The following is a 57,078-nucleotide window of genomic DNA, read 5'->3' as shown; positions in this document are numbered from 1 at the left end:
GGCCGCCGCGGCGCTCGCCCTCACCGACGGGACCCCACTTGCCGCCGCCCTCGTGGCCGTCCTCGAACCACGCGAGGCGCGGGCCCCGGTCCATCCGCCCGTGGTGGTGCTCGGAGACGGCGACGGCCGCCGCCCCGCCGCCCACGATCACCACGGCCGCGCCCAGCACCGCCCACCGGGCTCCCCTGCTCCGGGGCACCAGGCGGTCCAGGGCGGCACGACCCCGGCCCCCGGCCTTCGGGGCGTCCTCCGGCTGAGGGGGCTGTGGGGGCCGCTCGGGCTGCCCGGGCTGCTCAAGCGGTGGGAAAGTATCAGACATACCGGTACTCCTCAGGACAACCGGGCGCTCACTGCACCCGGCTGGTTCCCGAGCATGCTGAGCCGATCCTGAAGCCCACCTGAAGCTTCCTGAAGACCTCTTCAGCCGACCGCCGTCCGCACCTGAGACCCTGTCGGCATGCGCGTACTGGTGGTGGAGGACGAACGGCGGCTGGCGGTGGCCCTCCAGCGGGGGCTCCAGTCGGAGGGGTTCTCCGTGGACGTGGCCCATGACGGGCCGCAGGGCCTGTGGCTGGCCACGGAGCACGACTACGACCTGATCGTGCTCGACATCATGCTGCCCGGCCTCAACGGCTACCGGGTGTGCGCGAAACTGCGGGCGGCCGGCAACGAGTCGGGAATCCTGATGCTCACCGCCAAGGACGGCGAGTACGACGAGGCGGAGGCCCTGGACACCGGCGCCGACGACTTCCTGTCCAAGCCGTTCTCCTACCTCGTCCTGGTCGCCCGGCTCCGCGCGCTGGGCCGTCGTACGGGCCGCAGGCGCCCCCAGGTGATGCGGTTCGGCGATCTGCTGATCGACTCCGCCCGGCACTCCTGTTCCCGTGGCGGTACGGAGATCCGGCTCACCGCCCGGGAGTTCGCGGTCCTGGAGTACCTGGCCCGGCGCTCCGGCGAGGTGGTGTCCAAGCGGGACATCCTGGAGCAGGTCTGGGACAGCGCCTTCGACGGCGACCCCAATGTCGTGGAGGTCCACGTCAGCGCCGTACGCCGCAAGATCGACGCGCCGTACGGGCGCACCGCGCTGGAGACCGTACGCGGCGCGGGGTACCGGCTGGCGGCCGACGGTGGCTGAGCGACCCCTGTTCCGGCCGGGCCCGCACCTGCTGGGCCGACTGCGGCGGCCGTGGCGGCCGGGCCGGCTGCGGCGGCTGTGGCCCACCACGGTCCGGGCGCGGGCCACCGCGGGCGCCTGCGCGGTGGTGGCCGTGGCCCTGGCGCTCGCCTCGTTCGCGCTGCTCGGGCTGCTCTCGGCCGATCTGCGGCGCAACGCGGAGAACGACGCCCGCCGCCAGGCTGAGACGGTGGCCCAGCTCGCCGCGGCCGGGCGGCTCGACCGCGTACGGCCCCCGGCCCGCGGGGTCGAGTTCGTCCAGGTCGTGGACGCCGACGGCCGGGTCGTCTTCGCCAGCCCGAACCTGGCGGGTCTTCCCGCCTTCCCCGCGGCCCGCCCTTCAGGACCGGGGACCCGCGTGCACACCTGGAAGGTCCGCCCGCTCGGGAGCGAGCACCGCCAGCGGGTCGTACAGGTCGTCACGGACACCCCGCAGGGCATGGCCACCGTCTACGCGGGGGCCTCCCTGCGCGACGCGGACGCCGCCGGCGACACCACGACCGCCGCGCTCGCGATCGGCGTACCCCTGCTGCTGGCCACCGTCGCGCTGGTCACCTGGCGGGTCACGGGCCGCGCGTTGAGGCCGGTCGAGGAGATCCGCGCCGAGGTCGCCGGGATCTCCGACCGCGACCTGCACCGCCGGGTGCCGGTGCCGGCCACCCGCGACGAGGTCGCCCGCCTGGCGGAGACGATGAACGCCACGCTGGACCGGCTGGAGGCCTCCGGCGTCCGCCAGCGGCAGTTCATCGCGGACGCCTCCCACGAGCTGCGCAGCCCCATCACCGTCCTGCGCACGCAGTTGGAGGTGGCCCTGGCCGTCCGGGATCCGCAGCTGTGGCCCGAGCTGATCAGCGGTGCCCTGGAGGACATCGAGCGGCTCCAGCAGCTCTCCTCCGACCTGCTGCTGCTCGCGCGCATCGACGCCGCCCAGCCCGTGGCAGCCGTCCGCCTGGTCCTGACCGACCTCGTGCAGAACACGGTGGGCGCCCGGCTCGGCGACCGCGTGCCCGTACGCACCGACCTGGCGGCCGGCGTGGAGGTGTCCGGGAGCGAGCTGTGGCTCGGCCGGGTCGTCACGAACCTCCTCGACAACGCCCAGCGGTTCGCGGACCGGGAGATCCGCGTCGTGCTGCGCACCGGCGGTGGGCAGCACGCGCGGACCGCCGTACTGGAAGTCACCGACGACGGGCCCGGAATCCCGCCGGAGGACCGGGAGCGGATCTTCGAGCGGTTCACGCGCCTCGACGACGCCCGCAGCCGCGACCACGGCGGGGCCGGGCTGGGGCTCGCCATCGCCCGGGACCTGACCGCCCACCACGGCGGCACCCTGACGGCCGAGGACTCCCCGCGCGGGGCCCGCTTCGTCGTCCGGCTGCCGCTGTCAGCCCCGGCGGGCGATCACCGGAAGTCGAGCATGTAGAAGACCTTGTCGTAGCGGCGTTCGCCGACGGCGACGAAGTCGGGCAGCCGCCCGTACTCGGTGAAGCCCAGCGACCGGTAGAGGTGCAGGGCGCCGCTGTTGTCGCCACGGGCGTCCAGGGTCAGCACCTCGATACCGGCCCGGCGGGCGTCGGCGATCAGAGCTTCGGTCAGCGCCCGTCCGACACCGTGCCCGTGCACCGCGCCGTCCACCGCGAGCTTCTCCAGATCTGCGTGCGGCCGATGGGTGGGCCGTGCGTAGCGCAGCCAGTACCCGAGCCCGACGAGCCGATCACCGAGGTACGCGGCACGCAGCGCCCCGTCCCCGGTCCGTGCGGCGGCGACGACGCGGCCGAGGAGTTCCTCCACCTCGCCGCGCGAGGGGGCTTCGACCCAGCCCAGCGCGGCCCCGTCCCGGACCAGGTCCGCGAGGATCCGGTGGGCCGACTCCACGAACGGGTCTCCCGGTTCAGCTTCGGAGCCCGGACCCCGTACGTGAAGGGCGATGGGTTCACCGGTCCCGCTGCTGATCATGGCCGTGTTCATGACCAGCAGCCTAAGGGCCGTCCGGGGAGGCAAGTGGGCGATCACCGGGGCGGGGGCGGGGGCGCGGCGGCGTGTCGGGGGAGGTCGGGGGCCGGCTGCGCCACGGTGGGACTTGTCGCCCCGACCCGAACGAGAGGTCCGCCATGACCGCCGAAGGCCCTTTGCACACCCACCGACGCACGCTGCTGCTGGCCGCCGGAAGCACCGCGATCACCGCCTTGGCATCCGCCTGCGCCGCGAGGCAGACCGGAACGGAGGCGGCGGGCCGGGCTCCCGCCGTGCAGGCCGCCGCCACGGGCCGGCCGTCCGGTCCGCCGCCCGCGTGCGTCCTCACGCCCAAGACCGGGGACGGCCCCTACTACACCCCCAAGAGCCAGATCCGGTCCGACGTCGTGGAGGACCGCGAAGGAGTTCCGCTGCGGCTGGACCTGAGCGTCGTCAAGGTCTCGCAGGGGTGCAAGCCGATGGCGAAGGTCGCCGTGGACGTCTGGCAGGCCGACGCCTCCGGCATCTACTCGCTGAACGGCGCCACGTACCTGCGCGGCACCCAGACCACCGACGAGAACGGCCGCGTGGTGTTCCGCACCATCGTGCCCGGCTGGTACGCGCACATCGCCCCGCACGTGCACTTCAAGGTGCGCCCCGACGGGCGCGGCGAGGTCGCCTCCCAGCTGTTCCTGCCCGAGGAACTGCTCAGGACGGTCTACGCGGGCGAGCCGTACTCCCGGCGCAAGGCACCCGCCCACCCCAACACCCGCGACGACCGGTACGCGGCCACGGGGCCGCAGATGACGCTGAGCCCCGTCGCGGACGGGGCCGGCTACCGGGCCTCGTTCGTGATCGGCATCTCCTGAGCGGATGCGGGGCGGTGTGGTTGGCTACGCCGTATGGGTCTCAGGCGAGTCTTTCCCGGGGGCAGGTCATGAGCGTCCGCCGCACGCCGCCTCCGTTCGATCCCGAACTGGGCGCCGTACTGGCGGCGTTGGGTGCGGAGGCGAGGGAGCCGGTCACCTCGGACAATCTTGCGGCGCTGCAGGAGCGCGACGCCTCGGCCCGGCCCAGGCCGACGGCCGAGGAACTGCGCGCCGACGGCCGTTTCGAGGTGGCGGAGTTGTCCGTGCCGGGGCCGCCGGACGGGCCGGACGTCACGCTCGTGAGCGCGCGCCCGGCCGGGCTCGCCGGGCCGCTGCCCCTGCTGTACTACATGCACGGCGGCGCGATGGTCATGGGCAACGCCTGGTCCGTGCTTCCGCGGATCCTTCGCGAGTGGGCCCTGCCACTGGAACTGGCGGTCGTCTCGGTCGAGTACCGGCTGGCCCCGCGGGCGCGGTACCCGCAGCCGCTGGAGGACTGCTACGCCGGGCTCGTCTGGGCGGCCGCGCACGCGGCCGAACTGGACATCGACGCGGACCGCATCGTCATCGGCGGGAAGAGCGCCGGCGGCGGCCTGGCCGCGGCCCTCGCCCTGCTGGCCCGTGACCGCGGCGGCCCGGAGGCCCTGGGGCAACTGCTGCTGTGCCCGATGCTCGACGACCGCGGCGCCACCTTCTCCGGCCGTCAGATGACGGGCATCGGCGTATGGGACCTCACCTCCAACGCGACCGCGTGGAAGGCACTGCTGGGTGAGCGCTACGGCGCCGCGGACCTGCCGCCCTACGCGGCCCCCGCGCGCGCCACGGACCTCGCGGGTCTTCCCCCGGCCTACGTCGAGGTCGGGTCTGCCGACATGTTCCGGGACGAGGACGTGGCGTACGCGAACGCCATCTGGCAGGCCGGCGGCCAGGCCGAACTGCACGTGTGGCCCGGCGCGTACCACGGCTTCGACGGCCTGGCCCCGAGGGCGGCCCTCAGCCTGGACGCGCGCGATGCCCGTACCCGCTGGCTCCGTCGCCTCCTCGCACAGTCCGGCCGGAGGGACCCGGCCGCCGGGTGAGCGGTGGCACCCCTGCACACAGCCTTCCGGGGGACTCCGCCGTCCTGGCCGGGCACAACGGTCCCTTCAGCGGCGGCGGGTCAGGGCGGCCGGGGCGCCGGCCGACTGCGCGCCTTCCGATTCGAGCGTCAACCGGTCCGGTTCCGCCATGGTCAGGACGTAGAGGTTGCCCCTGGGGCAGTCGATGGCGGCCGCGCGGTCGGTCGGGTGGCTGGTCGCTGCCGCGAGGACCACCGTGTTCTGCCGGATCTGCCGCAGCTCCAGGGCCTCCGTGCACCCCAGGTTCCGCCCGGTGGTGACCTCCTTGAGGTCGCTGACCTGCCGGCCCACGAGCTCGCCCACGGCCCCGGTGTACAGGGTGACCGTGACGGAGAACTCGCCCGTCCTGGCCCGGGTGATGCCGTCCGCGTCCGGCGTCCCCGGCCCGACGGCGGTCCACGTACCGGCCCACGACTCCGGCAGCGCGGACGGGGTCGAGGTCGGCGTGGCCGACGCGCCGGGAGGTACGGCCTTGTCACCGCGGCCGCCGTCGCCGCCGTCGCCGTCGCCGTTCCAGGGAAACCCGATCGGGAGCGCGACGACCGCCGCGAGCACGGCGGCACCGGCTGCCGCGCCCAGCAGCTGGGGCCGACGCGACGCCCATACGCCCCGCCACCCGGAGTTCACGGTGGACGGCAGCGGAGTGCCGGGTGCCGTGGCAGGCGGCGGGGGCGGGGCAATGGGCACCAGCACCGGCACCGGCACCGGCACCGGGCCGAACCCCCCGGGCGCGGCGGCGGGCGGCCGGGGTTCGTCGAGGAGTCGCCGGAGTTCGGCCTCCCGTCGGCCGACCTCCGCCGCCAGGGCCGGCCCCGCCGCTCCGCTCCAGTCCTCCCCCTCGGCGGCCCCGAGCCGCGCCCGCACCTCCTCGGCGGTCGGACGCCGCTGCGGGTCCTTCGCCAGGCACTCCCGTACCAGCGGGAGAAGTGACTGCGGCACACCGTCGAGAAGCGGCTCGTCGTGGACGATCCGGTACAGGAGGGCCGGGAGTTCCTGCTCCTCGCCGTGTGCCAGGAAGGGGCTGCGGCCGGTCGCCGCGTACACGAGGGCCGCGGCCAGGGAGAACACGTCCGCCGGCGCCGCGGTGACGGCGCCGGTCGCCTGCTCCGGCGCGAGGTAGCCGGGCGTGCCGATGACCGCGCCCGTCCGGGTGTGGCGCGGGTCGTGCACGGCGCGGGCGATGCCGAAGTCGATGAGGAAGGGCCGCTCCGCGCCCAGCAGCACGTTCGCCGGCTTGATGTCGCGGTGCACGACTCCCGCCGCCCGTACGGTGACGAGCGCGGCCGACAGCTCGCGGGCCAGGCACCGTACGGCAGGCTCCGGGAGCGGCCCGTTCCGGCGCACCCAGTCGCCCAGTGACGGTGCGGCGATGTACTCCGTGGCCAGCCACTGCGCGGGCTGCCCCGGCGGGCTGAAATCCACCACCGAGACCGTCCACGCGCAGCGCACGCGGTCGTTGGCGCGTATCTCCCGGGTGAACCGTTCGGCGAAGCCCGGCTGCCGGCTCAGGTCCCGGTGCACGGTCTTGAGTGCCAGCGGCCGGCCGGACGCCGTACGGGCGAGGAACACCTCGCCCATTCCCCCCTCGCCGAGCCGCGCCAGGAGTCGGTACCCGCCGATCTCCGGCGGGTCCCCGGGCCGCAAAGACTCCACCAACTCACCCCGCCCTCGACGCCGTTGCCGAGCAGCAGTGTACGGACCCGTCTCCCGCGGACGGCCTGCGACGGGCGGTCAGCCGCTGCGGGTCAGCGCGGCGTCGGCCGCGTCGAGGATGTTGCGGAAGGTACGGGTGATGACCGGCTTCGCGAGACGCCGGGTCAGGAAGGCGCCGACCAGGGGTACGGGGATCTCGGCGCGGGTCGTCCATTCGACCCGGGTGCCGCCCTCGACCTCGGTGAACGTCATGCGGCCGAACTCGTGCCTGGCAGGCGGCAGACTGCGCTCGACGACGTACTCGGTGGCGTACGGCGGCTCGTAGCGGGTGATGGTCTCCCGGAACCAGCCGATCAGCCAGAGGTGGCTGCGCACGGCGCCGACCCCGTAGGGCGCGGATTCGCCGTGCCGGGTCAGGCGGCAGCGCAGCACCATCGGCGAGCCCGTGTAGTTGGTGGTCGTGGTGAGCCAGGCGAACACGTCCTGGACCGGTGCGTCGATGACGCGTCCGACGGTCATGGTCTCCATGGTCAGTTGCCTCCTCTGTCGAGCGGGAGCACCGTCTCGGCGCGGTGCAGCTTGTCCGGGTTGCGCATGCCGTAGAGGCCGGTGATCCGTCCGTCGTGGATCTCGAACGCGACCAGCCAGTCGAGTTCGCCGCGGGTGACGAACCGTGCCGCCGGCATGCCGTTGTACGTGGCGTGCTCGATGCGGGTCTCGGTGGTGGTGGTGCGGAGCACGCCGAGGACGAACCGGGCGACGTCGGCGGGGCCGGTGATCGGGCGGTGGGCCGCGACGACCTTCCCGCCGCCGTCGGAGATCTGCACGACGTCGGGCGCCAGCAGGTCCATCAGCGTCTGGACTTCGCCGGACGTCGCCGCGTGCAGGAACCGCTGGACGATCTGCCGGGTGGCGTCGGTGTCGGGCTCGAAGCGGCGGCGCCGCGCATGGACGTGCCGGCGTGCGCGGTGGGCGATCTGGCGGACGGTGACCTCGGTCTTCCCGACCGAGGCCGCGATCTCGCCGTGGGTGTAGCCGAACACGTCGTGCAGCACGAACACCGCCCGCTCGGTCGGGTTCAGCGTCTCCAGGACGAGCATCATGGCCATGGACACCGACTCGGCCAGGATCACGTCCTCGCTCACCTCGGGCGCGGTACGGATGGGCTCGGGCAGCCAGGTGCCGACGTACTCCTCGCGCCGGGCCCTGAGCGTGCGCAGGTGGTTGAGGGCCTGCCGGGTCACCACGCGGACCAGGTAGGCGCGCGGATGCCCGACGGTGGCCTGATCGACCGCGCTCCACCGCAGGAAGCTCTCCTGCAGTACGTCCTCGGCGTCGGCGGCGCTGCCCAGCATCTCGTAGGCGAGGGTGAACAGCAGCGGGCGGTGTTCGGTGAAGGCGTCCTCGGCCGTCATGTACGGCTCCCCTCTTCGGCTGCCCATGGAGACACCTCGCACCGGCGGACCGTGACAGTCCTCTGGTGTGATCCGCTTCACAGGTTCGTCCGGCACGCATAATGGCACCGGCCGAACCCATGCACCGATCCGAGGGACGAAGAACCGGATGACCCTGAAGGAAGGCCAGCGGGTGGAGCTGGCTGCGGACACGAGGCTGACCGAGTTGCTTTCGGTGACGGGAGCGGTCGCCGGAGTCCTGTCTCTCGCGGCGGGCACCGAGGGCACCGTCGAGCGGGTGGTCGAGCACGACGAGCAGAGCCACGAGGTCCGCGAGTACCTGCGGCTGAAGTCGCTCCTGGACGCCTTCGGCCATGAGATGCCCACCGCGAGCAAGCGGCAGCTGGAGGAAGAGGTCGGCTCCCTCGAACCCGCATGGATCGCCTACCAGGAGCAGCGGGGGCGCGTGACGGTCCGCGTCCGCTTCGACAACGGGTTCGTCCTCGACGACGCGCACGAGAACCTCTTCGCTCCCGCCTGACTCCCCCGCCCGGCTCCCCCGACAGGAGGCCGCGGCTACCGGTCGAGCAGCGGCAGTACCCCGATGGCGTGGTCCTGCCAGATCCGGCGGGAGGTCTCCTCCGGGTACGCGGTGACCTCCGGCCGGGCGTCGAAGAGCTGCACGAGGCGTTGTCCGCTGTCGTACGCGGGCCAGCCGGGGTCGCCGTGGGTGGCGAACGCCGTCCACGCAGCGCGCATCCGGGCGGACAGTGCCTCCGCCTCCGGGGAGGGGCCTTCGCCGATCAGCACGGCGGGCTGGCCGCGGTCCAGGTTGCCGAAGACGAGCGGCACGTCGAGGCCGTGGCAGGCGCCGAACGCACCGCCCATGCCGGGGGCGGGCCAGGTCAGCTCGTAGACGTGGGCACGGCCGCCGGCGGCGGTCCGGGCCCGGGCGAGGTGGAGGCTCGGCATGCGGAACAGCCAGTCGGAGTGGACCAGTTCGTACAGCTCGTCCGGGCCCGCGGCCGGAAAGCCGTCGCGGTAGCGGCGCGCGCCGTCCCGGCCGGGGGCGAAGGCGTTCAGGGCGGCGTCGGCCTGCTCCTGTGTGACCTGGCCGAGCAGGCCGTCGAGCGCGGTGAACAGCCGCTGTTCGTCGCGGGTGTGGCCGACGAGGAGTTCCACGTCCCGGGCAGCGCCGTCGGCCAGGGCCTGCCACGGGGTGACGGGCAGCGCGTCACCGTCGACGACAGGCGCGAAGGGGATCGACCGGTGTGCGGCCAGGCCCCAGCGGTCCGCCCAGCGGTCCATCTTGGCGCCGACCGCATCACCGGCGGCCGACAGCCGGGCCGGTGCCACCGCGGCCAGGTCGGCCGCCGTGGGCCTCAGCCCCAGCTCGGCGGCGCAGGAACCGGCGATGTCGGCGGCGAGTTCCGGGGCGAAGAACGTGCCCTGCGCGCTCTGTGCGACGGCCCGGCCGAAGAGCCCGGCCGCGCTCGGCATCGCCAGCAGCGCGGCGACGGATCCGGCTCCCGCCGACTGACCGAAGACCGTGACGCGGTCCGGGTCGCCGCCGAAGCCCCGGATGTTGTCACGCACCCACTCCAGGGCGGCGATCTGGTCGAGCAGGCCCCGGTTGGCGGGGGCTCCCTCGATCTGCCCGAACCCTTCGAGGCCGACACGGTAGTTGAACGTCACCACGACGACGCCGCCGTCCCGCGCGAGGCGGCCTCCGTCGTATTCGGGGAGGCCGGACATGCCGATCGTGTACGCGCCGCCGTGGATCCACACCATGACCGCCAGCCCCGCGCCCGGGCCCGGGTCGGGCGACCAGACGTTGACCGTCAGCCAGTCGTCGCCCGCCGAGTCCTGCGCCAGCGCGTCCATGCCGAAGGCGCCGCCCTGAGGGGGCGGAGGTCCGTACGACACCGCTGCCCGCACCCCGTCCCATGCCTGTGCCGGCCGCGGCGCGGCGAACCGCAGCGGGCCGACCGGCGGCTCGGCGAACGGGATGCCGCGGAAGACCGCCACGCCCGCCTCCCGGGTGCCGTGGAGCGCCCCCGCCGCGGTGCGGGCCTCGGGACGGGACCCGGACGTGTCGGACGCGGTTTCGGTCATCACAGCTCCTCCTCGGGGCGGGCGGAGCGCGATCACAGGGTTTCGCGGCAGCCCGGACGCACCGGATCATTCCGCTGCGCCGCGGTGCGCGCCAGCGATTTACGGGCGACCCGGGTCGTCCGGCCGGAGTTCACGCGGCGCTCTGCTCCGGACCGGTCCCCGCGAAGCCGTGCCGGTGGTCGGCGGCCTCGGCCGCGGCCAGTGCCTGCTCCCAGTCGCCGGTGCGCTCTTCCCGGGCCCGGTCCACGAGCCAGTCGACGGCGCGGGCGGCGCGTTCGGCCCGGTCGAGCTTGGCCGACACCGCGTCCTCGATCCAGGCGGACACCGAGCCGGCCGGGCTCTCCTTCACCATGGCCTCGATCGCTTCCACCTTGTCGGCGTCGATCGTGATGGTCACCTGCTTCTTCGCCATACCGGCACCATACCGATGCCGTACCCGGGGCACCGGGCCTTTGGCCGACGAGCGCCAGGGCCGCGGCCACCGTCTCCTCCAGGGTGCCGAGGACCGGTACGCCGTGTCGTCGGGCGACGTGGACGAGGTAACGGTTGCGCTCCGGGGTCGGGCAGTCCGGCGGGCAGCCGAGCACCGCCTTGCCGGTGCCGACGTCCAGGCCGAACTCGACGTTCGTGGTGAAGCCGGGCATGTGGGCCGGGTCCCGGGGGATCCAGAAGAGGATCGCGTCGGCGCCCGCCCTGGCGTCGGTCTCCCAGTCGGTCCCCGCGGCGGCGGACGCCGTTGTCGCGGGGACGCCCGGCACACCGTTGCGGGGTCGGCTACGGCGCGATCGGGAGCTGGCGCTTGTGCTCGGTGAGGCGGTAGCGGCGGACGATCGTGTCGAAGGCCTGCTCGGCGACCGGCTTGCCCTCCAGGAAGTCGTCGATGTCGTCGTACGTGACACCGAGCGCGTCCTCGTCGGCCTTGCCCGGGTCCAGGGTCTCCAGGTCCGCCGTCGGGGTCTTCCAGACCAGTTCGGCGGGGGCGCCCAGGGTGTCGGCGACGGCCCGCACCCGGCGCTTGGTCAGGCCGGTCAGCGGGACCAGGTCGGCCGCGCCGTCGCCGAACTTGGTGAAGAAGCCGGAGACCGCCTCGGCCGCGTGGTCGGTGCCGACGACCAGGCCGTCGTGCGCGCCGGCCACGGCGTACTGGGCGATCATGCGCTGGCGGGCCTTGATGTTGCCCTGCACGAAGTCCTGGTGGTGGGCGTCCCGGAAGGCAGTGCCGCCGGCCAGTGCGGCGTCCAGCGCGGCGTCGCTCGCGGGCTTGACGTCCACGGTCAGCACGCGGTCGGCGTTGATGAAGCCGAGGGCGAGCTGGGCGTCCTTCTCGTCGGCCTGGACGCCGTAGGGCAGCCGCATGGCGTAGAAGGTCGCGTCGTGGCCGGCCGCGCGGGCCCGCTCCACGGCGAGCTGGCAGAGCCGGCCGGCGGTGGTCGAGTCCACTCCGCCGCTGATGCCGAGCACGAGGGAGCGCAGGCCGGTGGAGGTGAGCCGCTCGGTGAGGAAGGCCACCCGGCGCTCGATCTCCCGCTGCGCGTCGAAGGTCTCCGACACCTGGAGTTCCCGGGCGATCTCCTGCTGCAGGGCGGTGGACGCCGGCTGGCTCACTGCTGCTCCTCGTGCTCGTCCGCGCTGCGTGGTGCGCGGTTCGTCGTTCGCGGTTCATGGTCCGTGGGGCACTGCCCCGCCGACGACCCTAGTCGAAGCGCCGGGCGCCGAGTCCGTCAGTGCGCGAGCTCGACGGTCACGTGCGGGGCGAGCGCCCGGAGGAAGTCCGCCGCGTCGAACATCGCGCCGGCCGAGGCCAGGCCCGTCGTGCGCGTCCGCCCGGCCAGGATCCGCTGGACGGCCTCCACCACCAGGGGTGCGGTGACCGCGTAGATGTCCCGGCCTCGGGCAGTGGCGCGGCGCTCGACGCCTCCCGCGCGGACCAGGACGTCGACGACGAAGATCTGGTCGGAGCGTCCGCCGGCGTCGACCGGCTCCGGCGCCGGCGTCGCCTCCTCGGCCAGGTCCTGCGCGGCTTCGACGGTCATGTAGGTGAGGACCTCGGGGACGGCCAAGTGGCTGGGAACGGTGACGACATCGGCCATGGTGAACTCCGCGATCACCCTGCGCCGGCCCAGCGGCTCCGGGAACAGCCAGTCCGTGTGCGAGACCTCGTCGTCGTGGTACCGCAGCGCACCGTCCGCGAACCGGACCCGGCGGCCCGCGCGGCGCCGGTGGGACACCTCGCCCGCGGCCCGGGTGCCCGCCGTGGGGTGCCAGTTGTTCAGCCCGTACGCGACGTGCACCTCGTCGGCGGCGGTCAGGTCCCCCATCGCCGCGGTCACCAGCAGGTCGCCCAGGCCGCCGTAGAAGGCCATCGCCGGCACCACGGGCGTCTGCGTCTTGCCGGCCGCTTCCGCGTAGTCGGCGAACATCGACGCGTTCGCCTCGATCTCGGCCGCCACGTCGAGGTACGGGATCCCCGCGCGCAGGGCCGCCTCGACGACCGGGCCCGCGGTCACCGCGAACGGTCCGGCGCAGTTGATGACGGCCGCCGCCGCGGCGAGGGCCCGGTCCAGGGCCCCCGGGTCGTCCACGGCGGCCGGCCGTACCACCACGTCTCCCCACACGGCGGCCAGTTCCTCCAACCGCGCCGCGTCGCGGCCGGAGACGACGGTGGCGACACCCCGCCTGCGCAGCTCGGCGACGACGAAGCGACCCGTGTGCCCTGTTGCCCCGTAAACCACTACCGCAGCCGTCGTACTCATTGCTCTCCCCGTTCTCGGTGTTCCGATGTGTCCAGTCTCGACTCGGGCGCGACCCGGCCGTGATGGTCCGGAACGACAACACCCGTACACTTTCGGACATGCCAACTGTCGCCCTGCTGGCCGCCGGTCACCTGCTGCACTTCGAGCTGGCGGTGGCCTACGAGATCTTCGGCAATCCCCCGCGCGAGGCTGCGGAGGGTTGGTACGACGTACGGCTCTGCGGTCCCGGGCCCGTCCGGGTCGGCCCGTTCACGGTCGAGCCCGACCACGGGCTGGAGCACCTGGCCGGTGCCGACACCGTGATCGTGCCCGCGTGGGCCGACATCGACGATCCGCCGCCGCCGGAGGTGATCGACGCCGTACGCGCGGCCCACGAGGCGGGCGCGCGGGTCGCCTCCCTGTGCACCGGGGCCTTCGTGCTCGGCGCCGCGGGCCTGCTGGACGGCCGGCGGGCCACCACCCACTGGGCCCACACCGCGGAACTGAGTGCACGCCATCCGCGGGCCCTGGTCGACCCGGACGTGCTCTACACGGACAACGGCAGCGTGCTCACGGCCGCGGGCAAGGCAGCCGCCGTGGACCTCTGCCTCCACCTGGTCCACCTCGACCACGGCGCCGCCGTCGCCAACTCCGTCGCGCGCCGCCTCGTCATGCCGCCGCACCGGCCCGGCGGGCAGGCGCAGTTCGTGGCCACGCCGGTGCAGGTCCGCGGGGAGCACGTGCTGTCCCATCTGTTCGCCTGGGTCCAGGAGCGGCTGGACCAGCCGCTGACGGTGACCGACATGGCGCGAAGGGCCAGTACGAGCCCCCGCAATCTGGGCCGGCAGTTCCGGTCGGTGATCGGGCAGACTCCGCTCCAGTGGCTCCTGACCCAGCGCGTACGCCGCGCCCAGGAGCTGCTGGAGACCACCGACGAGAGCATCGAGGCGGTTGCCGTCGCCACGGGCATGGGAACCGCCACGACGCTTCGGCGGCAGTTCAAGCGGACCGTCGGGGTCCCGCCCGACACCTACCGGCGCTCGTTCCGCAGTGCAAATCAATCACAGTTGAGTTAATCCAATCCATGATTGATTCCTGGATGGTTCGCCGCTACCGTCTCCCCCGGAGGGCCGCCCGAGTGGCGGGGCATCCCGGCAGGGGGCAGGGGTGCCGATGGGCGCTACGCGTTCGCCCGCGATGTGGACCGGGTCCCGTCGCAGCGGCCTTCAGCCCTTCATTTCGTGGATTCCAGGACCGCGTCTCCGCGCGCGGCCCACCTGCACCGGAGGAAGACACGAGATCCCCGGTGGCGCGGGCGGCGTCAAGGACGTCTCCGCATCCATGGTCAACAACGTCCTGCACGTCCAGATCATCGGCTCGGAGGGCGCCCTCTACACGCAGACCGGCGACTACAACGCCGGCCGCTGGAACACCACCTGGACCCCCGTCGCCGGAGTCACGGGTCTGACCAACATCACGAGCGTCAAGGCGGACCCGTACGTCCGCCTGGTCGGCATCGCCAACGGCAAGGCCTACGGCCGTGACCTCGACACCCGCACGGGCAACTGGTCCGTGTGGGGCGAGATCCCCGGCGGCATCACCGGCGTCAAGGACATCGCCTCCGCCCGCGTCGGCCACACCGTCCAGGTCCAGGTCATCGGCTCCGACGGCGCCCTGTACAACCAGAGCGCCGACTACCTCGCCGGGATGTGGAAGCCGTCCTGGACCAGGATCGGCGGCACCGGTCTGACCCGCATCGCCAGCACCCCCGCCGCGAACAACGTCCACGTCTACGGCACCGGCACCGACGGCAAGGTCCGCAACACCACCTTCGACACCGTCGTGGGCAACTGGACCAACTGGCGCGAGATCCCCGGCACCCTCACGGGCGCCGCCGACCTCACCGCCATCGCCAAGTAGGATCCAGCAAAGCCGGCCCCGTCCGGCCCCGGGACCAGCGGTCCCGGGGCCGGACGGGGCCACGCCGCATCAGCGGCACCCGCACCGCCCTTCGCAAAGGAACCCCGCGTGATACCCCGCGCCCGGAATACCCTCATCGCCCTCGCCTCCGTGATCGGCCTCGCCGGCCTCGGAGCGTCGGCCCTCGCCGTGACCCAGCCCGCCGGTGCCGCCACCGCCGGCGCGGATTCGATTCCGTACGCGGTCGAGGACTTCCCGCACACCCTGCAGGTCATGTCCTGGAACATGTGCGGGCCGCAGCGCTCGACCTACAACTGCGACGGCACCGGCACCCCCTCGGAGAAGACCGACGTGGTCACCTCCCAGGTGGCCGTGAACCGCGTCGAGGCCGTCCTGCTCCAGGAGGTCTGCGAGGACGACCTCACCCTGCTCATGAGCAAGCTCGGGCCGGGCTGGAGCAGTACGTTCGAGACGTACCAGTGGCTGTTCAACGACGGGACCAGGAAGAACAGCCGCTGTGGCGAGGACACCGGGCGCGCCGACCGGCTCGGCACCGCCATCGTCGCCAAGGGGCAGATGAACGACGCCCGCCCGTACCCGACCACCCAGCCCACGGCCGGGCAGCAGACTCCCTTCCACTGCGCCACCGCGGCGAAGTGGGACGTACGGCTGTGCACGGTCCACGCGACCCGCGTCGGCGCCAACCCCAACGACCCCAAGGCGGACTCGCGCGGGCAGCAGTTCGCCGAGATCAAGGCGATCGTCGACACCTTCCCCCGCACCGTGTTCGGCGGGGACTTCAACTCCCGATCCCCCGACGACCCCAAGAACACCGCGCCCGCCGTGTGGCCCGCCGGCCTGTACTCCACCGGACCCGGCACCCCCGGCTACCTGGAGTGCGACCAGAACGGCACCTCGCGCACCGGACGCCCCACCTTCGGCGCCGAAGTCAAGATCGACTACATCTTCAGCAACCAGGCCAGGAACTGGTGCACCGTCACCCCCACCGACAAGTCCGACCACCGGATCCTGATCGAAAGCGTGACCGTCGGCGGCTGACCCGCCCGACGGCCCGTACGGGGCCACCGGTGCGAGCAGGGGGAGGCGCGTGCCCGACCGCCCTCCCCCTACGTCTCCAGGCGGGCCTTGATGAGGTACTCCGCCTCCTCGGAGAGCCGCTGCCTCCGCTCGTCCCCGTGGACGTGTCGGAGCTCCCCGCGCAGCGCGAGCTCGGTGCGCAGCACCGTCCCCCTGGGCACCGGTACGCGCTGGCCGGGCCGCTCGGTGTACGGCTGGAGCTCGGCGGCGAGGGCGTGGGCGTCGTCGGAGGCCCCGCGCCTGAGGGAGAGGAACACCCGGGCGAGCCAGTCGGCCGGGATCTGCACCATGAAGTCGGTCATGCAGAGGGCAACGACCCACCCCGCCTCCACGTGACGGCGAACAACCCACACGGCCGCGCGTCCGCCCCCGACGGCCGTGCAGCGGGGCTCAGGCCCCGGGGCGCTCGGTGAGCAGAGTCGCGAGGCGGTCCAGGAATGCGGTGAGCCGCGTCCACCGCGCAGGGCGACAGGTCGTGCGTCAACTCCGCGGCGTCCTTGCGCAGTTGTTCCTCCCAGGCACCGGCCCGTTCCCGCAGCCGGGGCAGGCCCGGCGGGGCGGGGACGGCCAGTCGGTGACTGATCCGGCCCGCGACCGCCGCGAGTTCGTCGCCGTCCTCGACCTCGGCCAGGGTCGAGGTCCGGACCGCTCCAGCAGCACCACGGCGAGCGCCTCCCAGTCCCGGTCCCCGGCCCTGACGGCCCCGACGGCCTCGGCCTGCATCCGCAGCCAGCGGGTCAGCCGCCGACGTACGCCGCGAGGTGCTCGCCGGTGAGCGTGGAGCGGTCGGCGACGAGCTCGGCGGGCGTGCCCTCGAACACGATCCGGCCGCCGTCGTGGCCGGCGCCGGGGCCGAGGTCGACGATCCAGTCGGCGTGCGCCATGACGGCCTGGTGGTGCTCGACGACGATGACGGACTTGCCGGAGTCCACGAGCTGGTCCAGCAGGCCGAGCAACTGCTCGACATCGGCGAGGTGCAGGCCGTTGGTCGGCTCGTCGAGGACGTAGACGCCACCCTTCTCGGCCATGTGCGTGGCCAGCTTGAGGCGCTGGCGCTCACCGCCGGACAGGGTGGTGAGCGGCTGGCCCAGGGTGAGGTAGCCGAGCCCGACGTCGGAGAGCCGCCGCAGGACGCGCTGCGCGGCCGGAGTGTGCGCCTCGCCGGCGCCGAAGAACTCCTCGGCCTCGTCCACCGACATCGCGAGCACCTCGCTGATGTCGCGGCCGCCGAGGTGGTGGTCCAGCACCGATGCGTCGAACCGCTTGCCCTCGCACACCTCGCAGATGGTGGCGACCCCGGCCATCATCGCCAGGTCGGTGTAGATGACACCGGCGCCGTTGCAGGTGGGGCAGGCCCCCTCGGAGTTGGAGCTGAACAGGGCCGGCTTGACCCCGTTGGCCTTCGCGAACGCCTTGCGGATCGGGTCGAGCAGACCGGTGTACGTCGCCGGGTTGCTGCGCCGGGAACCGCGGATCGGGGTCTGGTCGACCGACACCACACCCTCGCCGGGCGCCCCCGACCGGTGCGGCAGTGACCCGTGCACGAGCGAGCTCTTGCCCGAGCCTGCGACACCGGTGACGACGACGAGCACCCCGAGCGGGATGTCGACGTCGACGCCCTGGAGGTTGTGCGTCGTCGCGCCGCGGATCTCCAGCGCGCCGGTGGGCTTGCGCACCGTCTCCTTGAGGGAGGCCCGGTCGTCGAAGTGGCGGCCGGTGATGGTGTCGCCGGCCCGCAGTTCCTCGACGGTGCCCTCGAAGCAGACGGTGCCACCCGCCTGGCCCGCGCCGGGGCCGAGGTCGACGACGTGGTCGGCGATAGCGATCGTCTCCGGCTTGTGCTCCACGACCAGCACCGTGTTGCCCTTGTCCCGCAGCCGCAGCAGCAGACCGTTCATGCGCTGGATGTCGTGGGGGTGCAGACCCGCGGTGGGCTCGTCGAAGACGTAGGTGGTGTCGGTCAGTGCGGAGCCGAGGTGGCGGATCATCTTGACGCGCTGCGCCTCGCCGCCCGACAGCGTGCCCGACGCCCGGTCGAGCGCGAGGTAGCCCAGCCCGATCTCGACGAACGAGTCGAGGGTCTGCTGCAGTGCGGAGAGCAGCGGCGCGACCGACGGCTCGTCGAGGCCGCGGACCCATTTGGCCAGGTCGCTGATCTGCATCGCGCAGGCGTCGGCGATGCTGACCCGCTTGATCTTCGACGACCGGGCCCCCTCACTGAGCCGGGTGCCCTCGCACTCGGGGCAGGTGGTGAAGGTGACGGCCCGCTCCACGAACGCCCGGATGTGCGGCTGCATCGCCTCCTTGTCCTTGGACAGGAAGGACTTCTGGATCTTGGGGATCAGCCCTTCGTAGGTCAGGTTCACGCCGTTGACCTTGACCTTGACCGGCTCCCCGTAGAGGAAGTCCTGCAGCTCCTTCTTGGTGTACTTGCGGATCGGCTTGTCCGGGTCGACGAAGCCCGACTGGGCGTAGACCTGCACGGTCCATTGGCTGTCGGACTTCCAGCCGGGGATGGTGAAGGCGCCCTCGGCGAGCGACTTGGTGTCGTCGTAGAGCTGGGTGAGGTCGATGTCGGAGACGGCGCCCCGGCCCTCGCAGCGCGTGCACATGCCGCCGGTGCGGTTGAAGGTCGCCTTCACCGTCTTCTTGGCGCCGCGCTCCACGGTGATCGCGCCGCTGGCCCGGACGGAGGGGACGTTGAAGGCGTACGCGCCGGGCGGGCCGATGTGCGGTTTGCCGAGCCGGCTGAAGAGGATGCGCAGCATCGCGTTGGCGTCGGTGGCGGTGCCGACCGTGGAGCGGGGGTCGGCGCCCATCCGCTGCTGGTCGACGACGATCGCGGTCGTCAGCCCTTCCAGTACGTCGACCTCGGGACGCGCCAGCGTCGGCATGAAGCCCTGTACGAAGGCGCTGTACGTCTCGTTGATCAGCCGCTGGGACTCCGCGGCGATCGTGTCGAACACCAGCGAGCTCTTGCCCGAGCCGGAGACGCCGGTGAACACCGTCAGCCGGCGCTTCGGGATCTCGATGCTGACGTCCTTGAGGTTGTTCACGCGCGCCCCGTGCACGCGGATCAGACCGTGACTGTCGGCGGTGTGCGGCGCGGGCGGCTGCGTGTCCGTCCTCTTGGCCATGCTTATCGTTTCTCCATCTGTCCGGCTTCGAGCGGTGCGTCTGGTTCTACTGCGTGGGCGGCGGCCGCGGCAACGGTCCTGCTACCGCGGCCGCCCGGTGCTGTGGCCCCTACCGCTTGCGGGGCTGGTTGAAGCGCAGCATGTTGCCGGCCGGGTCGCGGAAGGCGCAGTCCCGGACGCCGTACGGCTGGTCCATCGGCTCCTGAAGCACCTCGCCGCCGGCGGCCCGGATGCGTTCGAAGGTGGCGTCGACGTCGTCGGCGGAGAAGATCACGCCGCGCAGCATGCCCTTGGCCAGCAGTTCCGCCATCGCCTGCTTGTCGGACGGCGAGGCGTTGGGGTCGGCGAGCGGCGGTTCCAGGACGATCTCCACGTCCGGCTGGTCGGGTGAGCAGACCGTCACCCAGCGCATCCCCTCGAACGCGACGTCGTTGCGGACCTCCAGGCCGAGGGTGTCGCGGTAGAAGGCGAGCGCCTTGTCGTGGTCGTCGACTGCGATGAAGCACTGCGAGAGCTTGATGTTCATGCCTCCGACGCTACGAGGCGGCGGCGGGTTCTGCTTCTCAGATCCTGACCGGTCGCGTAAAAATCTTGGCCACGCATGCCGGGATCTCGGCGCCGGTCTCGTGGCGGCGGGCCCGGTAGGCGCTGGGGGTCTCGCCGACCAGCTCGGTGAAGCGCGAGCTGAAGGACCCCAGCGAGGTGCATCCCACCGCGAAGCAGACCTCTGTCACGCTCATGTCGCCCCGCCGCAGCAGCGCCTTCGCCCGCTCGACACGGCGGGTCATCAGGTAGCTGTACGGCGTCTCCCCGAAGGCGGCGCGGAAGCTGCGGGAGAAGTGCCCCGGCGACATGAGGGCGACCTTCGCCAGCGCCGGAACGTCCAGCGGATCCGCGTAGTCGCGGTCCATCGCGTCCCGGGCGCGGCGCAGCCGTACCAGGTCCTCCAAGGTCATGTACCCCAGCATCCCACGTGCCCGGAAGCGCGGGTTAACGTGTCCCTATCTTTCTAGGGGGAACAGCGATGTCGCACGACACGGGGTGGGGACAGCACCCGGGACGGCCCACGCCGCAGTGGGGAGGCGCCTGGATGCCGCCCCCCGCACCGCAGCCGGGCGTCATACCCCTGCGGCCGCTCAAGGTCGGAGAGGTGCTCACGGGCGCCCTGTCGACCTTCCGCCAGTACTGGAAGCCCCTGGTCGGCATCACGCTCACGGTCCAGGGCATCGGGATCCTGCTGGTGGCGGCCGCGGCCGGCATCGCCGTGGCGGCCCAGCGGAGCCGGTTCTCCCGCGTCTTCGACCTCGCGCCGGGTGAGCGTGCCGACGGCGTGGACGTCGCGGCTCTGCTCCTGGCCTTCGTACCGGCCGGTGTGCTCCTGCTGCTCACGATGACGCTGGGCGCGGCGGTGATCAGCACCCTGTGTCCCGCGGTGGTGCAGGAGGCCGTGGTCGGCCGTCCCACGACCGCCGGTGCGTTGTGGCGCCGCTGCCGGGGCCGGCTGCCGTCGGTGCTCGCCACCGTACTGCTCGCCGGGCTGATCGCGGGCGGGCCGATGCTCCTCCTCCACGCGGTCTGCCTGCCGCTGATCATCGCGTCCGTCGGGGACGCTTCCGGTCCGCCGGCCGCCGTGTTCGTGCTGTTCCTGGGCACGCTGGTCTGCGTGCCCCTCGCGGTCTGGCTCGCGACGCGGTTCAGCCTCGCGCCCGCCGCGGCGGTCTGCGAGGGGATCGGCCCGGTCGCGGCGCTGCGGCGCTCGGCCCGGCTGGTGCGCGACGGCTGGTGGCGCGTGTTCGGCATCACGATGCTGTCGCACGGCGTGGCGATGGCCATCGCCTACGCCATCCAGATGCCGTTCACGTTCGCCGGCATGTCCGTGCTCTTCCCCACCTTGATGGAGGCGGGCGAGAGCGGCGGGAACCCGGACCCGGGCACGCTGGCCGTCGGGTTCGTCGTGTACGCGGTCTGCCTGCTGATCGGCGCCGTCATCAGCGGGCCGTTCCAGTACGGCTACCCCCAACTGGTCATCGCGCTGCTCTACGTCGACCGGCGCACGCGCAAGGAGAACCTCGCGGAGTCCCTGATCGCCTCCGTCGCTTCCCCGCCCGGAACGTGAACGGCCCGGGGCCGATCGGCCCTTCGGACCGCCACGCCTCCGGCCTCGGCCGTCGACGACATCCGCGAGTGGTTCCAGCAGGGCGCCAGCGGCGCCCCGGGTGCCATCTCCATCGCCGGCACCGTCTAACCTCAACTGCGTTCACCGGCCGCCGCCCTGCCCCCGGACATGGCGGCGGAACGTACCGGAGGAGCCCGGAGCCTTGGCGGCGCCGGGCTCCTCCCGTTATTCCGGGTGTTTCTCTTTCTGGGGGTGGGTTCGTGAGGGCGCGGAGAAGAACGCATGCGTCGGTGAGTGCCTGGATGGCAGCCGTACTCGTGCTCGTGGCGGGCCTGTTCGCGGGTGCGGCCGGTCCGGCCGCCGCCGCGGTGGGGTCCGCGGCTGCCGGGAAGCCGGTCAGCCTGATCTCGTACAACGTGTGCGGTGCGTGGACGTGCCAGAGTTCCCTGGCCGACGAGGACGTGTGGGCGGACCAGGCTCTGCAGAAGGTGCCCGATTTGGGTGCCACCGATGTGATCATGCTCCAGGAGCTGTGCGCCGGCCAGTACGAGGAGCTGATGCAGAGGCTGGGCGCGGGGTACTCGGGGCATTTCGCGGCTCAGAAGAGCCACCCCGGCTGTGACAGGTGGAGCACCGCGGCCACGCCGACCACCGAGTCGACCCGGATCGGACAGGCCGTCATCCTGCGGACCGGCGCGGGCGTCGTCGGATCGTCCGTCCAGGTGGCGCCGGCGGACCCGACCGGCCAGAAGCGGCTTGCGGTGTGCGCGAAGGGGCCGGTGGCCGGCCGCCACACCCTGGCCTGCACCGCCCATCTGTCCGTCGACACCGCCAACGGCGACATGCACGAACTGCTGGGGCACATCGAGGCGAACGCGGGCGGCGCTTCCGTGATCCTCGGCGGCGATTTCAACGTCGTGCCGGACAAGTTGGGGGCTTCCGTCGCCGCGGGTACGCCCGCGAGCGGCCCGCTCGTCGAAGCGGACGCCGGGGTCAACACCCCGACGGCGGCGTGGAACGCCGCCGGCGCCAAGTACACGGCGAAGCTGGACTACGCCTTCTTCAGCTCGGAGGACTTCGGGTCCACCTCCGCCTCCGTCCACGACGTGCAGCTCGCCGGCGTCAAGGACCACGCCCTGCTGCGCGCGAAGGCGGTCACCCGCGCCCCGGTCGACGGCGACCTCACCGGGGACCTCCGCCCCGACCTGCTCGCCGTGCGCAAGGACGGGACGCTGCGCCTCTACCCCGGCCAGGGCAACGGCCGCTTCGACTCCCCCCGCCTGATCGGCAGCGGCGGCTGGCTGGGCGCGGTGGTCAGCCACCGCGGCGACTGGACCGGGGACGGACGCGAGGACGTGGTGGCGCGGATCGGCGACAACCTGTGGGTCTACCCCAACGTCGGCGGCGGAGCCCTGGGCGAGCGGGTCGCGATCCCCAACCGGGAGACCGGCTGGACGGGCACGGCTCCGCGCGCCGCGGGAGACCTCGACGGCGACGGCCAGTCGGACCTGATCGTCAGGAACGCCGGCGGCAGCGCACTGTGGCTGCACCGGGGCGGCACACCGGCGACCGGGCCCTCCCTGCCCCGCGCGGCCCTCTCCGTCGGGGGCGTCACCAACTGGGCGGACTACGACCTGCTCACCCCGGGGGACGTCACCGAGGACCCGGCCGAGAGCGGTGACGAGAACATGGCCGACCTGTGGGCCCGCGACCGGACCACGGGCGAGCTCAAGCAGTTCCGCTCCAAGGGCGCGGCCGGCCTCGCCGAGCCCCAGGTGATCGGCGGCGACACCTGGAACGCCGTACAGCGGCCCCTGGTCGTCGCCCTCGGCGACGGCAACGACGACGGCCGCGCCGATCTGTGGGTCACGACGAAGTACGACGCAGCGACCGAGACGGGCGCCGACCTCTGGCTGCGCCCGGGCACCTCGGCGGGGACCTTCGGGACCCCTGTCCGGGTCGGCGAAGGCGGCTGGGGCTACATGGAATCCCTCGCCTGAGCGGACTCGTCCAACCGCCCCACCAACCGACGGATCGGGGGCCGTTCGCCACCGCCGGACGGCCCCCGGCCCTCAGGACCAGCTCTGGTACGGGGTGTCGTTGCACGCCCAGGTACGGAAGCCCAGGGAGCTGTCGTCGATGCAGCGCTGGGTGTGCTGGTTCTGGAAGCGGACCGTGCCGTCCCCCCAGACCTTGATCCACCAGCTCTGCTGCGGACTGGAGTTGCAGACCGCGGTACGGAAGCCGCTGTCGGTGTCCTCGATGCAGCGTCCGGTGTTGTTGTTGCGCAGCTGGCGCGTTTGGTCGCCCCAGACGCGCACGGTCCACAGCTGCGGGTTGCTTCCGTTGCAGCTCCAGGTCCGGAACCCGTTGCTGGTGTCGTCCATGCACCGGCCCGTGGCCTGGTTCCGGAAGGACTGGACGGCATCGTCCGCCCTCGCCGGCGCCCCGGCCGCGGCGAAGGCGCCGCTCGCCGGTACGAGGGAGGCGAAGACCATCGCTCCGCCGAGCAGAACCGTTCCCATGCCGCGCATACGCTCTGTCCTTGTCCTGGCGAGTGAGGTGACGGCCCGCACACTATGCACGGGCACCCCGTCCCGGCATCCGGAACGATCCGGAGTGACAGCACCCCGCTGAGTAGGCTCCGGACCATGTCACAACCCATACAACTCGTCATTCTGATCACGACACTTCCGGGCCGCGGCAAGGAGCAGATCGCAGCGTTCGAGCGGCTCGCGCCGATCGTGCGGGCCGAAGCCGGATGTCTCCAGTACGACCTGCACCAGGTGAGCGGGGAGACCGACCGCTTCGTCCTCATCGAGCGGTGGTCGTCGCAGGCGGCGCTCGCCGCACATGACGTCACCCCGCACATGGTCGAAGCCGACGCGGCAAGCCCGGCCTTCCGCGCGGGGCCCGCGGACGTCATCCGCCTCGTCGCCGAACCCCTGGCCTGAGGATGCGGCAGGTGTCTTCGGCACGCGCGTACGGGGCCGGCTGACGGCGTCGGCGGGGTGGCGGGGTCCGCGAGAGCGGCCCCGGGCGGTCCGCTCGTCCACCCGTGGCCGAGCGGCACGAGGGGGGTGATCGTTCGTCATCCCCTCGGTGCGTCGGCTCGCGCGGGGGCGGGTGATCGCTCAGGGTGATCACCGGATACCCGCCCCCGCCCCGCCCCGGAGGACCCGTATGCAGTTCACCCGTCGGACCGTCGTACAAGCCGGGGCCTGCACCGCGGCCGCGCTCGTCGTCGGTACGCCCGCAGCCGTGGCCGCCGCGGCCCCCGAGCCCGCGCCGGAACCCCGTCAGGCGGGGGCGGAACTGCCGCTGCGGACCGACACCACCACGCAGGGCGACATCCTCGCGGGCTTCCGCAAGGACCACGCCTGCCTGCTCTTCGTGCACTTCCACGACACGAAGAAGGCGCGCCGCTGGCTCGGTCAGCTCGTGCCCGCGCTCTCCACCACCGATCAGGTCACCCGCTTCAACGCCGAGTTCAGCGCGGCGCGCAACCTCCGCAAGGGCGTCGACCCGACGACGATGTCCAGCCTGTGGACCGGCCTCAGCCTCACCCACGCCGGCCTGGGCTTCCTCGCCCAGCGGGACCCCTTCCCCGCCGTCACGCCCGGCAGCACCGCGGAGGCCTTCCACGACGGCCCCGCGGCCCGCGCGGAACTCCTCGGCGACACCGGCCCCAGTGCCCCCGACTCCTGGCTCTTCGGAGCGGACCCGGACGGGGTCCACGCCGTCCTCACGCTCGCCGCCGACGACAACGGACGCCTGGCGAAGGCCATCGACCAGCACCTCGGGTCCCTCGACCGCTCCGGTGCCGAGGTGCTCTTCCGGCAGGACGGCGCGACGCTCCCCGGCGCGCTGCGCGGGCACGAGCACTTCGGCTTCCTCGACGCCATCAGCCAGCCGGGCGTACGCGGCTTCGACAGGCCCGACGCCGGGAACGGCACGACCGTGCACGGCAAGCCCGGGACCCGCCTGGTGCCCGCCGGCGAGTTCCTCGTCGGGCACGAGCGGGTCGGCCGGCGGCCCGCCGGGCTGCCCGCCTGGGCCACCGGCGGCTCCTTCCACGTGGTGCGGCGCCTGGGACAGGACGTCGCCGGATGGTGGAAGCAGGTCGACGAGTGCCTGGCCGAGCTGAAGAAGTCGGGCGCCGCCCCGGCCGACGCGAGCCCCAACTGGCTCGCCGCCCGCATGGTCGGGCGCTGGCCCGGTGGCGCCCCGGTCGCCACCTGCCCGGCGGCCGAGCGGGTTCCCGTACCGGGCGAGGACATCGACGGCGCCCTCGACTTCCACGACGACCTCCAGGGGTGGACCACCCCGCTCTTCTCGCACATCCGCAAGAGCAATCCGCGGGCCGGGCTGACGGTGGCGCCCGGGCGGCCGCCGCTGCCCGCCGCCGAGATCGACTCCCGCCGTGTCATCCGGCGCGGCATCCCGTTCGGCCCGGCGTACCGTCCGGGTTCCGGGCCCGCCGAGCGCGGGCTGGTCTTCGTCAGCCATCAGGCCGACCTCGTCGGGCAGTTCGAGTTCATCGCCAACCGGTGGAGCAACAACGCCGACTTCCCGCCGGCCCGGCACCCCCGCCCCGGCACCGACCCCGTCATCGGGCCCCCCTCGCCCGCCGCCTTCGAGTCCCCCTCCCCCAGCGGCAGTCGGGCCACCACCCTCGCCTTCCAGCGGTTCGTGCGCACCGAGGGCGCCGTGTACGCCTTCACTCCCTCGATCCCCACCCTGCGCGCCCTGGCCGAAGGCAGGCTCGACAACGCCATCGAGGTCCACACGGGCACCGTGCTGCGCCCGGGCGACACCCTGGACGCCGGAGCCGTCCGCCTCCGTTTCGACACCGACGGCGATCTGGTCCTCCAGGACGGCGAGGGCCGCACGCTGTGGAACGCGGGCACCTCCGGCGCCGAGGCCCACTTCTCCGGCGACGGCGAACTCACGGTCCGCCTCGCCGACGGCCGTACCGCCTGGTCCTCCAAGACCGCGGGGCACAAGGGCGCCCGCCTTCTGGTCCGTCCGTCGGGCGACACCGTGATCGTCCAGGACGGCCGCACCCTCTGGAGGGTTCCCGGCCGGCGTTCCCCTGCCGACGCGGGAGCGTGACGGTCCCTGCGCCGACCGGTGCGGATCCGGCCTGACGGCCCGCCTCGCGACCGGGGTGGGGCGGGCCTAGGCTGGTGATGTGGCCGTGGTCCTCGTACGTCAGGAGGCCATGCCGTGAAGCCGACGCGCGCTCGGCTGCGCCGGGCCTGTGTGGCCGCGGCCGTCGCAGGCGTCCTCATCGCTCCCGCCGCCGCGGGCTGCGCGTACGGGGCGGCCGCCACGGGGCGGTCCGCATCCGCCGCCCCCTCGGACGCCGATGCGGACTTCCCGCAGCTCACCGCGGCCGTCGCCGCGCAGCTGGACGACGCCGTACGCCGGGCCCTGCGCGAGACACGGGTGCCGGGCGTGGTCGTGGGGCTGTGGGCCCCGGGCAAGGGAAGCTACGTGAAGGCCTTCGGCGTGGCGGACAAGGCGACCGGCGCGCCCATGAAGGCCGACCTCAACATGCGCATCGGCAGCGAGACCAAGACGTTCACGGTCACCGCCCTCCTCCGGCTGGTCGACCGGGGGAAGGTCCGCCTGGACGACACCATCGGCACGTACGTCAGCGGTGTTCCGAACGGTGACCGCATCACCCTGCGGCTACTGGCGGGCATGCGCAGCGGGCTGTTCAACTACAGCGAGGACGACGCCTTCAACACGGCGCTCGACGACGAGCCCAAACACCCCTTCACGCCACGGCAGTTGCTCGGCTACTCCTTCAAACACCCCGTGCAGTTCGCGCCGGGCGAGAAGTTCGAGTACTCCAACACCAACCTGATCCTGATCGGTCTGGTGCTGGAGAAGGTCACCGGCCGGCCGCTCCACGAGGTCATCCAGCGGGACGTACTGGAGCCGGCCGGGCTGCACCGCACGCTCTTCCCCACCGGGGCCGAGTTCCCCGAGCCGCACGCGCACGGCTACACCGACCAGTCGGCCTCGGGCAGGACCGTGGACTCGACCGACTGGAACCCGTCCTGGGCCTGGGCCGCGGGGGCCGTGATCTCCGACCTCCAGGACCTGCGCAGTTGGGCGCGGACCCTCGCCACCGGCACGCTGCTGACCCCCGCGACGCAGGCCGAGCGGCTGAAGACCACCCCGACGGGCATTCCCGGCGCCGGCTACGGCCTGGGCATCTTCGACGTCCAGGGCTGGATCGGCCACAACGGCTCGCTGCCCGGGTACGAGAGCCTGACCGTCTACCTGCCGCGGGAAAAGGCGACCATGGTCGTCCTCCTCAACACCGACGTCCCGCACGGGGGCCAGGAGCCCAGCGCCCTCTTCGGCAGGGCGCTCACGAGCATCGTGACCCCCGACAACGTGTACCCCGGCCACAAGCCGTCGGTGCCCAGGAGCAGTTGACGGCCCGTACGTCCGGGATCCGCGGGCGCCCCCGGCTACGCCTTCTGGATCGCCCGGACGAGTCCGGCGACGAGGTGCGCCCGCTCGGCCATGGCGTCGATCTCCAGGTACTCGTGGTCGGCGTGGGCTCCGCCCCCGACGGCTCCGAGCCCGTCGAGCGTCGGCACGCCCAGCGCGGCCGTGAAGTTGCCGTCGCTGCCGCCGCCGACCGCCTTGCCCTCCAGGTGCGGAAGCAGTTGCCTGGCCACCGCGAAGAGTTCGGCCGATGCCGCCTCGGGCATCGGGGGCCGGCCGATGCCTCCCTGGACCGTGATCTCCGCCTCGTCGAGGTGCGGGGCCAGCGCCGCGAACGCGGCTTCGATCCGTTCGGTCTCCGCGGCCGACTCGACCCGGACGTCGACGACGACGGTCGCCTCCGCGGGCACGACGTTGTCCAGGGTTCCCGCGGACGCGACGGTCGGCGTGACCGTCGTACCGATATCGGGCCGGCCCAGCGCGGCGATGTCCAGTACCTGGTGCGCCGCTTCGATGAGGGCGTTGACCCCGGCCGCGGGCTCCAGGCCCGCGTGCGAGGCCCGGCCCGCGATGGAGACCTGGAAGGTGCCGCAGCCCTTTCGGCCGGTCTTCAGCCCTCCGCCGTCCGCCGCGCCCTCGAACACGAGCACCGCGCCGCAGGCCAGGGCCCGTTCTTCGATGAGGGCGCGGGAGGAGCGGGAGCCGACCTCTTCGTCGGCGGTCACCAGGATCTCGACCCCCGACCGGTCGTCGAGCAGCGCCAGGCCGTGGATGGCCTGCACCAGTCCGCCGAGCATGTCGAAGACCCCGGGGCCGGTGGCGCGCCCGTCCTCGACCGCGAACGGCCGGCGCTCCAGGGTGCCGAGCGGGAACACCGTGTCATGGTGACCGAGGATCAGCACCCGGGGATCGCCGTCGGCCGACCAGTGGACGTGCGGGCCGGCTTCGCTCTCGACGAGGAGGGCCCGCCCGCCGAGGCGGTTCTCGATGACGGCGGCGACGACCTTGGCCGATACCGCCAGGGAGTCGAGGTCGCGCGACGGAGACTCGGTTTCGACGAGTGTCCTGAGGTCCTCGATCATCGCGTCGACGCTCACATCGACGGTCTTGTGCATCGTCACCTCGCAAGGGTACTTGGTACGCCGGGACGGGGGCCCCGGTGGGGGCGCCCCCGTCGGCGGCGGTCAGTCGGTGCCGAACTCCATCGCGGCGCGGTCGAGCATCTGGTCCTCGTCGCCCTCGACCTCTCCGGGGGTGCGGGAGGCGATGACCTCGGCGCCGCCTTCCGGCATCGCGCCGATCAGCCCCGTCGAGGCGGCCTGGGCGGCGCCGATGAGCGTCGCGTTCGTGTTGCCGACGATGCCGAGGGCCGCGTACTGCTCCAGCTTGGCGCGGGAGTCGGCGATGTCGAGGTTGCGCATGGTGAGCTGGCCGATCCGGTCCACCGGGCCGAACGCGGAGTTCTCGGTGCGCTCCATGGACAGCTTGTCCGGGTGGTAGCTGAAGGACGGGCCGGAGGTGTCCATGAGCGAGTAGTCCTCGCCGCGCCGCAGCCGCAGGGTCACCTCGCCGGTGACGGCGGCGCCCACCCAGCGCTGCAGCGACTCGCGGATCATGAGCGCCTGCGGGTCGAGCCAGCGGCCCTCGTACATCAGGCGGCCGAGGCGCCGGCCCTCGTTGTGGTACTGCGCGACGGTGTCCTCGTTGTGGATCGCGTTGACCAGGCGCTCGTACGCGGCGTGCAGCAGCGCCATGCCCGGGGCCTCGTAGATGCCGCGGCTCTTGGCCTCGATCACCCGGTTCTCGATCTGGTCGGACATGCCCAGGCCGTGGCGGCCGCCGATGGCGTTGGCCTCCATCACCAGGTCGACCGGGGTGGCGAACTCCTTGCCGTTGATCGTCACCGGGCGGCCCTGGTCGAAGCCGATGGTCACGTCCTCGGCGGCGATCTCGACGGAGGGGTCCCAGAACCGTACGCCCATGATCGGGCTGACGGTCTCGACACCGGTGTCGAGGTGCTCCAGGGTCTTGGCCTCGTGGGTGGCGCCCCAGATGTTGGCGTCGGTGGAGTAGGCCTTCTCGGTGCTGTCGCGGTAGGGGAGGTCGTGGGCGAGGAGCCACTCCGACATCTCCTTGCGGCCGCCGAGCTCGGAGACGAAGTCCGCGTCGAGCCACGGCTTGTAGATGCGCAGGTGCGGGTTGGCCAGCAGGCCGTAGCGGTAGAACCGCTCGATGTCGTTGCCCTTGAACGTCGAGCCGTCGCCCCAGATCTGCACGTCGTCCTCGAGCATCGCCCGGACGAGCAGGGTGCCGGTGACGGCGCGGCCGAGCGGCGTCGTGTTGAAGTAGGAGCGTCCGCCGGAGCGGATGTGGAACGCGCCGCACGTGAGCGCGGCCAGGCCTTCCTCGACCAGCGCCGCGCGGCAGTCGACCAGGCGCGCGATCTCGGCGCCGTACGCCGAAGCGCGGCCGGGCACCGACGCGATGTCGGGCTCGTCGTACTGGCCGATGTCGGCGGTGTAGGTGCACGGGACGGCACCCTTGTCGCGCATCCACGCGACCGCGACGGAGGTGTCGAGGCCGCCGGAGAAGGCGATGCCGACGCGCTCGCCGGTGGGCAGGGAGGTAAGAACCTTAGACATGGGAAGAGTATGCGCTACTACGCATGATCATGCAACGTGGGCGTGTCGCCGGCCTCGCCGGCCTCGCCGGCGATCCGCTCCAGGTCCGTGACGAGCGCATCCAGCCACGACGCGGCCGTGTAGTACAGCTGCGGCGCGCCCGGCGGCTCGGCCGCGAATCCGTCGGAGGCCGGGTCCCGCAGCGCCAGCGGCGCCCGCGGGGTGTCGCCGCGCGGGTCCAGGCGCGCCGACACCAGCAGCATCCGCCCGGCCACCCGGTCCCCCAGCCGGGTCACCGCCTCGGCGGGCCCGCGCTCCAGCGGCGGTACGAAGACCCGCTCGGGCGGCACCAGCAGCCGGTCCGCGCCCCAGAGCGCGTGGTGGCCCGCCATCAGGGTGGCCTGCCAGTCCTGGCTGCCGCCGGACGATGCCCGCAGTCCCCGCGGTTCGCTGTGGTGCTGCGCGTACGCCGACTCCGCCAGGACCAGCGAGTGGCTCAGCGACCGGTGCCCCGGAGCGGTGAGTACGGGCTCCCGCACCCCGCCCGCGGCGACCTGGGCGGTCGTGGCCACCACGACCTCCGCCGCGCCCCGCAGCATCACCGCCACCGCGCGGCGCAGCTCGTCCTGCGCGCCCCGGGGCCAGGCGAGCAGCCCGAACACGGCGCCGATCGCACTGCCGACCAGCACGTCCAGCAGCCGGAACTCGGCGAGCTGCCAGGTCGCCGGTGCCAGCTGCGCGAACACCAGGGCGACCACCAGCGTGAACATCGCCTGCGCCCAGCCCACCCCCTTGACCGGGCCGAGCGTGAACGCGACCAGCATCAGCGGCGCCAGCGCCGCCGCGTACACCGCGATGTCGGTCCCCACCAGCGCCAGCAGAACAGCCACGAGCAGTGCCCCGGCAGGGTGTCCACCCCGGCGATCACCCGGGCCGCCGCCAGCGCCAGGCCGAGCCGTACCGCGTTCTGGAAGAACACCGACCAGCTGCCCGCGTGCCCCCACAGCCGCCACCACCACAGCTGCGGCGTGCGCTTGCCCGCGTACCAGAACCGCCCCGGCGCGGCCCGCGCCGCGCCCGCCCGGCCCCGTACCGCGATCCCGGCGCCCGTCGACATCGCCAGCGCCGCGTCCGCCGCCTCCAGGAGCACCGCGTGCCGGCGCAGCACTCCCGGGGAGGCGTCCGCGGCCGGGCCCGCCGCCATGGCCGTACGGGCCCGCAGCAGCTCCGCGTGCGCGTCCCCGGCGGGTGCCCGGCCGCGCAGGAGGTCGGCCGTCTCCCGCGCCGCGTCCCGTACGGCCCGCAGCACCTGCGGCCGGTCCCCCGGCGGCTCCGGACCCGCGGGGCCCGGCGGGAGCGCCGCCAGTCTGTCGAGCAGGGTGCGGGCGGCCAGGCCGGTGTGGGCCAGGGCCCGGTCCCGCAGGCCCGGCCCGGCCGGCCGTTCGGCATCCGGGACCCGTGAGGACCGCAGCCCGGTGCTCGCCTCCCGCGCCGCGCGCAGCGCTCCGGCGAACGCCAGCCATGCCACCAGCATCACCTGGCAGCGACCGCCCGGCACCCGGGGCCGGTACCGGACGGCCGTCGGGGCAGCGGTCAGTCGACCTGCAGCTCGCCCATCCGGCTCCAGCCGGTGGCGCCCTCGATGGTGGTGCTGACGATGTCGGGCGTACGGGTGACCAGCGGGCGCATGGTCTCCAGGGCCGCGCTGAAGTGCTCCGAGCTGACGTGCGCGTGCGCGGCGTCGTCCTGGAACGCCTCGACCAGGACGTAGGTGTCCGGCTCCTCCAGGCTGCGGGACCACTCGAACCACAGGTTGCCGGGCTCGGCACGGGTGGCGCGGGTGAAGTCCGCGACCTTCTCGGGCCACTGCTCCACGTATTCGGGCTTGACGTCGAATTTCACCACAATGAAGATCATTCGATCATTGTAGGCGCCACCGAAGGTCAAGCCGTTTGCGGCGCTACCACCCGCCCCCGTTTGTCGTTTGAAGTCTCGTCACTCGGAGGGAGAACCATGACGGTCACGAGGTCCGCCGTACTGTCCGCGACGCTCCTCGCGGGCCTGCTGGGCGGTACGGGCACACTTGCCGACACGCCGGAGCGCAGCTCGGGCCTGCTCTCCAACGGGGTCGCGACCGAGGCCGTCACCCCGTCGCAGTCGGTCGACGCGTCGTACGTGCCGGGCGGCAACGTACTGCGCCTGCCCTCGGGCAAGTGGCGCTACCTGCCCGCGGGCGCGACGAAGTCCGTGGTCGTGGACGCCGGTGACGCGGGCGCCCTGGAGCAGGTCGCCGCCTCCCGGGCCTGGCTCGCGTCGGGCCGGGTTCCGGGCGCGCCCGGGCTCCGCCGCGAGAGCGCGGAGCGCGCCCTGCTGTCGATGCGGGCGCTGCTCCAGCCGAACGGCTCCTTCGCCGCGGCCTGGTACCCGTTCTGGGACTTCTCCTGGCCCCGGGATTCGAGCTTCGCCGTCGCCGCGTTCGCGCACACCGGCCACGACGAGGAGGCGTACAGGATCCTGCGGTACAACTCCGCGACGCAGCGGGCGGACGGCACCTGGGAGGCCCGGACCCGCCTCGACGGCTCGGGGCCCCCGGACGCCCGGCCGTGGCAGTTGGACGCGAACGGCTGGGTGCCCTGGGCCGCCTGGCAGTGGTACCGGGCGGCGCCGGCGGCGGACCGTGACGGCCGGCTGGAGATCCTCTACCCCACGATCCGCAAGGCGGCCGACTACGCGGCCGGCTCCCTGGACGCCGACGGCCTGCCGCCCGCCTCCCCCGACTACTGGGAACTCCCCACCGCCACGGTCAACATCGGCACGGCGGCGCCCCTGCTGGCCGGCCTCAACTCCTCAGCCGACCTCGCCCGCAGCCTGGGCCGCGCCGAGGACGCCGCGCGCTGGAGCGACGCCGCCCGGCGCCTCTCCGCCGGGATCGCCGCACGGTTCGCCCCGGTCGGCTACCAGCGCACCGCCGACGGCCTGCACGGCCGCGACAGCGCCGTCGCCTTCATGGCGCCGCCGTTCAACACCGCGCCCGCCGACCTGCCCACGGCGCTGGACGAGACCTACAGGGCGCTGCTGCGCCCCAACGGCGGGCTGGTCCCGGGCAACGACCCCGCCACCCGCTGGGGAGACATCACCTGGACCGCCAGCACTTCGTTCTTCGCGCTCGCCTGGTCCGGAACCGGCGAGGGGGCCAAGGCGGGCGATGTGATCGACTGGGTGCTGTCCAAGCGCAACACCCTGGGCGAACTCCCGGAAACCGTCAGCGCGGACGGACGCCCCAAAGCCGTCGTCCCGCTCGGCTGGACCGACGCGATCGTCCTCATCGCCCTCCTCGGGGCCGACGGCACGCCCCTGCCCACCCCGCCCCTGCACACGCCGCCCCCGGCCCGGCAGCCGCAGGCCGGGTAGGGCCGGCCGGGAGGAAACCGCGGGAAATTCAGCGGTTCTTGAAGGGTCGGCCCGAAACTTGACTCGGGCGACTAAGATGATCGCAGGGCCCGGGTACCGCATCCCCCGTCGGTATCCGGGCTCTTCCATGTCCGTGCAGAGGGGCCCCGGGTCTTCCCGGGGCCCCTCTGCCGTGCGGGCCCGCCCCGCCCCACCCCCGTGGAGGCAGAACGAGCCCGGTCATTGGGGCCCGGTCACGCGGTGAACGCGGGCGGTCGCACGGGCTTGGGGAGCCGTCGTGCCAGGTGCTTGGCCACGTCGACGACCGTGCGGTCGGCCAGGTGGGGGCCGATGATCTGGATGGCCAGCGGCAGCCCGTCGGCGGTCTTCCCCGCGGGCATGACGAGGGCCGGGAGCCTGACGTGCCCGGCCATGTTCAGCCATGCCGTCTGGTCGAAGTACGGGCGCTTCACCCCGTCGACCGTGATGAACCGGCCGGGTACCGGGGTGGAGGTCTGGTCCTCGACGGCCGCGGTCGGGGTGGCCGGGGTGATGAGGACATCGTGGGTCGCGAAGTAGTCGGCCCAGGTGCCGCGCAGCTTCTCGCGGTCCTCGTTCGCCCGCAGCCAGTCCCTGTGCCGCATGGTGCGCGAGTGCAGGAAGAGACCGCCGGGGCTGTCGGCGGGGGTCTTGTCGGCGGCCGCGATGTCGTCGGCGAACCCGGCGTCGGTCGCGGTCGCGGCGGCCGTGGCGTACATCAGGCGCTGGAAGAGCCTGTCGCTGTCGGCGAGGTCCACGGGCCTGGTGGTGTCGTCGACGGTGGCGCCGGCGGACCGTACGAGTTCGGCGACCCGGTCCAGGAGTTCGCGGGTGCTCTCGTCGACGTGGCAGTAGGGATCGTCGCGCCACACACCGATCCGGTAGTCCGCCAGGCGGCTGCGCTTCGGCGCCGGGAGGTCGATCCGCCAGGCGGCGGCGTCGGCCGGGGCGGGGGCGGCGAGCACGTCCAGGAGGACGTCGAGGTCTTCGGCGTTCCTCGCGACGGGGCCGATGGTGAGCATGTCGGAGCTGGTGAGCCAGCCGGGCGGCCGGGGGATGTGGCCGCGGGTGGGGACGATGCCGCCGCTGGGGCGCAGGGCGTACACGCCGCAGTAGGCGGCCGGCAGGCGCAGCGAGCCCGCGAGGTCGGAGCCGACTTCGAGGCTGGTCATGCCTGCGGCGACGGCAGCGGCGGGGCCGCCGGACGATCCGCCCGCGGTCCTGGTGTCGTCGTACGGGTTCTTCGTCCTGCCGAACAGCGGGTTCGAGGTCTGGAGGTCCTGGCACATCACCGGGACGTTCGTCTTGCCGACGATGACGGCGCCGGCCGCCCTCAGGAGCGCGACGGCGTCCGCGTCCCGGTCGGGGACGTGGCCGGTGAGATCGGGCGAACCGCAGGTGGTGCGCAGGCCCTTGGTTTCGAGGGCGTCCTTGACGGTGACGGGCAGGCCGTGGAGCGCGCCGAGCGGCTTGCCCGTCGCGGCGAGGTGACGGTCGGCCTCGTCGGCGGCCGCACGCGCCCCTTCGGCGTCGAGGGTGGCTACGGCGCCCAGGGCGGGGTTGGTCCTGGCGATGTGCTGGAGGTACTGCTCCAGCAGGGCCCGGCTGGTGACCGTGCGCCGGCGCAGGGCGGTGAGCTGTTCGCGGGCGGGCGCCAGGTGCAGCTCCGGCCCGGGGGGCTTGGGCGCGCCGGTGCGGGAGCGCGCCGCGGCGGGCGTGGTGGCCATGGAGGCCGCCGCGGCGATGGCCGTGCAGGCGACGAGCAGGGTTCGGCGGAGGATCACGAACGGGCTCCTGTGGTGGTGCTGCGGAGGCCGGCGGCCCCGTGGTTCTCGGGCGCGGGCGGGGTGAAGTGGGAGGCGACGCGCTGGAGGTGGAGCAGTTCGTCCTCCGTGGTGGCGAGGTCCAGCTCTGCGTCGGCGTACTCGGCGGGGGCGGCGACCGGGTCGTCCGCCGCGTGCCGGACGAGGGCGGCGCGGATCTGGTCGGCCGTGACGGCCGCGGCGAGTTCGACCCCGGTGAGGCCTTCGGCCCGGCGGCGGGTCTCGGCCTGCTCCCGGGCCGCCGGGTCGAGGTAGCGGCGCATCAGCTTCTGGCCCTGGCGGATCTCGACGCGGCGGCGCAGGAGCGGGAAGTGGGCGCTGCGGCCGCGCAGGACGTCCTGGCTCTGGCTGGCCGGGCGGCGCAGCGTGATGCCGGGGTCGGCCCGGTCGAGCGCGTGCCACAGCGGTGCCAGGCGCCGGTAGCGGACGTGCGCGGTGGTCCAGTCGCGGGCGCTGCCGGCGCGCAGGGCGACGGCCGGGATGAGGTAGCCGATCTGGGTGAGGGTGGCTCCGATGTCCCCGCACGCCCACGCGAAGTCGTTGAGGTGAGTGACGCTGAAGCCGGCTTCGGCTCCGATGATGCCGCTGATGCGGATGCCGCTGTAGCCGAGGGTGATGACGGCGCCGACGGTGACCAGGCGCAGGCTGAAGGCGATCGACCGGTCGGTGGCAGTGCGCGCGTACTTCCAGCAGGACCGCGCCAGGTAGATCTCGGCGGCGCTGTAGGTGCCGAAGTACAGCAGTACGTAGGCCTGGAAGACCGGGTCGTGCGCGTAGTACAGGGAGAAGTCGGTGGGCCGTGTGGTGGCCGGGGTCAGCAGGACGAACAGCACGGCCATGGTGGCGATGACCGCGGCGGCCGCGAGGAGCAGGAGGCGGCTGCGCCGGCGGGCCTCCTCCAGGGGCTTCGACCAGTGCGCCAGGACCGTGGCCTGGAGGGCGAGGACGAGGATCACGCAGCCCTGGGCGATCGGCACCACGATGTTGGGGACGCCGAAGACTCCGTCGACGCGGACCCAGACCCAGGTGAGGGAGACGGCGTAGCTGATCGCGGAGAAGCAGTAGGTGAAGGCGAGCGCCACCAGTGCCGGGTCGCGGCGGCTCCTGCCCAGGTCGCGGACCAGGATGAGGAATCCGGTACCGGCGATGGCCAGGCACAGGGGGTGAAGTATGTCTTTCACGGGTCCCTATTCGGTCAGCGCAGCAACGTGCGGGCTATGGGGTCGGCTTCCCGGGAGCCCTGCGGGCGGGCTGCGCTCAGGTGCTCCTGCAGGAGGGATCCGAGGAGTTCGGCTTCGAACTCCTCCGGCTCGTTGTAGCGGGTCCGGCCGAGGACGAGCTGGACCGTGGCGGGGTCGATGTCGGTGATCAGGCCGCCGAGGTTGCCGGCTCCGAGGGGGGTGTTGCCGCGGTGGCGCCTCAGCATGTGCCCGAACTCGTGGCCGACGATGACCTCGGCGTGCGCGCGGCTGATCGCGGTGTCGTAGAACACGTAGTCGGTGTCGCCCGTGGCGAGCCACAGTCCGCACGGGGCGGAGGCGTCGAGGGAGTCGGGGTCGGCCGGGTCCGAAGCGAAGGGCATGAGCCGGATCGAGCGGCCGAAGCGCTCTTCCATGAACGGCACGAGGTCCAGGACGCTGTCGACCGCGGGAAGGCCGAGGCTGTCCACGAACTCCCGGTTGCGACGCTCGGCCTCGTCGGCCTCGCGGTCGGATCCGCGCTTACGACGGCTGAGCCACATGGCGTTTCCTCTCCTCGTCGGGACGCCGGACTTCGGTCACGGCAGGTCCCTTTCGGGGTCTGCCGGCAGGCCTTCCTCTTTCCGTACGGCCTCCAGTGCCGCCAGGACCTTGCGCTGGCCGGCGGCGGACACGCCCATCGCGCGGAGGGCGATCTGCTCGACCCCGTTCTCCTTCAGCTTGCGCAGGATCTCGAACTGGGTCGCGATCTTCCGGGTGACCTCGTCCTCTACGAAGTAGGCGGCCTCGACGCCGAAGAAGCGGGCGAGGAGCGGGACCATGGTGATGGTCGGCGTGCGCTTTCCCGCACGCAGGTAGCTGATGTGGGAGCGGGTGTAACTGTCCTCGCCGTACGAGGAGATGGTGCGGGCCACGTGCGCGTTGGAGTACTCCTCCGCCCCGGGAGGGCGCACCCGGTCGAACAGGAAGTTGAGGCGGTCACTGAAGCATGCACCGGGGCCGGGAACCGGCACCGGGGCCGGTCGGGGTGAGTCCGGTCCGTCGGGCCTGTCTTCTGTTTCCGCCACTGCGTGCCGCTCCCTTTCATCGGGCGTAACTATAGTTGACGCCCGTTGCGCGTAACTATAGTTGACGTCCGGGAGCTGTTGGCGGCCGGGTCGGCTGCCGATGCGTTCCAGCGCCCCGGTCCGGGCGCGGCGCAGCCCTCGCCGGTTCGAGGGCGCCCAGCAGTACCGGAACGGCTTCGACGGCGTCGCCCGTGATCCGCCACCAGGCGTGCGCGGCCCCCACCCGGGTACCACACGCCCTGCGCCCCCTTCCGTCCGCGGGCTCGGGCCGGGGGCGCGGGACCATGGTGGACCAGTCACCCCAGACCGGCTCCGGCTGCCCACCGGCCGAGCTCCCGCTGTACGGCCGCGCGCTGCTCCGCCGTCGCCGGAGCGGCGCTGACCAGTGCGAAGTGCAGTCCCTCCGCGGCGCCGGACAGGACGATCCGGCGGGCACGCGTACCGCCGGGCTCGGGGGCTACGGCGATGGCACCCGTCGTACCGGGTCCGGTGACCGTGCCGAGGTCGGAGACGACCGTGGTGCTCGCGGGGTCGAAGCCGGCCGGCAGGTGCAGTTCCGTCGGCGCGCCCGAGCCCCCGCCACCGCGCCACACCAGTACGCCGTACGGCAGTTCCGCGCCGACCAGGCGGGCCGACTCGGGCATGTCAGCCGGCATCCGGCTCCACGTCGTCGCGGTGCCCGCATCACGGGAGCGGTCCTCGTAGAGGAACGCGAGGGTGTGCCCGGCGACCGCGCTCGGGTACAGGCGGTCCAGGAGCCGCGCGTCCTGGCGCAGCACCGGGGTACCGGCGTCGTCGAGGCGTACGGCGGACAGGTCCTCGTCGTTCCAGGCGTCGCCCGCGGTGCGGATCTTGTTGGGGTTGTCGTTCATCGCCTCGTGGTGGCGGCCGCTGTAGATGTCCCACTGCCACTGGGTCGCGGACACCACGGGTCCGGCGGCGGCCGGGTTCTGCCACCAGGCACGGCCGCCGAGGCCGCTGTCGAGCGCCTGGTACTGGCCCTTGAGCACGGACGGGGCCTTGTCGGACGAGGTGCCGGTCAGCGGGTGGCCGAACTCACTGACGATAGCCGGGGAGTTGAGTGCCGCGGCCCGGTTGCGCACGGCGTTGAAGTCCGCGGCGTACTCGCCGTCCTTCGCCTTGGTCAGGTTGAAGAAGCCGGACATCCGGGCCTGGTCGTAGAAGTGCGTGTTGAAGACGTACCGCGGCCCCAGGACCCCCACGCCGCCGAGGCCGCCGGGCTGCTTCATGAAGGAGAGGTTGGAGTTCCAGAACATGTTCGGCTCGACGAGCGCGGGCTTGGACCGCCAGCCCGCCGCGTCCATGCGCGCGCGGAACTTCTCGTAGAAGGGCCAGAGCCGGCCCTGTTCCCAGGCGGCGCCGTCCTCGCCGCTCGCGTACTGCCCGGCGTAGGGCTCGTTGTACGGGTCGAAGCCGGCGACCTGGGCCAACTCGGTAGCGTCGAGATGGGCCGCGAGGTAGGCCATGGTGGCCTGGGCAGTGTCGAGGAAGGCGTCCTGGATGCCGTTGCGGTTGGCCCAGAAGTCCCGCATGGCCTTGGTGACGGCCTGGTTCTGGGTGATGTTCTGGCCCCAGTGGGCGCAGATCCCGCAGGACTCCCGCGGGTATCCGCCCGCCTGGACCACCCAGCGCGGTGCGCCGTCGCCCGAGTACCAGCTGTCCTTGTCGAAGATGTGGCGCGAGAAGAGGTCCTGGTGGAAATCGGGGTACACGCGCAGCCCCACGGCCAGGAACTCCCGCAGCTGCGCGGTCGCCCGGGCCAGATAGGCCTCGTCGACCCGGCCGCGCGCGGGCTCGGCGGCCGCCCATGACAGGAGGAACCGGACGGAGTTGGCCCCGCCCAGTTCGCGCAGGGCCCGCGCCGACTTCCGGGCGTCCTCGATGCTCGCGAAGGGCAGGCCGCCGTTCTCGGCGAGCTTGGTCTCGCCCGAGACGTTGAAGCCCCGCAGAACGACCTCGCGTCCGTAGCCGTCGACGAAGTGCGTACCGCTGACGGTCACTTCGGCCGCACGCGCGTCGTAGGGGGCGGGCTCGGCGGCGCGGGCGGGAGCCCCCGCGCAGAGGGCGGACGAGGCGAGGGTGACGAGCACCGCGGCCCACGTCCGCCGTCCCGAACCGTGCGGTTCACGCATCGTCTGGTTCGTCATGGCCCGTACTGTCATGCGAATCTGATGAACAGTCAACCAATGCCACCGCTCCTGCGACCGCTCCACGGCAAAGGCCGGGGTCAGACCCCGGCCCCGGTGGGGGCGTGCCGCCGGCGGGGCCGGCCGTGGTTGCGGCCGCGACGGGTACGCATGCGGCTGACCCTCAGCCGGGCGGCGGCCTGCGGGTCCCGGTCGTCCAGTTCGACGAGGGCCGGGTGCCGGCCCTCCCGGCCCAGCCGTTCCGCGAGCGGGTCGCGCCGCTCCGGGTCCGGCTCCTTGGCGTCCTCGTCGAACCAGACGATCTGGGCGATCAGCGCGAGGCCCGTGGCCACCGCCGCGACCCACTCCACGGGCCCCCGGGGCAGCCGCTCCACCACCACGACCATGGCGAACGCGAACTCCCCGATGAGCAGCATCACCCCGGTACAGCCCAGGCAGCCGCGCTCGCGCGGGGGATCCGCCGGCCAGAACGGCAGGAGGGCGCGGCAGTCGGCGCGGAACCCGTCCCGGACGGCGCGGAAGCCGGCGTCGCGCAGCTCGACGTTGCCCAGGGACGCGGGCGCGGTGCGGCGGCGCAGCGCTGCGAGCAGGGCGTCCGGCAGCGGGTGCCCGACCAGGTGCGCGGGGTCGGCCCCGGCCCCGGTGAGGCTCAGGTTGCCGCGGCGGTTGACGGTGGCCAGCCCGTCGAGCAGCAACCGGGCGGCGGCGGCCTGGGTCTCGTCCTCGTGCCACATGCGGCCGACCGCGGGGTGGTACGGGTCGAGCACGAGCTCGGCGCTGCGTGCGACCGCGTCCCGGTACGACCGGGCATCGCGGGCGCGGCGCAGGCCGAGCCGCCCGTACAGCAGGGCTGTGACGGGCAGTACGACGCACGCGACCACGATGGATATCACCCGCCGAGCGTAGGGCGCGAGGCGGCGGCCGGTACAACCGGTTTCGGGCCCCGGGCTGTCGCCGCCGTGCGGGAGCCCCGCCGTGGCAGACTCGGCTCCGTTCCGACCCCGTCCCCGCGGGAGGCCCCGTGTTCCGCCGCCTCGCCCTCGTACACGGAAGGACCGCCGCCCTGGCCGTTGCCGGCCTGGTCCTCGCCCTCACCGCCGGTACGTCCCCTGCGGCTCCCTCCCCGGTGCCGACTCCGGCACCCGGGCCGCGGGTGACCGCGGTCGCCGCGGCGCCGGGCAGCACGACGGCCCTCGCCGGGTACGCGATCCAGTCGGCGGCGAAGGTCGCGGACGATGCGGCCGCCGTCTCCAGCCCCGGCTACGCGGCGACCGGCTGGTATCCGGCCGGCTCCCGCTCCACCGTCCTCGCGGCGCTGCTCGCGGCCGGGGTGTACCCCGATCCGTTCTACTCCACGCAGCAGAAGCGGATCCCCGCCGCGGACTTCACCGTGCCCTGGTGGTTCCGGTCCGACTTCACCGTCGCCGACCCGACCGCCCGTACGTACCTGGACTTCAGCGGGGTGATCTCCGCCGCCGACGTCTTCGTCAACGGCCGCCGGGTCGCCACCGCGAGCACGGTCGCCGGCGCGTACACCCGGCACGAGCTCGACGTCACCACCCTGATCGAGGCGGGCACCAATACGGTCGCCTTCCGGATCCAGCCCAACAATCCGCGCAAGCAGCTCACGATGGGCTGGCTCGACTGGCTGCAGCCGCCCGACGAGAACATGGGCATCGTCCGCGACGTGACGGTGCGCCGCGGCGGGCCGGTCGCCCTGCGCGACGCGCACGTGGTGACCGCCCTGGCCCTGCCGTCGATGTCCTCGGCCGATCTGACCGTCAAGGCCCGCGTGCGCAACGACTCGACGGCCACCGTCACCACGACCGTGTCGGGCACGGCGGGTCCGGCCACCGTGAGCCGCAGCGTCACCCTGGCCCCCCGCGAGACCAGGACCGTGGTCTTCTCCCCCGCCGACCACCCCGGGCTCCGGCTGGCCTCGCCCCGCGTGTGGTGGCCCGCCGCCATGGGCGAGCAGCCGATGTACGGCCTCGACCTGACCGCGACGGTGGACAGCGCGGCCTCCGACACCGCCCACGAGTCCTTCGGCATCCGTGACGTGCGGGCGCCGCTGAGCCCCGACGGCGCACGGCAGTACCGGATCAACGGCCGCCCGCTGCTGATCAAGGGCGGTGGCTGGTCCCCCGACGAGTTCCTGCGCTGGGACCCCACCTACGTCGAGGACCGGCTGAAGTACGCCCTCGACCTGGGTCTGAACACCCTGCGCCTGGAAGGACACATCGAGCCCGACGAGTTCTTCGACCTCGCCGACCGGTACGGGATCCTGACGCTTCCCGGCTGGGAGTGCTGCGACAAGTGGGAGGGGGAGGTCAACGGCACCGAGGCCGGTGAGCGGTGGGTCTCCGCCGACTACCCCGTCGCCAGGGCCTCGATGGCCGCGGAGGCGGCCCGGCTGCGCCACCACCCCAGCGTGATCTCCTTCCTGATCGGCAGTGACTTCGCACCGAACGAGCAGATCGAGGAGGGGTACGTCGACGCCCTGAAGGCCGCCGACTGGGGGACGCCGGTGGTCCCCGCGGCCTCCGACGCCTCCGCCCCGATCACCGGACGCTCGGGGATGCGGATGACCGGCCCGTACGACTGGGTCCCGCCCGGCTACTGGTACGCCAAACGGGCGGGCGGCGCCACCGGCTTCAACTCCGAGACCAGCGCCGGCCCGGACATCCCGACCCTCGACACTCTGCGCCGCATGATGTCCCCGGCTGAGCTGGAGACCCTGTGGAAGAACCCGTCCGCCGCCCAGTACCACCGCTCCCCCTCGGCCACCTTCGCGACGCTGGGCCTGTACGGCGCGGCGCTGGCGGCCCGGTACGGTCCCCCGACGGGGCTGGAGGACTACGTGCGCAAGGCGCAGCTCGCCCAGTACGAGAACGTGCGCGCGCAGTTCGAGGCGTACTCGCGCAATGCCAAGGACGCGTCCGGTCCGTCGACCGGAGTCATCTACTGGATGTTCAACAGCGGATGGACCTCGCTGCAGTGGCAGTTGGTGGACCGGTACCTCGACCAGGGCGGGGCGTACTTCGGTGCCAAGAAGGCGAACGAGCCCCTGCACATCCAGTACGGGTACGACAACCGCGCGGTGACCGTCGTCAACAACCGGACCTCCGCGGCCTCCGGGCTGACGGCGCGGGTGACGCTCTTCAACACCGACGGCACGCAGAAGTTCGACCGGACGGTGAGCGGCCTGGGTGTCGAGGGCGGTGGCGCGAGCAGCACGGCACTGACGCTGCCCGCATCGGTCGCCGGCCTGTCGACCACCCACCTGGCCCGGCTGCTGCTCACCGACGGCGCCGGGCGGGAGGTGAGCCGCAACGTCTACTGGCTCTCCACCGAGGCGGACGTGCTCGATTACGCGGACACCGACTGGTACCACACGCCCACCACCTCCTACGCCGGCCTCAGGGGGCTGAACTCGATGGGTCGGGCGGCCGTCGCCTCCACGGCCTCGACGAGCACGGACGGCGCGGGGGTGTCGACGACGACGGTGACCGTACGGCACACGGGCACGGTCACCACCCCCGCGCTGCTCACGGACGTCCACCTGGTGGGGGCCGAGGGCGCGCCCGTACTGCCCGTCCGGTGGAGCGACAACCAGGCCAGCCTCTGGCCGGGCGAGTCGGCGACGCTGACGGCGACCTACCGGACGGGCGACCTGCACGGCTCCGCGCCGCGGCTGCGGATCTCCGGGTGGAACACCCCGACGGTGACGGTCCCGGCCGGCTGAGCACGGAGATTGGGGGCACGGCCGACAGGCTGGATCTTCAGGGCCGAAAAGCCGCTATCCGGAGGTGATCTTCGAGCCGTACTAATGGCTTCTCACGTCACCACCTCCTGCGCGAGCACGGTCACCCCGGCCGGGTTCGTCGACGTGAGCTGGGGCTACAGCAACAGCTGCGGCACGCAGAGCTCTCCGAACATCAAGCGGTGACCCTCACCGGCCGGCCGGTGTCTCCCAGAGCCGGGCCAGGTGTGCGTGGAGCACTCCCCGGGCCTCCTGCGGGGACAGGTGGCCGATGAGGACGTGCGCGGTGAGGCCGTCGGCGAGGGCGAGGAGGGTGCGGGCCTCGTGACGTGCGTCGAGGGGCACGGCGTGGCCGGCGTCCTCGCCGGCTTCCGCGATGAGGTGGGCGAACGCCTCTTGCAGGGCCGCGTAGTTCGCCTTCAGGATCCCGGCGAGCGCCTCGCTGACGGCCGCTTGCGCGACGAAGGCGAGCCAGACCCTGGCCTCGGCGCGGTGTTCCTCCCTGAGCAGTGCGACCTCGGTGGCCGCGTGTCCCACGGCGGAGGCCGCCGACTGGGCCGGACTCCTGACGAGGCGGGCCCGTACGCGCTCGCCGATCCGCTCGCCGATCTGCCCGAGGGCGAAGACGAGCATCTCCTCCTTGGTGCGGAAGCACCGCTGGACGGCGCCCATGGACACCTCCGCGCGCGCCGCGACGTCGCGCAGGGTCACGCCCTCCAGCCCGCGTTCGTCGGCGAGGTGGCAGACGGCCTCGGCGATGAGCCGGCGCCGGCCCTCGTGGTCCACCTGTCTGGGCATGTCCGGTCGCCTCCCGATCGCGGTCCGTCGTGCGCCGATTCTATTCGATGCACCCGCATCGGTTCACGGGGTATGGTTCCGATGCAATCGCATCGGAACGACGACGAGGGAGAGTGCGGACCATGCGGGACGCCTTGTGGCAGCGGACGGCAGGCGAACAGGCCGAAGCGGTACTGACCGCGGAGGTGTCGGCCGTCGAGCTGGTCGAGAGCCATCTGGAGCGCATCGCCGAGGTCAATCCGCAGGTGAACGCGGTCACGCAGCTCCTGACGGAGCGTGCGCTGGAGGCCGCGGCGCGGACCGACCGCAGCCGGGCGGCCGGTGAGGCCCTGGGGCCGCTCGCGGGCGTGCCGTTCACGGTGAAGGAGACCACCGCCGTCGAGGGCGCGGCCACCACCTTCGGCGTGGAGCGCTTCCGGGACCTGGTGGCACCGGCGGACGCACCCCCGGTGGCGCGGCTGCGCGGGGCCGGGGCCATCCCGATCGGCCACGCGAACATACCGACCCTGATCCTGGCCGGGATGCACACCCGCAGCGAGCTGTTCGGCGACACGGCCAACCCGTGGGACCCGGGCCGGACTCCGGGCGGCACCAGCGGGGGCGACGCGGTGGCCGTCGCCACGGGCATGGCGGCGCTCGGTCTCGGCAACGACTCCGGCGGCTCGATCCGCGTCCCGGCCCAGTTCTGCGGTGTGGCGGGGCTGAAGCCCACGACCGGGCGCTTCGCCGCCGACCACCGCTTCCTCGGCCCGCAGGACCCCGGCCCGGCCTCCCAGATGCTGGTGACCGACGGCCCGCTGGCCCGGAGCGTGGGCGATCTGAGACTGGCGTACGAGTTGCTCGCGGGCGCCGATCCGCGCGATCCGCGGGCCGTCCCGGTGCCCGTACGCGGAGTTCCGCTCCCGGGGCCGGTGAAGGTCGCGGTCGTGGCGGACCCCGGCGGGCACGGCGTCCACCCGGCGGTGCGCGCGGCCGTCGAGGCCGCGGCCGACGCGCTGCGCGACGCGGGGTACGACGTCCGCGAGGTGGCGGACGTACCGAGGCTGGACGAGGCCCTGGAGGCGTACGACCGGATCACCGTGACCGAGTTCGCCCCGAACTGGCCGGCGGTACGGACCCTGCTCGGCCCGGGCGGGGACCGCTACATCGGGATGGCGATGGAGCGGACACCACCCGCGAGCGCGGCGGAGCTCATGGAGCTGATGGGCACCTGGATGAACATCCGCCGCTCGTGGGCCGGGTTCCTCGACGAGTACCCGCTCCTGCTCGGCCCGTCCTTCACCGAGCCGCCCGTCGAGCCGGGCCTGGAGTCGCGCGACAGGGCGGGCCGGGACCGGGTGGCCTCGGGCATGCGCCTGTGCACGGTGACCAGCTTCGTGGGCGTGCCCGCCGTGGCCGTGCCGACGGGGGTGGCCGACGGGCTCCCCTGCGGGGTGCAGATCGTCGGCCGCGCCTTCCGGGAGGACCTGTGCCTGGACGCCGCGCAGGCGGTCGAGGACCGGCTCGGCGTCCTCACGCCGATCGACCCGCGCGGAGCAGGTAGCCGGCCGCGATCGTGACCAGGACGGCCATGCAGGCGATGAACACCAGTCCCGCGCCCTCCAGGCCGAGCGGATCCGCCAGCACCCCGACGCCGATCACCGGCACCGAGATGCCGCCGTAGGCCACCACGAACAGGGTCGAGACCACCGCGGCGCGCTGGTCCGCGGGCGAGGCCTCGGCCACCGCCGACAGCGCGCCGCGGAACGCCAGCCCCTGCCCGATCCCGCCGACGAGCGCGCTCAGCACCACCAACGGCAGCAGTTCCCACCACAGGGCTCCCGCGAGGAGGGCCAGCCCGGCCAGGAGTCCCACACAGCCCAGCGGCAGCGACCGGCGCACCCCGACCCGGCCGACCGCGAGCTGCCCGGCGGTCGAGGCGAAGAAGGCCAGCGCGACGACCAGCCCGCTCAGGGCGCGGTTGTGCACGTCCAGCGACTGCGCGAGGAACGACGGGCTGACGGACGTGAACACCCCGAACAGGGCGAACCCCACGAAGGAGGCGGTCGCCGCAGGCCCGAAGACGGCCCGTACCTGCGCGGGCAGGCCGGGCCGCTGCGGGCGTACGGTGCTCAGCGGACGCCGCTCCCGTACGGTCTCCGCGAGCCGCAGCAGGACGGCGGCCGAGCCGGCCACCAGTACGAGGTGCACGGCGAACGGCAGGTACAGCGGCGCGACGGCGTACTGCGCGAGCACTCCGGCGAGCAGCGGGCCGCAGCCCAGCCCGCCCATGTTGGCGGCCGTCGCCACGAAGGTGGCCCGGGAGGCTCCGCCGCGCGGCGCGAGCTCCAGCACGTACACCGTGGCGGCCCCGGTGAACAGTCCCGCGGACAGCCCCGACAGCAGGCGGCCCGCGTACAGCCAGCCGAGCCCGGTGGCGCACAGGAAGCAGACGGCGCTGGCCGCCGCACACCCGAGGCCCGCCAGCAGCACCGGTCGCCTGCCCACGGCGTCGGAGGCGTTGCCCGCCAGCAGCAGTACGCCGATGACCGCGAAGGCGTACACGGCGTACACGACGGTCACCGTCAGCTCGGAGAACCCGAACTTCTCCTGGTAGAGGCCGTACAGGGGGGTCGGCAGCGTGGTGCCGGCCATGCACACGGCGAACACGGCCCCGCTGAGGAAACACTGGCGCCACCTGCGGCGATCACCGTCCATGGCGCCGAAGGTAACCCCGGCCCCGCCACAACCGCGCGCCACGTCGCCGCGCCTGTCGCGAGTACGGGCGAAGGAACCACGAAAGGAACACGGCCGGTCCAACCGGGGGCAGCCGCGCCGTCGCCGACCCGGTCCCGGCCGGACCGCCCAGTGCTACGCGTCCTGGTTGACGATGTGGCCGTCGCGCAGTTCCACCACGCGGTCGGCGAGTTCCATCAGGGCCGGGTCGTGGGTGGCGACCAGGACGGTGACGCCCTCGCTGCGCACGACCGCGCGCAGCAGCTGCATGATCTGCCGGCCCGTCTCGGAGTCGAGCTGTCCGGTGGGTTCGTCCGCGATGATCAGGGCCGGGTCGTTCGCCAGGGCCCGGGCCACGGCGACGCGCTGCTGCTGGCCGCCGGAGAGTTCGCCGGGGCGCTGGTCGGCGTGCTCGCTCAGGCCGACCAGCGCGAGCAGGGTGCGGACCCGCTCCTCGCGCTGCGGGGCGGGGACCTTGCGCATCCGCATCGGTACGCCGACGTTCTCGGCGGCGGTGAGGACCGGGATCAGGCCGAAGGACTGGAACACGAAGCCGATCCGGTCCCGGCGCAGGGCGAGCAGCCCGGACTCGTCGAGGTCGGCCAGGTCGGTGCCGTCGATGCGGACGGCGCCGCCGGTCGGGGTGTCGAGGCCGCCGACGACGTTGAGCAGGGTGGTCTTGCCGGAGCCGGACCGGCCCTTGAGCGCGGTGAGTTCGCCGCGGCGCACGTCGAAGGACACGCCGCGCAGCGCGTGGACGGCCTGCGCCCCGCTGCCGAAGCTGCGGTGTACCTGATCGACCGTCACCATGGGTTCCAGTGCGGTGACTTGTTGCTGCGTCATGGTGCGTGCTCCCTCTCGGGTCGTCGGCGTGCGCTGTCCCCGAGCGCCTCGCCTCTCAAATTTGTTCATCCGTCACCTTCCAGGCGCAAGACCCTTCCGCAACTTGATCGAATCTGACAGCATCGTCCGCTATCCGGGAGCAACCGTCCGGATGGGGGAGGAACAGCACATGCTCGGCTTCGTCATGCGCCGGCTGCGCGGGCGACTGCCGCTCGCCGCCGCCGTGTTGCTGACCGTACTGATCACCACGACGGTGCTCACCGCACTGCTCGCCTTCACCCGCGGTGTGGGTGAGGCGGGGCTGCGCCAGGCGCTCCAGGGGCCCGGCCGCGACCGGACCGTCGTCGTGGTCTCCGGGGAGCACCAGGCCGGCGCCCGTGCCAAGGACGACGAGGCCGTACGGGCCTTCGACGCCGACCTGTTCGGCGGACTGCCCGTCGGCGTCGAGACCATGGCCCGCAGCCGCTCGTACGGAATCCCCGGCGCGCGCGCCCAGGGCAAGGACGCCGACCTCACCCTGCTCGCCGCCCTGGACCGGGGCCGCGTACGGCTCCTGGCCGGGCAGTGGCCCGCGGCCGTCGCGCAGCCGGGCGGACGCGTCCCGGTGGCGGTGCCGCAGGCCGCTCTGAGCCGGCTCGGCCTGGCCGCGGGCGCGCTGCCCGCCGAGGTGCTGCTGGACGACCGCTACGGCGGGCCCCCGCTGCCCGTGCTGATCACCGGCGTGTACCGGGCCGCCGAGCCCGACGCCGCCTACTGGCGGCTGGACCCGCTCAGCGGCCGGGAGATCCAGGTCGGCACGTTCACCACGTACGGGCCGCTGCTCGTCGACGACTCCGTCTTCACCGCCGGCGGGCTGCCGCAGAACAGCCGCGGCGCGCTCCTGACCCCCGAGATCGCCGACGCCCCGGCGAGCGAGATCGCCGCGATCCGGGCCCGCATCGTCCCGTCCCAGGCCCGGCTCCTGAACGCGAGCGGGCTCCAGAGCCGCACCCAACTGCCCGACCTGCTCCACGAGGTGGAATCGGGCCAGCTGGTCGCCCGGTCCACGCTGCTGGTCGGTGCGCTGCAACTGGCCGTACTGGCCTCCGCCGCGCTCCTGCTCGTCGCCCACCTGCTGACGGAACGGCAGGAGGCCGAACGCATCCTGCTCACCGCGCGCGGCGCCTCCCGCCGAAGGCTCGGCGCGCTCACGGCGACCGAATCGCTGCTGCTCGCGCTCCCCGCCGCGGTGCTGGCGCCGCTGCTCACTCCCGTCCTGCTGCGGCTGCTCGGCGGTGTGGGACCGCTCGCCAAGGTGCCGCTGGACAGCACCGCGAGCCCGCAGCTCTGGCCGGTGGCGGCAGGCTGCGCGTTCGCGTGCGTGCTGCTGACCGCGCTGCCCGCCCTGCTGCGCGGCGCCGCGGCCGCGGCGCTGCGCCGTACCGGCCGCCGGCAGGCCCTCGTCAGCGGCGCCGCCCGCTCCGGCGCGGACCTCGCCCTGCTGGTCCTGGCCGCGCTCACCTACCGGCAGCTCTCCCAGTACAGCGGGGACGGCGCCTTCGCCGCCGAGGGCGCCGGCCGGCTGGGCGTCGACCCGGTGCTCGTGGCCGCCCCGACGCTCGCGCTGTGCGCCGGCACCCTGCTCGTCCTGCGCCTGCTGCCGCTCGCCGCCAGGCTGGGCGGACGCATCGCCGCGCGGGGCCGGGGGCTCGGGCCCGCGCTCGTCGGCTGGCAGCTCGCGCGCCGCCCCGGGCGGGCCACCGGACCGGTGCTGCTGCTCGTACTCGCGGTGTCCAGCGGCGTGCTGGCCCTCGGCCAGCACGCGTCGTGGTCCGGCTCCCAGCACGATCAGGCCGGTTTCGCCACCGCCGGCGGGCTGCGCATCTCCGACAGCGCGCTGGCGCCCATGGGCCGCTCCGGCCGGTACGGATCCCTGCCCGGCGGGGACCGGATCGTGCCGGTGATCCGCAGCCGGCAGGAGCTGCCGGGCGGGAAGCCGGGGCAGGTACTCGCGCTCGACGCGACCGGCATGGCCGAGCGGGTGCCCCTGCGTTCGGACCTGCGGGAGGGACGGCCGATGCGCGACCTCTTCGCCCCCCTCGCGGCGCCCGCCCCGGGCGGCCCGGGCATCGCACTGCCGGGCAACGCGCAGCGCATCGACATCGACGTGGCCGCGCAATCGGTGGACTTCTCGGGAACGACGGGCAGAACCCTGCTGGGCCTCATGCTGCGCGACCGGTTCGGACTGATCCACCAGTCGCCGATGCTGCCGCTGCCCGAGAACGGTGAGAGCACCCTCTCCATGAACCTCGGCACGCTGACGGACGCCCCGATCGGGTCGGCCGCCGCCCCGCTGCACGTCGCCGGGGTGGTCATCAACTCCAGCTCGCCCGGCGGGCAGCTGACGGTCCGGCAGATCTCCACCGCCGCCGACGGGAACGGCCCTGCCGTCCCCGTCGAGACGACCGGTCCCTCCGGCCCCGCTTGGAACCTGTCCGCCCCGAACGTGGTCGGTGGCGAGCCCGCCGCGAGGCTGCTGACGGACGGACAGCCGGCCGGGCCCGCCCTCTTCCGGATCGGCCACGCGGGCGGTTCGCACGTCCTCGGCGGGGTCAAGGTCACCCTGACCTCGACCGGCCCGGCCGCCGCCGAACTGCCCGCGACCGCCACCCGCGCGTACCTCGAGGCGATCGGCGCCTCCGTCGGCGACCTCGTCCCGATCGCCCTGGGCGGTGTCCCCGTCCAGGTGCGGATCACCGCCGCGACGGGTTCTTTCCCGGTGGTCGGCGACACCGCCGTGGCCGTCGACGCGGCCACCGCCGCCCGGCTGCTGGCGGTCACGGGGCAGGTGCTCCCCGCGCCCTCCGAGTGGTGGCTGCCGGCCGCCTCCGCGCACGACCCGAATCCCGCGCGGGCCGCCGCCGAGCTGCGGGCCGGCGTGGCCGCACAACAGGTGGAGCTGCGCGAGGAAGTGGCCGCCGGACTGCTCGACGACCCGCTGAGCGCGGGCCCGCAAGCGGCGCTGGCCGCACTGGCCGCGGCCTGCGCGGTCCTGGCGGCGATCGGCTTCGCGGCGTCGGCCGCCGCGGCCGGGCGGCAGCGGGCCCAGGAGTCCGCGGTACTGCTGGCCCTCGGGGCACCGCGCCGGAGCCTGGTCCGTACCGCCCTGGCCGAGAGCGGAGTGCTGGTGGGGCTGGGAACCGCCGCGGGCGTCGGGCTGGGCGCCGCCATCGTGCACCTGGTCGTTCCGCTGATGGTGCTGACCCCGACCGCCCGGCGTCCGGTGCCGTCGGCCGTGGTCGACCTGCCGGCCGGGCCGACGCTCCTGCTGGCCCTCGGCATCGCGGCAGTGCCGCTCCTGTCCGCCGTGCTCGGTGCGCGCGGTCGTCGCAACGTGGCCGCACGGCTGCGGTATCTGGAGGAGACGTGACCGGCCCCGCCCTCACCACCGGCAGCGGGCGCCGGTCCGCCGTCCGCACCGCGCCCTGGGTACGGACCCGGCTGCGCTCGGCTCCCGTGAGCGCACTGCTCGCGGCGGCCCTCGCGTTCGTCACCGTCTTCCTCGCCGCCGCCCTGCCGCGCGCCGTGGACCGCGGCGCCGACCAGGCGCTGCGCTCCTTCCTGAACCACCAGGGCCCGGGCCCGACGAGCCTGCTGGCCACCGCCGGGGCGCGGTACGGCAAGGAGACTCCGCAGGAGCTGGACGAGGTACTGACCACCCTCATAGCCCATACCGGGCCCGGCTTCTCCGTGGTCGCCTCCGACGCCGTACACGGCTCCCTCGGCACCAAGCCGCGCACGCTCGCCAATCCGGAACTCGCCCGGCCCGACGAGATCCCGCCGCTGCTCCGGCTCGCCCACCTGCGGCAGGCCGGCGCCCACACCTCACTGGTGGCCGGGCAGTGGCCGGGAGCCCCCGCCGACAAGGACGCGCCCCTCCCGGTGGCACTGTCGCAGAGCGCGGCGCAGACCCTGAACGCCCGGGTCGGCATGGTGCTGGAGGCCTTCCCCGATCTGGGCATCGCCCAGCGGGCCGAGGTCGTCGGCCTGTACAAGGTCACCGACGAGGCCGAGGCGTTCTGGGCGGACATGCCGTGCCTGGCGAGCGCCTGCCTGGCCTACAACAACAAGGGCAAGGCGTACTGGCAGACCTCGGGGCTCGTGGGCGCCGACAGCCTCGGCCGGATGAGCACCTGGGGCCAGGGTTCCGAGGACTTCTGGCGCCTGCCCGTGGACACCGGCAAGCTGCGCGCCGACAGCCTTTCGGCCGGCGCCAAGGACATCTCCTCGTACGTGGCCGGCCCCACGGCCAGCAAACTGACGTGGACCATCAGCCGGATGGACCTGCGGATCACATCGCGGCTGCCGCAGCTGATCACCGAGGTCCAGGCCCGCCAGCAGGCCGCCGCGCCGCTCGGGGCGATCGGTCCGGCGGGGGTCGCCGGAGTGGCCCTCGTGGTGTTCTGTCTGGCGGCCGCACTGACCGGGGACCGGCGGGAGGCCGAGATCCTGCTGCTGCGGGCCCGGGGCGGCTCGCGCCGCGGCATCCTGGGCAGGCTGCTCGGGGAGGGCGCCGTCACCGTGCTGCCGGCCGCCGCGCTGGCGACCGCGGCCGCGGTACTGCTGCTGCCGACCCCGCGGCTGGCCGGCACCCTGTACGCGGCCGCGGCCGCGGCCCTGTTCGCCCTGCTGGCATTCCCGCTACGGGCCGCCGTACTGCTCTGCGCGCCGCGCGGGCCGGTCGCGCGCAGGCGGCTGGTGGGCGAGGTGCTCGTGGTGGCCGCCACCGTCGCGGCGGTCCTGGAGGTCCGCCGCCGGGGTGTGGCGCCCGCCGGCGAGGGGCTGGATCCGCTGCTGGTCGCGGCCCCGCTGCTGATCGCCCTGTGCGGGGGCCTGCTGCTGGCCCGGGTACAGCCCGCGCTGATCGGGGTACTGGCCCGGGCGGCCCGGCGGCGGGCGGGGCTGGTCGGCTTCCTCGGGCTGGCCCGCGCCGCGCGGACCTCCGGCGGGCGGGGCGGGCCCTCGGTACTGCCTCTGGTCGCACTGCTGCTGGCCGTGACCACCGGCGGGTTCGGCGCCACCGTGCTGGCATCGGTGGACGACTCCCGGGTCCGGGTGGCCCGGCAGACCGTCGGCGGGGACGCCCAGCTCGCGGTGGCCCGGGGGCAGGAGCTGCCGGAAGCGCTCATGAAGGCCGCCGACGCGCTGCCCGGCGTACGCGGTGTGCGGGTGTGGAGCGACGCCGACGCCTTCCTGTTCGGCAGCGTGCAGGGCTCGCCCCGGGTCACGGTGGTCGTCGCGGAGCCCGAAGCGTACGCCGAACTGGCCCGGTACGTCGGGCGCGGCCGCTTCGACCCCGCGCTGCTCAGCGCCGGTCCCCCGGGGCCGGACGAACCCGTGCCCGCGCTGTTCAGCAGCGACCTGACGGGCCGGGCCGCCGACGGCTCGTACCGGCTGCGCCTCGGCAACGGCGGGGAGCTGAGGGCGAAGCCCGTCGGCAGCTTCGACGGGACGCCCGCGCTGCCGGGCGAGGCCCACGGCACGGTGATCCTGCCGGCCGGCCCGACGCTCGCCCATGTGCCCCAAGTCGCGCGTCCCAACCAGTGGTTCGGGATCGGAAAGGTCGAGGGCGCCCGTCTGCAGGCGCTGGTCCGGGACGCGGTTCCGGCCACGGCGGTCGACGGCTATGCCGTCCGTACCGGCCAGGAGGTCGCGTCCGCGCTGGCCGCCGATCCGCTCCAGCGCGCGGCGGCCCGGCTGTTCTGGGTCTCCGTGGCCGGCGCCGCGGGCTTCGCGCTGCTCGCGGTGCTGCTCACGCTGGTACGGGCCGCTCCGGAACGGGCGGCGCTGCTGGCCCGGTTGCGGACCATGGGCCTGCGGCCGCGACAGGGCTTCCTGCTGATCCTGGCCGAGGCGCTGCCGCAGGCGCTGGCCGCCGCGTTCGGCGGGGCTCTCGCCGCAGCGGCGGCCGTCGCCCTGCTGGGTCCCGCCATCGACCTGACCACCCTGGTCGGCTCCCCGGTGCCGACCGGGCTGCCGCTCGCCGCGGGCCCCGTACTGGCGCAGGCGCTGGGCCTGGCCGGGCTGGTGGCGGTGGCCGTACTGGCCGAGGCGGTCGTGACCGGGCGACGGCAGATCACCACCGAGTTGAGAGCAGGGGACCAGAGTTGAGCAGCGAAGCGCCGACCTACGAGGAACTGCGCCGGCAGGCGCTGGCAGCCGTCGAGCCCCGCGCGCACGGAGCGGGTTCCGCCATCGTCTGCGACCGGCTGGTCCGGATCTTCAGCGCGGACGGGATCGAGGTGCAGGCCCTGCAGGGCCTGGAGCTGACCGTGGCCAAGGGCGATCTGGTGGCCCTGGTCGGCGCCTCGGGCAGCGGCAAGTCCACCCTGCTGAACATCCTGGCGGGTCTGGACATCCCGACGGCCGGCGCCGCGCGGGTCGACGGCTACGACCTGCTGGAGATGTCCGCCAAGGACCGCCTGCGCTACCGCCGGGAGGCGGTGGGCTTCGTCTGGCAGCAGACGGCGCGCAATCTGATGCCCTTCCTGACGGCGGCGCAGAACATCGCCCTGCCGATGCAGTTGAAGGGGGGCGGGCGCGGTGCCGGCAAGCGGCACGCCGCGCAGGTGAGCCGGCTCCTGGAGGCCCTGGACATCCCCGAGCTGGCGGACCGGCGCCCCGCCGAGCTCTCGGGAGGTCAGCAGCAGCGGGTGGCCATCGCCGTGGCCATGGCCAACGACCCGGCGGTGCTGCTCGCCGACGAACCCACCGGCGAGTTGGACTCCGAGACCGGATCGGCGGTCTTCGAGGCCTTCCGCACGGTCAACCGGGAACTGGGCGCGACGGTGGTCATCGTCACCCACGACCCGCTGGTCGCCGGTGAGGTCCGTCGCACGGTGGCGATCCGCGACGGCCGCACGAGCAGCGAGGTGCTGCGCCGGACGGTCACCGACGAGCACGGCGAGGAGTCGGTGAGCGAGCGCGAGTACGTGATGCTCGACCGCACCGGCCGTGTCCAGCTCCCCCAGAAGTTCCTGGAAGCCCTGGGCATGGAGCATCGCGTCGCGGTCGACCTCGCGCCCGACCACATCGAAGTACGCCCGGACACCGAGACCGCCTGACGGCATCAGCCCGGTGTGCCGGGCGCCCCGGCGTCCGGCGCCCCGGCGTCCGGCGGCCCGGCGTCCGCCGTCTCCTGTGCCCGCTCCGTGCAGCCGGCGGGCAGCATGACGAGGGCAGTCGTACCGCCCGAGTCGGAGCGGCGCAGCCGGATGCGGATGTCGTGGCGCTGGGCCAGCCGGGCCGCGACGAACAGGCCCATGCGGCGGGAGACGTAGACGTCCACGGTGGGCGGCGTGGCGAGCCGCTCGTTGATCGCGTCGAGGTCCTGGGGCGACAGACCGATGCCGGCGTCGTGGATCTCCACGAGGACGCGGCCGTCGGGCAGTTGGAACGCGGTGCCCCTGACCTTGGTCTGCGGGGAGGAGAAGTAGGTGGCGTTCTCCAGCAGTTCTGCGAGCAGGTGCACGAGGTCGTTGACGGCGCGGCCGGCGACGTCGGTGCGGGGCAGCGACGCGAGTTCGATGCGCTCGTACTGCTCCACCTCGGACGCGGCGGCGCGGAGCACGTCGACGAGCGGGACGGGGCGGGTCCAGCGGCGGCCCGGTTCCTCGCCCGCGAGGACGAGGAGGTTCTCGCCGTTGCGGCGCATGCGGGTCGCGAGGTGGTCGATCTTGTAGAGCGAGGACAGCTGGTCAGGATCGGACTCGCGCGACTCCATCTGGGAGATGAGCGAGATCTGACGCTGGGCGAGGCCCTGGGACCGCCGCGACAGGTGGGCGAACATCGTGTTGACACTGCTCTGGAGCAGCGCCTGCTCCGTGGCGAGCCGAACGGCCTGACGGCGGATCTCGTCGAGCGCGGCGGCCACCTCCCGGGCGCGGCCGGTGGCGGGGAGGGTGATGGGCTCGACGGGGATGCTCACCGGGGAGCCGGAGACGGCGGCCTCCTCCAGGAGGCGGGGCAGTTCGGTGACGATCCGCAGCGCCATGCGGTGCAGTTGCCTCATCTCGCGCCGCCTGCGGCCCCACCGCCACCAGGCCGACGACGGCTCGCCCGGCACGTCGGCGGGGGCCGGCTGCGGGGTGTGGCCGTCCTCTTCGTCCAGGGCGTGGACGGCACGGTGCAGGGCCTGCGTGAGCCGGCCCTGCTCCTGCGCGATGGTGTAGCGGACCAGTTCGGCTTGTTTCAGGGACCGGGACAGATCCGCGACGAGGCCGTCCAGGCGTGCCCGCTCGGCCATGGTCCGCTCCAGCCGGCGCCGGACCTCGTCGGCGTCCCGGGTCTCCACCCGGGCCTCCAACTGCCGTAGCGCCGCCTCGGCCTGCTCCCGCAGGGCCCGCTCGGAGCGGAGCTGTGCCTCCAGGCCCCAGATGGTCTCCTGGGCCCGCTCGGCGCGCGCGGTCACTTCGGCGAGCTTGTCCCGCAGGACGTACACCTGGTGCAGGTTCGGCTCGCGGACCCGGCAGGCCTCGAAGTAGAGGGCGCGGACCGTCTCCCGCACCTCCTGGCGGACCGAGGTCTTCGTCTTCTTCTCGACCGCCTGGTAGAGCCGTTCCAGGAAGCCGATCTCCGGCAGCCGCTCGCCGTTGAAGTACCGGGAGAGCGTGGAGGGGTTGCCGCCCAGTTCGAGCACGAGGTCGGCGTACGTCATGTCCAGCCCGGCGTAGAACTCGCGCAGCCTGGTGACCCAGGCGGTCATCTCCGGGCCGAGGTCGGCGTTCAGGTCCTTCTGCCGCCGTCCTCGCCGTGCTTCCATCCCCGGCATCAACCGTTCCTAGTCAGTGAGCAGGAGTGAGTCTTGGGCCCATTCCTGTGCACTGCGGACATCCCGAACGGTTTTGGGTGTCCTGGTCGCCCGCGT

Annotated in this window: 47 protein-coding genes and 2 pseudogenes (1 of these 49 only partly in view); 19 read left to right on the top strand and 30 right to left on the bottom strand. The window is 73.3% G+C overall.

What is annotated here, in order from left to right:
- Positions 1-319 carry the beginning of a hypothetical protein gene (locus AB0M99_RS27135; protein ID WP_365924807.1) on the bottom strand. Its footprint begins 329 nt before the window's first position, so only the first 319 of its 648 coding nucleotides appear in the window; it begins with the start codon at positions 317-319; its stop codon lies off the left edge, out of view.
- A gap of 138 nt (positions 320-457) precedes the next feature.
- Between AB0M99_RS27135 and AB0M99_RS27130 the strand changes: the two genes are divergently transcribed.
- A complete protein-coding gene (locus AB0M99_RS27130) occupies positions 458-1,135 on the top strand; it encodes a response regulator transcription factor (RefSeq protein WP_365924805.1) in 678 nt (225 codons plus the stop codon).
- A 67-nt stretch (positions 1,136-1,202) separates the two neighbouring features.
- Entirely contained in the window at positions 1,203-2,594 is a 1,392-nt protein-coding gene (locus AB0M99_RS27125) for an ATP-binding protein (RefSeq protein WP_365924861.1), read from the top strand.
- Here AB0M99_RS27125 and AB0M99_RS27120 read toward each other — a convergent pair.
- On the bottom strand, positions 2,573-3,139 hold the full coding sequence (locus AB0M99_RS27120; protein ID WP_365924803.1) for an N-acetyltransferase: 567 nt from the start codon (positions 3,137-3,139) through the stop codon (positions 2,573-2,575). The two genes, AB0M99_RS27125 and AB0M99_RS27120, sit on opposite strands and share 22 nt — an antisense overlap.
- Positions 3,140-3,282: 143 nt before the next feature.
- Here AB0M99_RS27120 and AB0M99_RS27115 point away from each other — a divergent pair, with 143 nt between their 5' ends.
- The gene (locus AB0M99_RS27115) at positions 3,283-3,993 is read left to right on the top strand and encodes an intradiol ring-cleavage dioxygenase (protein ID WP_365924801.1); all 711 of its coding nucleotides are present in this window, start codon (positions 3,283-3,285) and stop codon (positions 3,991-3,993) included.
- A gap of 68 nt (positions 3,994-4,061) precedes the next feature.
- Positions 4,062-5,072, top strand: coding sequence for an alpha/beta hydrolase (locus tag AB0M99_RS27110; RefSeq protein WP_365924799.1), 1,011 nt, complete (start codon positions 4,062-4,064; stop codon positions 5,070-5,072).
- Between the two features lie 66 nt (positions 5,073-5,138).
- On the opposite strand, the gene AB0M99_RS27105 is transcribed toward AB0M99_RS27110, so the two are convergent.
- The 3 genes from AB0M99_RS27105 to AB0M99_RS27095 form a co-directional block, all read right to left on the bottom strand.
- Positions 5,139-6,764, bottom strand: a complete 1,626-nt coding sequence (locus AB0M99_RS27105) for a serine/threonine-protein kinase (RefSeq protein WP_365924797.1) — start codon at positions 6,762-6,764, stop codon at positions 5,139-5,141.
- Positions 6,765-6,842: 78 nt separating this feature from the next.
- A complete protein-coding gene (locus AB0M99_RS27100; RefSeq protein ID WP_365924795.1) occupies positions 6,843-7,292 on the bottom strand; it encodes an SRPBCC family protein in 450 nt (149 codons plus the stop codon).
- Between the two features lie 2 nt (positions 7,293-7,294).
- Positions 7,295-8,206: an RNA polymerase sigma-70 factor gene (locus tag AB0M99_RS27095; RefSeq protein ID WP_365924793.1), complete on the bottom strand. Its 912-nt coding sequence runs from the start codon at positions 8,204-8,206 to the stop codon at positions 7,295-7,297.
- 121 nt (positions 8,207-8,327) lie between these two features.
- Here AB0M99_RS27095 and AB0M99_RS27090 point away from each other — a divergent pair, with 121 nt between their 5' ends.
- On the top strand, positions 8,328-8,699 hold the full coding sequence (locus AB0M99_RS27090; RefSeq protein ID WP_365924791.1) for a hypothetical protein: 372 nt from the start codon (positions 8,328-8,330) through the stop codon (positions 8,697-8,699).
- Between the two features lie 35 nt (positions 8,700-8,734).
- On the opposite strand, the gene AB0M99_RS27085 is transcribed toward AB0M99_RS27090, so the two are convergent.
- From AB0M99_RS27085 to AB0M99_RS27070, 4 genes are all read right to left on the bottom strand, one after another.
- On the bottom strand, positions 8,735-10,273 hold the full coding sequence (locus tag AB0M99_RS27085) for a carboxylesterase family protein (RefSeq protein ID WP_365924789.1): 1,539 nt from the start codon (positions 10,271-10,273) through the stop codon (positions 8,735-8,737).
- Positions 10,274-10,403: 130 nt separating this feature from the next.
- Positions 10,404-10,685, bottom strand: coding sequence for a hypothetical protein (locus AB0M99_RS27080; protein WP_365924787.1), 282 nt, complete (start codon positions 10,683-10,685; stop codon positions 10,404-10,406).
- Positions 10,686-11,047: 362 nt separating this feature from the next.
- A complete protein-coding gene (nadE, locus tag AB0M99_RS27075) occupies positions 11,048-11,878 on the bottom strand; it encodes an ammonia-dependent NAD(+) synthetase (RefSeq protein WP_365924785.1) in 831 nt (276 codons plus the stop codon).
- Positions 11,879-11,994: 116 nt separating this feature from the next.
- Positions 11,995-13,026, bottom strand: coding sequence for a saccharopine dehydrogenase NADP-binding domain-containing protein (locus AB0M99_RS27070; protein ID WP_365924783.1), 1,032 nt, complete (start codon positions 13,024-13,026; stop codon positions 11,995-11,997).
- A 98-nt stretch (positions 13,027-13,124) separates the two neighbouring features.
- On the opposite strand from AB0M99_RS27070, the gene AB0M99_RS27065 reads away from it, so the two are divergent.
- The 3 genes from AB0M99_RS27065 (at position 13,125) to AB0M99_RS27055 (ending at position 15,984) form a co-directional block, all read left to right on the top strand.
- A complete protein-coding gene (locus tag AB0M99_RS27065; protein ID WP_365924781.1) occupies positions 13,125-14,081 on the top strand; it encodes a helix-turn-helix domain-containing protein in 957 nt (318 codons plus the stop codon).
- A gap of 265 nt (positions 14,082-14,346) precedes the next feature.
- The gene (locus tag AB0M99_RS27060; protein ID WP_365924778.1) at positions 14,347-14,925 is read left to right on the top strand and encodes a hypothetical protein; all 579 of its coding nucleotides are present in this window, start codon (positions 14,347-14,349) and stop codon (positions 14,923-14,925) included.
- A 108-nt stretch (positions 14,926-15,033) separates the two neighbouring features.
- Complete coding sequence (locus AB0M99_RS27055; RefSeq protein ID WP_365924776.1) at positions 15,034-15,984, top strand: endonuclease/exonuclease/phosphatase family protein; 951 nt, start codon at positions 15,034-15,036, stop codon at positions 15,982-15,984.
- A gap of 68 nt (positions 15,985-16,052) precedes the next feature.
- Here AB0M99_RS27055 and AB0M99_RS27050 read toward each other — a convergent pair whose 3' ends face one another.
- The 5 genes and pseudogenes from AB0M99_RS27050 to AB0M99_RS27030 all read right to left on the bottom strand — a co-directional run bounded on the left by AB0M99_RS27050 (position 16,053) and on the right by AB0M99_RS27030 (position 20,116).
- On the bottom strand, positions 16,053-16,325 hold the full coding sequence (locus AB0M99_RS27050; RefSeq protein ID WP_365924774.1) for a hypothetical protein: 273 nt from the start codon (positions 16,323-16,325) through the stop codon (positions 16,053-16,055).
- A 143-nt stretch (positions 16,326-16,468) separates the two neighbouring features.
- Positions 16,469-16,728: pseudogene (locus AB0M99_RS27045) on the bottom strand (kinase); the annotation flags it as partial.
- Between the two features lie 32 nt (positions 16,729-16,760).
- Complete coding sequence (locus tag AB0M99_RS27040) at positions 16,761-19,160, bottom strand: excinuclease ABC subunit UvrA (RefSeq protein WP_365924772.1); 2,400 nt, start codon at positions 19,158-19,160, stop codon at positions 16,761-16,763.
- 109 nt (positions 19,161-19,269) lie between these two features.
- A complete protein-coding gene (locus AB0M99_RS27035) occupies positions 19,270-19,686 on the bottom strand; it encodes a VOC family protein (protein ID WP_365924770.1) in 417 nt (138 codons plus the stop codon).
- A gap of 37 nt (positions 19,687-19,723) precedes the next feature.
- Positions 19,724-20,116 carry a helix-turn-helix transcriptional regulator gene (locus AB0M99_RS27030; protein WP_365924768.1) on the bottom strand — a complete coding sequence of 131 codons (393 nt, stop codon included), beginning with the start codon at positions 20,114-20,116 and terminating at the stop codon, positions 19,724-19,726.
- Positions 20,117-20,250: 134 nt separating this feature from the next.
- On the opposite strand from AB0M99_RS27030, the gene AB0M99_RS27025 reads away from it, so the two are divergent.
- Positions 20,251-21,276 (top strand): hypothetical protein, encoded by a 1,026-nt coding sequence (locus tag AB0M99_RS27025; protein WP_365924766.1) that lies wholly within the window; start codon positions 20,251-20,253, stop codon positions 21,274-21,276.
- A gap of 302 nt (positions 21,277-21,578) precedes the next feature.
- Complete coding sequence (locus tag AB0M99_RS27020) at positions 21,579-23,276, top strand: FG-GAP-like repeat-containing protein (protein ID WP_365924763.1); 1,698 nt, start codon at positions 21,579-21,581, stop codon at positions 23,274-23,276.
- A 72-nt stretch (positions 23,277-23,348) separates the two neighbouring features.
- On the opposite strand, the gene AB0M99_RS27015 is transcribed toward AB0M99_RS27020, so the two are convergent.
- Entirely contained in the window at positions 23,349-23,810 is a 462-nt protein-coding gene (locus AB0M99_RS27015; RefSeq protein ID WP_365924761.1) for an RICIN domain-containing protein, read from the bottom strand.
- Between the two features lie 117 nt (positions 23,811-23,927).
- Here AB0M99_RS27015 and AB0M99_RS27010 point away from each other — a divergent pair, with 117 nt between their 5' ends.
- The 3 genes from AB0M99_RS27010 (at position 23,928) to AB0M99_RS27000 (ending at position 27,732) form a co-directional block, all read left to right on the top strand.
- On the top strand, positions 23,928-24,230 hold the full coding sequence (locus AB0M99_RS27010) for a putative quinol monooxygenase (protein WP_365924759.1): 303 nt from the start codon (positions 23,928-23,930) through the stop codon (positions 24,228-24,230).
- A 229-nt stretch (positions 24,231-24,459) separates the two neighbouring features.
- Positions 24,460-26,391, top strand: coding sequence for a peroxidase (locus AB0M99_RS27005; protein WP_365924757.1), 1,932 nt, complete (start codon positions 24,460-24,462; stop codon positions 26,389-26,391).
- A 114-nt stretch (positions 26,392-26,505) separates the two neighbouring features.
- Complete coding sequence (locus AB0M99_RS27000) at positions 26,506-27,732, top strand: serine hydrolase domain-containing protein (protein WP_365924755.1); 1,227 nt, start codon at positions 26,506-26,508, stop codon at positions 27,730-27,732.
- 35 nt (positions 27,733-27,767) lie between these two features.
- Here AB0M99_RS27000 and AB0M99_RS26995 read toward each other — a convergent pair whose 3' ends face one another.
- The 5 genes from AB0M99_RS26995 to AB0M99_RS26975 all read right to left on the bottom strand — a co-directional run bounded on the left by AB0M99_RS26995 (position 27,768) and on the right by AB0M99_RS26975 (position 32,285).
- Entirely contained in the window at positions 27,768-28,868 is a 1,101-nt protein-coding gene (locus AB0M99_RS26995) for a M20 family metallopeptidase (RefSeq protein ID WP_365924753.1), read from the bottom strand.
- Positions 28,869-28,931: 63 nt separating this feature from the next.
- Complete coding sequence (argG, locus tag AB0M99_RS26990) at positions 28,932-30,389, bottom strand: argininosuccinate synthase (protein WP_365924751.1); 1,458 nt, start codon at positions 30,387-30,389, stop codon at positions 28,932-28,934.
- 17 nt (positions 30,390-30,406) lie between these two features.
- A complete protein-coding gene (locus AB0M99_RS26985) occupies positions 30,407-31,258 on the bottom strand; it encodes an FUSC family protein (RefSeq protein WP_365924749.1) in 852 nt (283 codons plus the stop codon).
- Complete coding sequence (locus AB0M99_RS26980; RefSeq protein WP_365924748.1) at positions 31,192-31,896, bottom strand: hypothetical protein; 705 nt, start codon at positions 31,894-31,896, stop codon at positions 31,192-31,194. The genes AB0M99_RS26985 and AB0M99_RS26980 overlap by 67 nt, the downstream gene beginning before the upstream one ends.
- A 65-nt stretch (positions 31,897-31,961) precedes the next feature.
- Entirely contained in the window at positions 31,962-32,285 is a 324-nt protein-coding gene (locus tag AB0M99_RS26975) for a putative quinol monooxygenase (protein ID WP_365924746.1), read from the bottom strand.
- 96 nt (positions 32,286-32,381) lie between these two features.
- Here AB0M99_RS26975 and AB0M99_RS26970 point away from each other — a divergent pair, with 96 nt between their 5' ends.
- The gene (locus AB0M99_RS26970; protein ID WP_365924744.1) at positions 32,382-33,779 is read left to right on the top strand and encodes a hypothetical protein; all 1,398 of its coding nucleotides are present in this window, start codon (positions 32,382-32,384) and stop codon (positions 33,777-33,779) included.
- Positions 33,780-34,012: 233 nt separating this feature from the next.
- Here the strand turns inward: AB0M99_RS26970 and AB0M99_RS26965 are convergent, their stop codons facing one another.
- The 6 genes from AB0M99_RS26965 to AB0M99_RS26940 form a co-directional block, all read right to left on the bottom strand.
- Positions 34,013-35,581 (bottom strand): amidase, encoded by a 1,569-nt coding sequence (locus AB0M99_RS26965; protein WP_365924742.1) that lies wholly within the window; start codon positions 35,579-35,581, stop codon positions 34,013-34,015.
- A complete protein-coding gene (locus AB0M99_RS26960) occupies positions 35,578-36,801 on the bottom strand; it encodes an MAB_1171c family putative transporter (protein WP_365924740.1) in 1,224 nt (407 codons plus the stop codon). Before AB0M99_RS26960 ends, AB0M99_RS26965 begins: the two co-directional genes overlap by 4 nt.
- A 14-nt stretch (positions 36,802-36,815) precedes the next feature.
- Entirely contained in the window at positions 36,816-37,361 is a 546-nt protein-coding gene (locus tag AB0M99_RS26955) for a hypothetical protein (protein WP_365924738.1), read from the bottom strand.
- Between the two features lie 36 nt (positions 37,362-37,397).
- Positions 37,398-37,772 (bottom strand): helix-turn-helix transcriptional regulator, encoded by a 375-nt coding sequence (locus tag AB0M99_RS26950; protein ID WP_365924736.1) that lies wholly within the window; start codon positions 37,770-37,772, stop codon positions 37,398-37,400.
- 410 nt (positions 37,773-38,182) lie between these two features.
- Complete coding sequence (locus tag AB0M99_RS26945) at positions 38,183-40,054, bottom strand: cellulase family glycosylhydrolase (protein ID WP_365924734.1); 1,872 nt, start codon at positions 40,052-40,054, stop codon at positions 38,183-38,185.
- Between the two features lie 80 nt (positions 40,055-40,134).
- Entirely contained in the window at positions 40,135-40,947 is an 813-nt protein-coding gene (locus AB0M99_RS26940) for a hypothetical protein (RefSeq protein WP_365924732.1), read from the bottom strand.
- A 128-nt stretch (positions 40,948-41,075) separates the two neighbouring features.
- Here AB0M99_RS26940 and AB0M99_RS26935 point away from each other — a divergent pair, with 128 nt between their 5' ends.
- Entirely contained in the window at positions 41,076-43,799 is a 2,724-nt protein-coding gene (locus tag AB0M99_RS26935; protein WP_365924730.1) for an exo-beta-D-glucosaminidase, read from the top strand.
- Between the two features lie 207 nt (positions 43,800-44,006).
- Here the strand turns inward: AB0M99_RS26935 and AB0M99_RS26930 are convergent, their stop codons facing one another.
- The gene (locus AB0M99_RS26930; RefSeq protein ID WP_365924728.1) at positions 44,007-44,615 is read right to left on the bottom strand and encodes a TetR/AcrR family transcriptional regulator; all 609 of its coding nucleotides are present in this window, start codon (positions 44,613-44,615) and stop codon (positions 44,007-44,009) included.
- 122 nt (positions 44,616-44,737) lie between these two features.
- On the opposite strand from AB0M99_RS26930, the gene AB0M99_RS26925 reads away from it, so the two are divergent.
- Complete coding sequence (locus AB0M99_RS26925; protein WP_365924726.1) at positions 44,738-46,174, top strand: amidase; 1,437 nt, start codon at positions 44,738-44,740, stop codon at positions 46,172-46,174.
- Here AB0M99_RS26925 and AB0M99_RS26920 read toward each other — a convergent pair.
- Positions 46,128-47,312, bottom strand: a complete 1,185-nt coding sequence (locus AB0M99_RS26920; RefSeq protein ID WP_365924724.1) for an MFS transporter — start codon at positions 47,310-47,312, stop codon at positions 46,128-46,130. The genes AB0M99_RS26925 and AB0M99_RS26920 overlap by 47 nt on opposite strands.
- A 153-nt stretch (positions 47,313-47,465) precedes the next feature.
- Positions 47,466-48,173, bottom strand: a complete 708-nt coding sequence (locus AB0M99_RS26915) for an ABC transporter ATP-binding protein (RefSeq protein ID WP_365924722.1) — start codon at positions 48,171-48,173, stop codon at positions 47,466-47,468.
- Positions 48,174-48,276: 103 nt separating this feature from the next.
- Between AB0M99_RS26915 and AB0M99_RS26910 the strand changes: the two genes are divergently transcribed.
- From AB0M99_RS26910 to AB0M99_RS26900, 3 genes are read left to right on the top strand one after another with little or no spacing between them, the layout of a single operon-like run.
- On the top strand, positions 48,277-51,582 hold the full coding sequence (locus AB0M99_RS26910) for an FtsX-like permease family protein (RefSeq protein WP_365924720.1): 3,306 nt from the start codon (positions 48,277-48,279) through the stop codon (positions 51,580-51,582).
- Positions 51,579-54,323 carry a hypothetical protein gene (locus tag AB0M99_RS26905; RefSeq protein ID WP_365924718.1) on the top strand — a complete coding sequence of 915 codons (2,745 nt, stop codon included), beginning with the start codon at positions 51,579-51,581 and terminating at the stop codon, positions 54,321-54,323. Before AB0M99_RS26910 ends, AB0M99_RS26905 begins: the two co-directional genes overlap by 4 nt.
- Positions 54,320-55,276: an ABC transporter ATP-binding protein gene (locus AB0M99_RS26900; protein ID WP_365924716.1), complete on the top strand. Its 957-nt coding sequence runs from the start codon at positions 54,320-54,322 to the stop codon at positions 55,274-55,276. Before AB0M99_RS26905 ends, AB0M99_RS26900 begins: the two co-directional genes overlap by 4 nt.
- 98 nt (positions 55,277-55,374) lie before the next feature.
- On the opposite strand, the pseudogene AB0M99_RS26895 reads toward AB0M99_RS26900, so the two are convergent.
- Positions 55,375-56,088, bottom strand: a pseudogene (locus tag AB0M99_RS26895) (ATP-binding protein); the annotation flags it as partial.
- Positions 56,089-57,078: the final 990 nt, after the last annotated feature.

Origin of the sequence: Streptomyces sp. NPDC051183, from assembly GCF_040682455.1 — a bacterium.
Classification (GTDB): Bacteria; Actinomycetota; Actinomycetes; order Streptomycetales; family Streptomycetaceae; genus Streptomyces.
Note: the sequence above shows the minus strand (reverse complement) of the source record. Positions and strands in the feature narration are given on the sequence as shown.

Coding starts and splice junctions, on each gene's coding strand:
- AB0M99_RS27020 (WP_365924763.1), top strand. CDS start 21,579: ATGGCAGCCGTACTCGTGCTCGTGGCGGGCCTGTTCGCGGGTGCGGCC.
- AB0M99_RS27115 (WP_365924801.1), top strand. CDS start 3,283: ATGACCGCCGAAGGCCCTTTGCACACCCACCGACGCACGCTGCTGCTG.
- AB0M99_RS27090 (WP_365924791.1), top strand. CDS start 8,328: ATGACCCTGAAGGAAGGCCAGCGGGTGGAGCTGGCTGCGGACACGAGG.
- AB0M99_RS27095 (WP_365924793.1), bottom strand. CDS start 8,206: ATGGGCAGCCGAAGAGGGGAGCCGTACATGACGGCCGAGGACGCCTTC.
- AB0M99_RS27110 (WP_365924799.1), top strand. CDS start 4,062: ATGAGCGTCCGCCGCACGCCGCCTCCGTTCGATCCCGAACTGGGCGCC.
- AB0M99_RS27085 (WP_365924789.1), bottom strand. CDS start 10,273: ATGACCGAAACCGCGTCCGACACGTCCGGGTCCCGTCCCGAGGCCCGC.
- AB0M99_RS27030 (WP_365924768.1), bottom strand. CDS start 20,116: ATGACCTTGGAGGACCTGGTACGGCTGCGCCGCGCCCGGGACGCGATG.
- AB0M99_RS27065 (WP_365924781.1), top strand. CDS start 13,125: ATGCCAACTGTCGCCCTGCTGGCCGCCGGTCACCTGCTGCACTTCGAG.
- AB0M99_RS26915 (WP_365924722.1), bottom strand. CDS start 48,173: ATGACGCAGCAACAAGTCACCGCACTGGAACCCATGGTGACGGTCGAT.
- AB0M99_RS27025 (WP_365924766.1), top strand. CDS start 20,251: ATGCCGCCCCCCGCACCGCAGCCGGGCGTCATACCCCTGCGGCCGCTC.
- AB0M99_RS26930 (WP_365924728.1), bottom strand. CDS start 44,615: ATGCCCAGACAGGTGGACCACGAGGGCCGGCGCCGGCTCATCGCCGAG.
- AB0M99_RS26975 (WP_365924746.1), bottom strand. CDS start 32,285: ATGATCTTCATTGTGGTGAAATTCGACGTCAAGCCCGAATACGTGGAG.
- AB0M99_RS27080 (WP_365924787.1), bottom strand. CDS start 10,685: ATGGCGAAGAAGCAGGTGACCATCACGATCGACGCCGACAAGGTGGAA.
- AB0M99_RS26920 (WP_365924724.1), bottom strand. CDS start 47,312: ATGGACGGTGATCGCCGCAGGTGGCGCCAGTGTTTCCTCAGCGGGGCC.
- argG (WP_365924751.1), bottom strand. CDS start 30,389: ATGTCTAAGGTTCTTACCTCCCTGCCCACCGGCGAGCGCGTCGGCATC.
- AB0M99_RS27050 (WP_365924774.1), bottom strand. CDS start 16,325: ATGACCGACTTCATGGTGCAGATCCCGGCCGACTGGCTCGCCCGGGTG.
- AB0M99_RS26945 (WP_365924734.1), bottom strand. CDS start 40,054: ATGACGAACCAGACGATGCGTGAACCGCACGGTTCGGGACGGCGGACG.
- AB0M99_RS27100 (WP_365924795.1), bottom strand. CDS start 7,292: ATGGAGACCATGACCGTCGGACGCGTCATCGACGCACCGGTCCAGGAC.
- AB0M99_RS27040 (WP_365924772.1), bottom strand. CDS start 19,160: ATGGCCAAGAGGACGGACACGCAGCCGCCCGCGCCGCACACCGCCGAC.
- AB0M99_RS26925 (WP_365924726.1), top strand. CDS start 44,738: ATGCGGGACGCCTTGTGGCAGCGGACGGCAGGCGAACAGGCCGAAGCG.
- AB0M99_RS27060 (WP_365924778.1), top strand. CDS start 14,347: ATGGTCAACAACGTCCTGCACGTCCAGATCATCGGCTCGGAGGGCGCC.
- AB0M99_RS26955 (WP_365924738.1), bottom strand. CDS start 37,361: ATGTGGCTCAGCCGTCGTAAGCGCGGATCCGACCGCGAGGCCGACGAG.
- AB0M99_RS27070 (WP_365924783.1), bottom strand. CDS start 13,026: ATGAGTACGACGGCTGCGGTAGTGGTTTACGGGGCAACAGGGCACACG.
- AB0M99_RS27010 (WP_365924759.1), top strand. CDS start 23,928: ATGTCACAACCCATACAACTCGTCATTCTGATCACGACACTTCCGGGC.
- AB0M99_RS27005 (WP_365924757.1), top strand. CDS start 24,460: ATGCAGTTCACCCGTCGGACCGTCGTACAAGCCGGGGCCTGCACCGCG.
- AB0M99_RS27035 (WP_365924770.1), bottom strand. CDS start 19,686: ATGAACATCAAGCTCTCGCAGTGCTTCATCGCAGTCGACGACCACGAC.
- AB0M99_RS26970 (WP_365924744.1), top strand. CDS start 32,382: ATGACGGTCACGAGGTCCGCCGTACTGTCCGCGACGCTCCTCGCGGGC.
- AB0M99_RS27015 (WP_365924761.1), bottom strand. CDS start 23,810: ATGCGCGGCATGGGAACGGTTCTGCTCGGCGGAGCGATGGTCTTCGCC.
- AB0M99_RS27130 (WP_365924805.1), top strand. CDS start 458: ATGCGCGTACTGGTGGTGGAGGACGAACGGCGGCTGGCGGTGGCCCTC.
- AB0M99_RS27120 (WP_365924803.1), bottom strand. CDS start 3,139: ATGAACACGGCCATGATCAGCAGCGGGACCGGTGAACCCATCGCCCTT.